The 45,718-nt window shown below is 68.9% G+C and carries 39 protein-coding genes and 1 pseudogene (1 of these 40 cut by a window edge); 8 read left to right on the top strand and 32 right to left on the bottom strand.

Features of this window, described 5'->3' with window-relative positions; translation table 11 throughout:
- Positions 1–559 (top strand): Crp/Fnr family transcriptional regulator (locus ABE957_RS04980; protein ID WP_349757570.1); only part of this gene is annotated, 559 nt, incomplete at its 5' end.
- 102 nt (positions 560–661) lie between these two features.
- On the opposite strand, the pseudogene ABE957_RS04975 reads toward ABE957_RS04980, so the two are convergent.
- Both ABE957_RS04975 and ABE957_RS04970 read right to left on the bottom strand, forming a co-directional pair.
- Positions 662–787: pseudogene (locus ABE957_RS04975) on the bottom strand (IS30 family transposase); the annotation flags it as partial.
- Positions 788–973: 186 nt separating this feature from the next.
- Positions 974–1,480, bottom strand: a complete 507-nt coding sequence (locus ABE957_RS04970; RefSeq protein ID WP_349757569.1) for a GNAT family N-acetyltransferase — start codon at positions 1,478–1,480, stop codon at positions 974–976.
- Positions 1,481–1,826: 346 nt separating this feature from the next.
- On the opposite strand from ABE957_RS04970, the gene ABE957_RS04965 reads away from it, so the two are divergent.
- A complete protein-coding gene (locus ABE957_RS04965; RefSeq protein WP_349757568.1) occupies positions 1,827–2,303 on the top strand; it encodes a nucleoside deaminase in 477 nt (158 codons plus the stop codon).
- Between the two features lie 63 nt (positions 2,304–2,366).
- On the opposite strand, the gene ABE957_RS04960 is transcribed toward ABE957_RS04965, so the two are convergent.
- Genes ABE957_RS04960 through ABE957_RS04950 form a run of 3 tightly spaced genes read right to left on the bottom strand, consistent with a single transcriptional unit; the run spans position 2,367 to position 5,250 of the window.
- On the bottom strand, positions 2,367–3,551 hold the full coding sequence (locus ABE957_RS04960; protein ID WP_349757567.1) for a hypothetical protein: 1,185 nt from the start codon (positions 3,549–3,551) through the stop codon (positions 2,367–2,369).
- Positions 3,548–4,396 (bottom strand): hypothetical protein, encoded by an 849-nt coding sequence (locus tag ABE957_RS04955; protein WP_349757566.1) that lies wholly within the window; start codon positions 4,394–4,396, stop codon positions 3,548–3,550. Before ABE957_RS04955 ends, ABE957_RS04960 begins: the two co-directional genes overlap by 4 nt.
- Positions 4,396–5,250, bottom strand: coding sequence for an HTH domain-containing protein (locus ABE957_RS04950; protein WP_349757565.1), 855 nt, complete (start codon positions 5,248–5,250; stop codon positions 4,396–4,398). The genes ABE957_RS04955 and ABE957_RS04950 overlap by 1 nt, the downstream gene beginning before the upstream one ends.
- Before the next feature lie 266 nt (positions 5,251–5,516).
- Here ABE957_RS04950 and ABE957_RS04945 point away from each other — a divergent pair, with 266 nt between their 5' ends.
- Positions 5,517–6,089, top strand: a complete 573-nt coding sequence (locus ABE957_RS04945; RefSeq protein ID WP_349757564.1) for a hypothetical protein — start codon at positions 5,517–5,519, stop codon at positions 6,087–6,089.
- Positions 6,090–6,139: 50 nt separating this feature from the next.
- Here the strand turns inward: ABE957_RS04945 and ABE957_RS04940 are convergent, their stop codons facing one another.
- The 5 genes from ABE957_RS04940 to ABE957_RS04920 all read right to left on the bottom strand — a co-directional run bounded on the left by ABE957_RS04940 (position 6,140) and on the right by ABE957_RS04920 (position 12,656).
- On the bottom strand, positions 6,140–7,105 hold the full coding sequence (locus ABE957_RS04940) for a zinc-binding metallopeptidase family protein (protein ID WP_349757563.1): 966 nt from the start codon (positions 7,103–7,105) through the stop codon (positions 6,140–6,142).
- Positions 7,106–7,327: 222 nt separating this feature from the next.
- Positions 7,328–9,139, bottom strand: a complete 1,812-nt coding sequence (locus tag ABE957_RS04935; RefSeq protein ID WP_349757562.1) for an acyl-CoA dehydrogenase C-terminal domain-containing protein — start codon at positions 9,137–9,139, stop codon at positions 7,328–7,330.
- A 243-nt stretch (positions 9,140–9,382) separates the two neighbouring features.
- Positions 9,383–10,150, bottom strand: a complete 768-nt coding sequence (locus tag ABE957_RS04930) for an SDR family NAD(P)-dependent oxidoreductase (protein ID WP_349757561.1) — start codon at positions 10,148–10,150, stop codon at positions 9,383–9,385.
- A 16-nt stretch (positions 10,151–10,166) separates the two neighbouring features.
- Positions 10,167–11,846: an AMP-binding protein gene (locus tag ABE957_RS04925; protein WP_349757560.1), complete on the bottom strand. Its 1,680-nt coding sequence runs from the start codon at positions 11,844–11,846 to the stop codon at positions 10,167–10,169.
- 240 nt (positions 11,847–12,086) lie between these two features.
- Positions 12,087–12,656, bottom strand: coding sequence for a TetR/AcrR family transcriptional regulator (locus ABE957_RS04920; protein ID WP_349757559.1), 570 nt, complete (start codon positions 12,654–12,656; stop codon positions 12,087–12,089).
- A gap of 230 nt (positions 12,657–12,886) precedes the next feature.
- Between ABE957_RS04920 and ABE957_RS04915 the strand changes: the two genes are divergently transcribed.
- Positions 12,887–14,074, top strand: coding sequence for an acetyl-CoA C-acyltransferase (locus ABE957_RS04915; RefSeq protein WP_349757558.1), 1,188 nt, complete (start codon positions 12,887–12,889; stop codon positions 14,072–14,074).
- A gap of 93 nt (positions 14,075–14,167) precedes the next feature.
- Here ABE957_RS04915 and ABE957_RS04910 read toward each other — a convergent pair whose 3' ends face one another.
- Complete coding sequence (locus ABE957_RS04910; protein ID WP_349757557.1) at positions 14,168–14,971, bottom strand: ABC transporter permease; 804 nt, start codon at positions 14,969–14,971, stop codon at positions 14,168–14,170.
- Entirely contained in the window at positions 14,962–15,576 is a 615-nt protein-coding gene (locus ABE957_RS04905; RefSeq protein ID WP_349757556.1) for an ABC transporter ATP-binding protein, read from the bottom strand. Before ABE957_RS04905 ends, ABE957_RS04910 begins: the two co-directional genes overlap by 10 nt.
- 179 nt (positions 15,577–15,755) lie before the next feature.
- On the opposite strand from ABE957_RS04905, the gene arsB reads away from it, so the two are divergent.
- Complete coding sequence (arsB, locus tag ABE957_RS04900; protein ID WP_349757555.1) at positions 15,756–16,832, top strand: ACR3 family arsenite efflux transporter; 1,077 nt, start codon at positions 15,756–15,758, stop codon at positions 16,830–16,832.
- Between the two features lie 31 nt (positions 16,833–16,863).
- Here the strand turns inward: arsB and ABE957_RS04895 are convergent, their stop codons facing one another.
- Positions 16,864–17,214 (bottom strand): metalloregulator ArsR/SmtB family transcription factor, encoded by a 351-nt coding sequence (locus ABE957_RS04895; protein ID WP_349757554.1) that lies wholly within the window; start codon positions 17,212–17,214, stop codon positions 16,864–16,866.
- A gap of 140 nt (positions 17,215–17,354) precedes the next feature.
- On the opposite strand from ABE957_RS04895, the gene ABE957_RS04890 reads away from it, so the two are divergent.
- On the top strand, positions 17,355–18,521 hold the full coding sequence (locus ABE957_RS04890) for an MFS transporter (protein WP_349757553.1): 1,167 nt from the start codon (positions 17,355–17,357) through the stop codon (positions 18,519–18,521).
- 85 nt (positions 18,522–18,606) lie between these two features.
- On the opposite strand, the gene ABE957_RS04885 is transcribed toward ABE957_RS04890, so the two are convergent.
- The 10 genes from ABE957_RS04885 to ABE957_RS04840 form a co-directional block, all read right to left on the bottom strand.
- Complete coding sequence (locus ABE957_RS04885) at positions 18,607–18,921, bottom strand: chaperone modulator CbpM (protein WP_349757552.1); 315 nt, start codon at positions 18,919–18,921, stop codon at positions 18,607–18,609.
- Between the two features lie 3 nt (positions 18,922–18,924).
- Positions 18,925–19,866, bottom strand: coding sequence for a DnaJ C-terminal domain-containing protein (locus tag ABE957_RS04880; protein ID WP_349757551.1), 942 nt, complete (start codon positions 19,864–19,866; stop codon positions 18,925–18,927).
- A gap of 163 nt (positions 19,867–20,029) precedes the next feature.
- The gene (gene arsJ / locus ABE957_RS04875) at positions 20,030–21,256 is read right to left on the bottom strand and encodes an organoarsenical effux MFS transporter ArsJ (protein ID WP_349757578.1); all 1,227 of its coding nucleotides are present in this window, start codon (positions 21,254–21,256) and stop codon (positions 20,030–20,032) included.
- A gap of 1 nt (position 21,257) precedes the next feature.
- Positions 21,258–22,316 (bottom strand): ArsJ-associated glyceraldehyde-3-phosphate dehydrogenase, encoded by a 1,059-nt coding sequence (locus ABE957_RS04870; protein ID WP_349757550.1) that lies wholly within the window; start codon positions 22,314–22,316, stop codon positions 21,258–21,260.
- A gap of 96 nt (positions 22,317–22,412) precedes the next feature.
- The gene (gene chrA / locus ABE957_RS04865) at positions 22,413–23,573 is read right to left on the bottom strand and encodes a chromate efflux transporter (RefSeq protein ID WP_349757549.1); all 1,161 of its coding nucleotides are present in this window, start codon (positions 23,571–23,573) and stop codon (positions 22,413–22,415) included.
- Positions 23,574–23,650: 77 nt separating this feature from the next.
- Complete coding sequence (gene pstB / locus ABE957_RS04860) at positions 23,651–24,505, bottom strand: phosphate ABC transporter ATP-binding protein PstB (RefSeq protein ID WP_432765398.1); 855 nt, start codon at positions 24,503–24,505, stop codon at positions 23,651–23,653.
- Positions 24,506–24,569: 64 nt separating this feature from the next.
- The gene (gene pstA / locus ABE957_RS04855; protein WP_349757548.1) at positions 24,570–25,736 is read right to left on the bottom strand and encodes a phosphate ABC transporter permease PstA; all 1,167 of its coding nucleotides are present in this window, start codon (positions 25,734–25,736) and stop codon (positions 24,570–24,572) included.
- Positions 25,737–25,754: 18 nt separating this feature from the next.
- On the bottom strand, positions 25,755–27,011 hold the full coding sequence (gene pstC / locus ABE957_RS04850; RefSeq protein WP_349757547.1) for a phosphate ABC transporter permease subunit PstC: 1,257 nt from the start codon (positions 27,009–27,011) through the stop codon (positions 25,755–25,757).
- Positions 27,012–27,127: 116 nt separating this feature from the next.
- Positions 27,128–28,141, bottom strand: coding sequence for a substrate-binding domain-containing protein (locus ABE957_RS04845; RefSeq protein WP_349757546.1), 1,014 nt, complete (start codon positions 28,139–28,141; stop codon positions 27,128–27,130).
- A 126-nt stretch (positions 28,142–28,267) separates the two neighbouring features.
- Entirely contained in the window at positions 28,268–29,470 is a 1,203-nt protein-coding gene (locus tag ABE957_RS04840; RefSeq protein WP_349757545.1) for a multidrug effflux MFS transporter, read from the bottom strand.
- A gap of 161 nt (positions 29,471–29,631) precedes the next feature.
- Here ABE957_RS04840 and tal point away from each other — a divergent pair, with 161 nt between their 5' ends.
- Positions 29,632–30,570 (top strand): transaldolase, encoded by a 939-nt coding sequence (gene tal / locus ABE957_RS04835; RefSeq protein ID WP_349757544.1) that lies wholly within the window; start codon positions 29,632–29,634, stop codon positions 30,568–30,570.
- 210 nt (positions 30,571–30,780) lie between these two features.
- Here the strand turns inward: tal and ABE957_RS04830 are convergent, their stop codons facing one another.
- From ABE957_RS04830 to ABE957_RS04790, 9 genes are all read right to left on the bottom strand, one after another.
- On the bottom strand, positions 30,781–31,290 hold the full coding sequence (locus tag ABE957_RS04830; RefSeq protein WP_349757543.1) for an STAS domain-containing protein: 510 nt from the start codon (positions 31,288–31,290) through the stop codon (positions 30,781–30,783).
- On the bottom strand, positions 31,277–32,491 hold the full coding sequence (locus ABE957_RS04825) for a PP2C family protein-serine/threonine phosphatase (protein ID WP_349757542.1): 1,215 nt from the start codon (positions 32,489–32,491) through the stop codon (positions 31,277–31,279). The genes ABE957_RS04830 and ABE957_RS04825 overlap by 14 nt, the downstream gene beginning before the upstream one ends.
- A 12-nt stretch (positions 32,492–32,503) precedes the next feature.
- Positions 32,504–33,259 carry an MlaA family lipoprotein gene (locus ABE957_RS04820; protein WP_349757541.1) on the bottom strand — a complete coding sequence of 252 codons (756 nt, stop codon included), beginning with the start codon at positions 33,257–33,259 and terminating at the stop codon, positions 32,504–32,506.
- A gap of 77 nt (positions 33,260–33,336) precedes the next feature.
- Positions 33,337–34,449, bottom strand: a complete 1,113-nt coding sequence (locus ABE957_RS04815; protein WP_349757540.1) for a beta-ketoacyl-ACP synthase III — start codon at positions 34,447–34,449, stop codon at positions 33,337–33,339.
- Positions 34,446–38,384 carry an ATP-dependent RNA helicase HrpA gene (gene hrpA / locus ABE957_RS04810; protein WP_432765399.1) on the bottom strand — a complete coding sequence of 1,313 codons (3,939 nt, stop codon included), beginning with the start codon at positions 38,382–38,384 and terminating at the stop codon, positions 34,446–34,448. The genes ABE957_RS04815 and hrpA overlap by 4 nt, the downstream gene beginning before the upstream one ends.
- A gap of 241 nt (positions 38,385–38,625) precedes the next feature.
- On the bottom strand, positions 38,626–40,302 hold the full coding sequence (locus ABE957_RS04805) for an AMP-binding protein (protein ID WP_349757538.1): 1,677 nt from the start codon (positions 40,300–40,302) through the stop codon (positions 38,626–38,628).
- A 132-nt stretch (positions 40,303–40,434) separates the two neighbouring features.
- Entirely contained in the window at positions 40,435–41,223 is a 789-nt protein-coding gene (locus ABE957_RS04800; protein WP_349757537.1) for a class II glutamine amidotransferase, read from the bottom strand.
- Positions 41,216–43,060, bottom strand: a complete 1,845-nt coding sequence (locus tag ABE957_RS04795) for a VWA domain-containing protein (protein ID WP_349757536.1) — start codon at positions 43,058–43,060, stop codon at positions 41,216–41,218. Before ABE957_RS04795 ends, ABE957_RS04800 begins: the two co-directional genes overlap by 8 nt.
- A gap of 42 nt (positions 43,061–43,102) precedes the next feature.
- A complete protein-coding gene (locus ABE957_RS04790) occupies positions 43,103–43,549 on the bottom strand; it encodes a hypothetical protein (RefSeq protein ID WP_349757535.1) in 447 nt (148 codons plus the stop codon).
- Positions 43,550–43,620: 71 nt separating this feature from the next.
- Here ABE957_RS04790 and ABE957_RS04785 point away from each other — a divergent pair, with 71 nt between their 5' ends.
- Positions 43,621–45,718 carry the 5' portion of a S9 family peptidase gene (locus ABE957_RS04785; protein WP_349757534.1) on the top strand. 8 nt of this gene lie beyond the right edge of the window, so the window shows 2,098 of its 2,106 coding nt (coding positions 1–2,098); its start codon is at positions 43,621–43,623; its stop codon lies beyond the right edge, outside the window.

The following is a 45,718-nucleotide window of genomic DNA, read 5'->3' as shown; positions in this document are numbered from 1 at the left end:
CCTGATTGCCAGTCTGGGCGACAGTGAGCGGCTGGAAGTGGCGATGGTCGGCAGTGAAGGGATGCTGGGAATGCCCTTGATCCTGGGGCTCGATGAGTCGCCCTTGCGCGCTCTGGTGCAGGGAGCCGGTTCGGCACTGCGCATGCCGGCGGCGGCCTTGGGCCGTCACCTGGAGCAGTGCCCTGCGCTTCAGGCGCTGCTGAAGCGCTATCTCTATGTGCTGATGCACCAGCTCACCCAGGTGGCGGCATGTACCCACTTTCATCAGGTCGAGGCGCGCCTGGCGCGCTGGCTGCTGATGACTCAGGATCGTGCGCACTCGGATCGGCTGCATCTTACCCACGAGTTTCTGGCCATGATGCTGGGGGTCCGTCGTGCCGGCATCACCCTGGCCGCCATGGCGCTTCAGGGGCGCCGGTTGATCCGCTATCAGCGGGGGGATATCACGGTGCTGGATCGGGCGGGCCTGATCGAGGCCGCCTGTGGCTGCTATGCCGCCGATCGAAGCATCTACCGTCGGGTCATCACCGAAGGAGGCGCGCTAGCCGGAACGTCCTGATGGTGCTCCGGAGACGATCACGCTGATATCCTGGCTCATCGATCCTCCTAGCCATCTGCGGTGCGGTCGGGTAGTGAGCCTGGAAGGCTCGTCGAGTTCCTCCGTGGCCGTGGTGCCATCCACTTTCGCCGGGATCACCAAGCGCGCGGTGCGTTCCACCTGCGTACCGACGGCGGAGCGATTGTTGGCGCCCATGATAAGATCGCCCTCCCAGTGACCATCGATCAGGTGATGGCCGAGGCCGAAGCGCTGCAGCCTACTCCTCGCGGAGCCGAGATTATCGTCTACCTGCCATGCGTCACCTATGCAGTTGCGGCATGGGTGGCCACTGACCTTTACCGTGTCACCGGGGAAGGATTCGGATACCCGCCACTTCATTCCTACCATGGACCATTACACTCCGGGACTAAACACCTAGCCCCGTGCACCAAACGCCTCATGGAACGTGACCACTCCGCTGGGGAACGATGGTCCAAACGACAATGCCTGAAAATACTCCGGTGGCACATCAGACAGTATCAAGCTGGATTCAGGCTTGAAGCCGAAACGTGAGTAATACGCTGGATCTCCCACCAATACACAGCCAGCCGCGCCTTGCTCCTGCAATAGACGCAGAGCACTGTGCATGAGGAGACTGCCGATGCCTTTTCTTTGAAGTTCCGGCTTGACCGAGATTGGGCCGAGCCCATACCAGCCCTCAGAACCATCCGAGATCGAAACCGGCGATACCGCCACATGGCCTACGACTTCTCCCTCCTGCTCAGCCACGAGCGAGATGGCAAGGGCACCAGCCTTGCGCAGGCCATCAACAATGAACTGTTCGGTATGCGCCACGTGTGGCGCGTTAAGGAACGCAACGCGCGTTAGGTCGTGGACGGCTGCAGCATCTGAAGATAACTCCTGACGGACAAGCAGGTTCATCGCACACTCTCTCTCGAGGGCTAACAGTTCAGAATTCCCTGGGAAGGCCGCTTTGGGTCGATAGCAGCCATAACAACATCGGCATTCGCTTGGGAAATGGTTATCAGCCGTTTCACAAACAAATGCCGCCCAGCCGATGAGGAGTCGTGGAATCTCGCTGCCATGTCGCGTTCCCTGCTTTCCTGAAGCGCCTCGTTAGAGGGTCGTTTTCCTTGTGGCAGACCCAGCCTAGCTCAGTCGGCTTAGGGCCGCCATCGCCGAAACGTCGAGACCCGCCCCCTCATGAAAACGCCCCCGGCGAGTCGTATGATGAGAAGGCACGCCACATTCAAAGGAGGGAACGACGATGATCAGCGAAACCGACAAGCAGCACCTCGAGCGCTGCGTGGAACTGGCCGAGGAGGCCCTGGAGGCCGGCGACGAACCGTTCGGCTCGGTGCTGGTGAGCGGCGACGGCGCGGTGCTGGTCGAGGACCACAACCACGTGGCCGGCGGCGATGCCACCCAGCACCCGGAGTTCTTCCTGGCCCGCTGGGCCGCGGAGAACCTGCCCCCGGAGGAGCGCGCCCGGGCCACCGTCTACACCTCAGGCGAGCACTGCCCGATGTGCGCGGCCGCCCACGGCTGGGTGGGGCTGGGGCGCATCGTCTACGCCAGCTCTTCCGAGCAGCTCGGCGGCTGGCTCAAGGAGATGGGCATCGCCCCGCCGCCCGTGAACACCCTGCCGATCCAGGAGATCGTGCCGAGTGCGACGGTCGAGGGGCCGGTGCCGGAACTCGCCGAAAGGGTCCACGCCCTGCATCGCCGCCTGCACGGGGTCTGAGCCACTGCCCCACCCCGGCGCCGCGCCGCGTTGAGCAAAGTGTCGTGGCTCAGGCGCCGGGAGTCAGACGTCGGACTCCGCCGTGAGGCCGAGCCGATCGAGGATGCGATAGGCCTCGGGCCGCGCTTCGCCCGCTGCTGGTTCGCTTCGTCCGACAGGCGCTTCCAGCCCCTCCGCCAGCCGCACGGCGGCAGCCGACACGGTGAGACCGAGCGCACCCGCGGCGTCGCGGCGGGCCTCTGCCATGCCCTCAAACAGCCGAGCCTCGAGGGCCGGGCGCTGGTGCGCCTCCTGCAGTTTCAACAGGGCGAGCTCGCCGCCGACGAGCCCGGCGAGCCCCGCGGCGGTGGTCGCCGCGCCCACCATCAGGGCGCCGGGGCCGGTGGGCGCCGTCACCGCCGCCGCGGCCCCGCCACTGGCCAGCGAACGGGCGGCCCCGGCCCCCAGCCGCGTCGCCAGGGCGCGCAGCGCCACCCGGCCGCCCTGCCCCACGGCCCCTGCCGCCAGCCTGCGCGCCAGGGGCCGCCCGACCATCAGTCCGATGCCGCTGCCGCCCAGCGCGGCCGCCTGCCAGCGGCGGGCGTCCAGCGTGGTCAGCAGCGCCTCGTCCATCCGGCCATCCAGATCAATGGTTAGCGGCGCCACTCCAGGCGCCTCCGCGCCAGAAACACTCCGCGGGGCGTAGCGTTCAAGCAGCGTCGCACTCATCGCCTCCACCACGGCCCGCTGCTCGCGGGCGAGCCGCGCCGCATGCGCCGTCTGGAGGTCGGCCAGGGCCGTCTCGATGCCGCTCGCCTCGATCAGCCGCCGCTGGCGCTGGGCCTCGAGCCAGGTGGCCGGGTCGCCGGCGAGCCCCATCGCCAGTCGCAGGTAGCTGCCGCCCAGGGAGAAGTACCAGTCGAGATAGCCCGGCACCGCCGCCTCAAGCGGCGCGAAGGCCTGAGCCAGGCGGGCCTCGGTCCAGGACGCCATGCGGGCGGCCAGCGCCGTCTCGGCCTCGGCGGCGAGCCGCTCGAGATCGCGAGAGAAGGCGGCGTGGGCCTCGGCCTCCAGGGTCAGCGACTCGCCCGCGACGATCACCCGGTAGAGCGGCGCCTGACTGCGCGTCTCGAGAACGCGATGGCCGGCCTCGAGCGCCGCCAGCAGCAGGAGCACCATCAGGGTCGAGAGCGCCCAGCCGCGCCAGCGGGAGGCACGCGCCGGGGCGCGCCCGGCAGGCGGGGTCACGGCCTCGCGGCTCTCGCTCACGGTCGCGTCTCCCGATCGGTGGCCGGCGCCGGCTCGCCCGACGGCCCCCTGCGGGGCGAGCGGCCCTCGCGGCGCAGCGCCTCGGCGCCCACCAGCAGGCGAACATAGGCCCAGGCCACGGCGCCCTGGGTGAGCAGCAGCACCAGCCAGCCCAGCACCGCCACCGGCGTGGCGAGGTGAAGGCGCTCCACGGCGTTCTGCATGGCCCACTGCCGGGTGAGCTCGGCGCTGGCGGCCAGCCGCTCGAAGACGCCGAGCAGCCCGCCACCCTCGCCGGCCGCCAGGTGGCGGGTGATCGCCTCCTCCCAGCCAAGCTCGACCAGCCACGGCTGGGGCAGCCAGAGCGCCGCCAGCACCATCGCCAGGGCCAGCAGCGCGGCGATGGGCGCCACCAGCAGGCGACGGGTCACCGCCGGCAGGTACTCGGCCACGACATGGCGAGATAGCCGCCGCCGCAGACGGTGTCTGGCCAGCACCAGCGCGGGCAGCGCGGCCAGCAGCAGCGGCCACTCCGCCAGGGAGAGCAGGCGCAGGTCGACCAGCAGCACCAGGGCGAGCAGCGCGCCGACGAGCTGGTGGCGCAGCACCATCAGCGCCCCGCCCTCGAGCCAGCGCCGCCAAGGGGAGTCGTCGCGCAGGTACTGGCCGAGCCAGGCCCGCCGCCGCAGCCGGGCGGCCTCGAGGCTGCCGACCACGATCAGCTGGGTGGCCACCACCCAGACCGGCAGGAAGAGCGCGCCGGCCCAGTCGTCGCTCGAAAACGACCAGACCAGCAGCATCAGTGCCGCCAGGGCCAGGTGGCCGTGGCGGCGCAGCGGCCCACTGATCGTCCCGCGCCCCGCCATCAGGCCAGCGGCGAGAGGGCCTGCTCGACGAACGCCTCGCAGCGGGCGCGCGCCGGCCGGTCCCTCAGGCCCGCCCAGTAGGCCTCGAACTCGGGCCGCCGCGGCACGGTGCCGAAGTGCATGCCCCAGCCGAGGTGGGAGCCGACGTAGACGTCCGCCGCGCTGAAGCGGTCGCCGGCGATATAGCGACGCCCGGCGACCGCGGCGGAGAGGGTGTCGAACACCGCCCAGACGTCGCCGCAGCCGAGCTGTACCTGCTGCTCGGGCGTGGGATGCACGCCCAGCAGCCCGAGCCCCAGGGCAGCCTCCAGCGGCCCGGCGGTGAAGAACAGCCAGCGGTAGTAGTCGGCCCGCTCGGCGGGCGGCGGCGCCAGCCCGGCCTCGGGAAAGGCGTCGGCGAGGTAGGCGCAGATCGCGGCGGCCTCGGTGACCACCGCGTCGCCGTGGCGGATCGCCGGCACCTTGCCCATGGGGTTGAGCGCCAGATAGTCGGGCGACTTCATGGGGGGGCCGTACTCGAGCACCACGGTGCGATAGGAGACGCCGAGCTCCTCGAGCATCCAGTGGACGATGCCGCCCCGGGAGAGCGGATTGGTGTAGAAGATCAGCTCACCCGACGCCCGCGGGGCGGGGTCCGCCAGTGACGCAGGAGGCAGCGCGATGTCGGGCGGCAGCACATAGCCCTGGCCAGCCTCGTTGACGACCTCGACCCCCACCGCCCGCAGCGTGGCGATGTCCTGATAAAGGGTCCGCAGGGTGATGCCCAACAGCTCGGCAAGCTCGGGTCCGCCGATCGGGTCCGTGCGGTGGCGCAACACCCGGATCAGGGCTTGCAGGCGGATCGTGCGGGACATGGCTGGCTCCTTGCGTGCCTGGCACGCGTCGCTCTCATGTGGCGGCGGGGCATCTTGCCGTCGCCGGTCGTTCGGGTCGATTCTGGTCTGCCATGCGCCTCGCGGCAACGGCCACACAGTAGTGAGCTTGGCGCCATCATGCCTTCACCAGGAGGGCCAGCGCCAGATGCCCCGGTCCAGAAAGCGCAGGCCCTCGGGGTTGCACTAGAATGCCGGGAGGCGCAGGGCAAGGGGCCCGCGCCGGGCCGGTTTCCCCAGGGGGCGCCATGAACATGCGACGTGCGCTGTGGGTCTTCGCCACCACGCTCATCCTCGTCGGCTGTGCCGCCAGCCCCTACGGCACCCCGCCGGCTACCTCGGACCCCTGGGAACTGGTCCATTCCGCAAGGGCCTGGCTGGAACAGGGTCGACCCCGGGGCGCCCTCCCCAGTCTTCATCAGGCACAACGACACCTGGAAGGCCTCGATCCAGAGGAACGGGACTACCGACACCTCGAGGCGGCGATCATGAACGAGTACGGGCGGGTCTACGAGATGACCAGCGACCTGGACGAGGCGGAGGTGGCCCTGCGGGAAGCCGGCAGGATCAGTGACACGATTCCCGAGATCCGTCCTTTGGCGTTCGATATCCACTACAACCTGTCGACGGTGCTCGAGCGTCAGGAGAGGCCCGAGGAGAGCTGCACGTCTCTGCGTCGGGCCCATGCCACGATCATCGATCTGGGCGAGAACCCGTCACCGCCACCGGAGGGCTATGGTGGCCATCGCCAGGCGTTCATCGACCAGACCGTGATGCCCAGGATCGAGGCGCGCGCAGACCGCATCGACTGTCGGCTCTGAAGAAACGGCGGGCCAGGACACCGTGTCATGTGCCGGGTCCTGGGCCCGACTCAACGCCCCTGGGCACCTCGACGCAGCCAGTCATGCACGAAGACCAGCTTGCGGCGGGAGATGTCCGACAGCACGAAGGGGTAGAGATCGGACAGTCCCATGGCGCGGTTGACGTGGTTGACCCCCGCCACCAGCGTGGCCGCGACATGGATCAGACGCTCGGCGTCTGGCTCCACGTAGGGGTCCCAGGAGGCGCTCGGCAGTTCCGGCGAGGAGAGGCCCGCCGCGACGAAGCTGTCGGTGATATCGGTCAGGTGCAACAGGTGGGCGGCGGTCTCGGCCCAGTCCTCATGGGGATGCGCGGAGGCATAGGAGGTCAGGAAGCTCATGCGCCAGCCGGGCGGCGGGCCGTTGTGGTAATGGCGCTGGAGCGCGGCGGGATAATCCGCCCGCTCATCGCCGAACATCTCCCGGAAGGCCGCCAGGAAATCCTCCCGCAGGCTGAGACGCCACCAGAGCATATGCGCGATCTCATGGCGCATGTGGCCGATCATGGTGCGGTAGGGCTCTTCCAGGGCCTCTCGACGGGTGATGCTCAGGACCGGGTCTGCCTCGGCCACGCTGATCGTCACCACGCCCCCGACATGGCCCATGGGCACCGGGGTCGGGCCCTCGGCCAGCATGTGAAACACGGGACGAGCGCCGGGGTCCTCGGGTCGGAACCAGTGCCAGCGGCCCAGGTTGTCGAGCACCCAGCGCTTGGCGGCCTCGGTCTGCGCCCAGTTGGGCATGGCATTGGGGATGGCGGGGGCCGGTGCCAGCTCGGTCATCGCACAGGACCGGCAGAAGGCGCCCTGTTCGGGCGCGATCCAGTTGCAGCCGATGACCTCGCGGTTGGCACAGAAGGGCGGCATGGGCAGGAAGGTCCTGGCCTGCGGGTCATAGGCCACGGGCGTTCCGTCGGCGGTGGCCAGGTTGTCGAACCAGATGGATCCGGCACCGACCGGGTTGGCAAAGACACGCATGAGGCAGGGACTCCGTGGGCACGACGGGCCAGGTGGCACGACGCAATGTCATTTCATCCTGCTCTTTCCGGGGTCCCCGATCAACCGTCCGGAGGGTGACGCCCGGCAGGACCCGAACGCGTCGCCTGGGAGGTGACGAGGGACGGCGGGGGCCATCCCTCGTCACCTCCATCGCAGGCTTCGAAGCGAGAGCATTCCTGCCGCTCCGTCATGCCGAGGGCATCAGATCTCGAAGCCCAGGCCGAAGTCCTCGGCGCCGATCGCCATCAGCGTCTCGCCCCCCGCCTCGAGGGCGGCCTTGTGGGCGCGGGTCCGCGGCAGCAGGCGCTGGTAGTAGAAGCGCGCGGTATCCAGTTTGGCGCGGTAGAAGGCGGCCTCGTCCCCGCCCTCGGCCAGGGCGGCGCGGGCCTGCCGGGCGGCCCGGGCGAAGAGGTAGGCCAGGGTCACGTAGCCCGCGTACATCAGGTAGTCGACGCTGGCCGCGCCGACCTCCTCGCGGTCGCTCATGGCCTTCATGCCCACGCCCATGGTCAGCTCGCCCCACTCCCGGTTCAGCTTGGCCAGCGGGCGCACGAACTCGGCGAGCTCGGCGTTGCCCTCCTCGGCCTGGCAGAACTGGTGGATCTCCTTGGTGAAGACCTTGAGGGTCTCGCCCTGGCTCATCAGCACCTTGCGGCCGAGCAGGTCAAGGGCCTGGATGCCGGTGGTGCCCTCGTAAAGGCGGGTGATGCGCGCGTCGCGCACCAGCTGCTCCATGCCCCACTCCTGGATGAAGCCGTGGCCGCCGAAGACCTGCACCCCCTCGTTGGTGGCCTCGAAGCCGACCTCGGTGAGGAAGGCCTTGACGATCGGCGTCAGCAGGCCGAGCAGGGTCTCGGCGCGTTCCTTCTCGGCGGCGTCGGTCCCGTGCTCGACCAGGTCGATCATCTGCGCGGTATAGAGCACCAGCATCCGGCCGCCCTCGGCGAAGGCCTTCTGGGTCAGGAGCATGCGGCGCACGTCCGGGTGGACGATGATCGGGTCGGCGGGCTTCTCCGGGGCCTTGGGGCCGGCCAGCGCGCGCATCTGCAGGCGGTCGCGGGCGTAGGCCAGGGCGTTCTGGAAGCTGGCCTCGGTGAGGCCGAGCCCCTGGATGCCCACGCCGATGCGCGCGGCGTTCATCATGGTGAACATGCAGGCCAGGCCCTTGTGGGGCGCGCCCACCAGGAAGCCGCGGGCGGTGTCGAAGTTCATCACGCAGGTGGCGTTGCCGTGGATGCCCATCTTGTGCTCGAGGGAGCCGCAGGTGACGCCGTTGCGCTCCCCAGGGTTACCGTCACCGTCGGGCAGGAACTTGGGCACCACGAACAGCGAGATGCCCTTGGAGCCCGCCGGGGCGTCCGGCAGCTTGGCCAGCACCAGGTGGACGATGTTCTCGGCCAGGTCGTGGTCGCCGGCGGAGATGAAGATCTTGGTGCCGGTGATCGCATAGCTGCCGTCGTCATGGGGCACGGCGCGGGTCTTGATCAGCCCCAGGTCGGTGCCGCAGTGGGGCTCGGTCAGGCACATGGTGCCGGTCCAGCTGCCCTCGACCAGCTTGGTCAGGTAGGTGGCCTTCTGCGCCTCGCTGCCGTGGTGACGCAGGGCGTCGGCGGCGCCGTGGGAGAGCCCCGGGTACATGCCCCAGGCCAGGTTGGTGGCGCAGATCATCTCGTTGAGCACCATGCCGAGCGAGGCCGGCAGGCCCTGGCCGCCGTGCTCCGCCTCGGCGGCGAGCCCCGGCCAGCCGCCCTCCACGTACTGGGCGTAGGCCTGCTTGAAGCCCTTCGGCGCCTTCACCTCGCCGCCCTCCAGCCGGCAACCCTCGCGGTCGCCGCTCTGGTTCAGCGGCAGCAGCACCTCGCGGGCGAAGCGTCCCCCCTCCTCCAGGATGGCGTCCACCACGTCGGGGGTGGCGTCCTCGCCGCCCGGCAGGCGCGCATAGTGGGCCGGGTAGTCGAGCATCTCGTCCATCACGAAGCGCAGGTCGCGCAGGGGGGCCTGGTAGTCGGGCATGTCGTCTCTCCTGAAGGGGGCTGAACGGGCTCGCCGGGGATCGGGCGCAGCCAGCGGCAACGGCCGCTTTCAAACATGTGTTTGAAATTATCCCTCCACCCGACATGAGTCAAGCGCTCGTTTTAAAAACTGGAAGTCGGCGTGAACCTGCCAGCCCTATAGAAAACACCCCCGCAGCAAGGCTGCGAGGGTGTTCCTCATCACGCTTCGAGCTTATGGCTTACAGCTCCCGGCATAGCCGGATTACTGCATGCGAATGCCGCCGTCCAGGCGAATCACCTCGCCGTTGAGCATGGGGTTGGTGACGATCTGCTCGGCCAGGCGAGCGAACTCCGCGGGCTTGCCCAGGCGCTTGGGGAAGGGCACGGCGGCGGCCAGGGCCTGGGCGGCTTCGTCGGGGATCTCGCTCATCATCGGCGTCTCGAAGACGCCGGGGGCGATGGCCATCACCCGCACGCCGTGGCGCGAGAGCTCGCGCGCCGCGGGCAGGCTCATGCCCACCACCCCGGCCTTGGAGGCGCTGTAGGCGCATTGCCCCACCTGGCCGTCGAAGGCGGCGACGGAGGCAGTATTGATGATCACGCCGCGCTCGCCATCCTCGCCGGGTTCATTCTTCGCCATGGCGGCCGCGGCCAGGCGCATCACGTTGAAGGTGCCCACCAGGTTGATCTGGAGGGTGCGCTGGTAGGCCTCGAGATCGGCGGGGTTGCCCTCGCGATCGACCAGCTTGCCCACGCTCACCACGCCGGCGCAGTGCACCACCCCGGCGAGGCCGCGCCCCTCGGAGAGGGCCACGGCGGCCTCGACGGCCGCCTGGATGTCGTCGCCGGAGGTGACGTCGCCGCGCACCGCGCGGGCCGCCTCGCCCAGCGTCTCGGCGTGGGCCTCGACCGCGTCGCTCAAGTCGCAGAGCACCACCCGGCCGCCCCCGGCGACCAGTCGTTCGGCGGTGGCCGCGCCCAGCCCGGAGGCGGCGCCGGTGATCAGGAAGGTATTGTCCTTCACGTTCATGCAGGGTTCCTCGATGTCAGGTGACGGGTGCACCGCTCGCCTTGTCGGAGGCGTCGGCGCGCAGTTTGAAGCGCTGGATCTTTCCGCTGGGGGTCTTGGGAAGCACGTCGACGAACTCGATCACCCGCGGGAAGGCGTGGGTCGAGAGCCGCTCGCGCACCTGCTGGCGAATCTCGTCGGCCAGCGCGTCGCTCGCCTCATACCCCTCGCGCAGCACCACGTAGGACTTGATGACCTCACCGCGGATCTCGTCGGGCTGGCCCACGGCGGCCGACTCGGCGACCGCTGGGTGGGTCATCACGCTATTCTCCACGTCGGTCGGGCCGACCCGGTAGCCGGACGTGGTGATGATGTCGTCGTCGCGACCGGCGAACTGGAAGGTGCCGTCCTCGTTTCTGATCACCACGTCGCCGGTGAGGTAATAGCCCTCGGCGAAGGGGTGCTTCTCCTGCCAGGTGTAGCCGGCGAAGAAGTGCGCCGGGGAATTGGCGATATCCACGGCCAGCACGCCCGGCTCTCCCGACGGCAGCTCGTTGTATTCGGCATCGAGGATCGCCAGGCGGTAGCCGGGCATCGGCACCCCCATCGCGCCGACGTGCTTGGGGTGGTCCAGGGCATGGTGGTTGTTGCAGGTCATGCCGGTCTCGGTCTGGCCGTAGTGGTCCATCACCGGGCATCCCAGCGAGCGTTCCACCCAGGTCACCACCTCGGTGTTGAGCGGCTCGCCGGCGGAGCTTGCCGCGCGCAGCTCGAGGGTCTGGTGGGCATCGTCGAACAGCCCCGAGGCCTTCATCAGGCGATAGGCGGTGGGCGCGGCGGCGAAGTTGGTGATGCCATGGCGCTTCATGAAGGCCAGCGCCCCTTCGGCGCTGAAGCCCGCCTCGCAGAAGTGGGTGGTCACGCCCAGCAGCAGCGGGCCGGCGATGGCGTAGTAGAGGCCGTAGGCCCAGCCCGGGTCGGCCATGTTCCAGAAGCGGTCGCTGTCGCGCAGGTCGACGGCGAGCTCCATGTAGAGCGCGAAGGCCGGCATCGCGGAGAGCGGCACCGCCACGCCCTTGGGCTTGCCCACGGTGCCAGAGGTGAACATCTGCAGGAAGGGGGCCTCGCGAGGCAGCCGCGGCGGCTCGGCCTCGAGGGGCGCGTGGGCCATCGCCTGGGCCCAGTCCCGGTCGTCGGCGTGCTGCTCATCGGGGCCGCCCACGGCGAGTACCGGCGGGCACTGCGAGAGGCCATCGAACTTGAAGCGGTTGGCGTGATCGGTGATCACGAGCTTGGTATCGGCCCGACCCAGGCGATAGTCCACGGCGTCCGGGCCGAAGGCGGTGAACAGCGGCTGGTAGACCGCGCCGATGCGCCAGGTGGCCACCACCGCCACCAGCAGCTGCGGCGTACGCGGCAGCATGCAGGCGATGCGATCCCCCGCACCCAGCCCCTGCTCGGCGAACCAGCCGGCGAGGCGCGCGCTCTGGGCCTCCAGCTCGGCATAGCTCAGGGTGGTGACCGTGCCCTGGGCATCCTCCTGGATCAGTGCCGGCACCTCGCCCCGGCCGGCGCGCACGTGGCGCCCGCAGCAGGACTCGAAGGCGTTGGCGCGGCCATCGCGATGGTCATCGAGGCGCGCGATGACCTCATCGACGGAAAACGACTCGAGATAGCTCGCGTAGTCGGTAAGGGATTGCTCGGGATGGGTGCTCATGTTCTGCCCTCTCGCGGTTTGTGATTGTTGTATCGGCAAACGGTGGCGGCCATGGAAATGGGCGGACGCTGGCGTGCCCAGGCTTGCGTGGTTATTTTGCAGTTAACGTAAGCGTAAACCTAGCAAGCGTTCGGTACACGCTAGTGGCAACCGGGGAAGGGGGCAAGCCCTGAGCGACAAGAAGGGACTAGACGATGGTCGAGCGGGGCGGAGCGATGGGGCGTCGCGCCGCCCGAGGGATCACGCGGGGCGCTGGGTGATCATGGCGACCAGCTCATGGGCCAGGTCGTCCGGCGAGCGCGGCCCGGCGGGGTCGTACCAGCGCACCGTCCAGTTCAGCGCGCCCATCACGAAGCGGGAGACCAGGAAACGGTCGCCGTGGATCAGGTCGGCCTCCAGCGCCTCGTCAATCACCGCCTCCCAGAGCGCCTCGTAGGCATCGCGCAAGTGACTCAGGTGATCGCGGGCCTCGGGGTCGAGGCGGCGCCACTCGTAGAGGGCGACCACGTGGGCGTTGCGGTCGGTGAGCAGGGTCTCCAGGTGCGCGCGAGCCATGGCCTGCAACCGCGCCTCGGCGGTGTGGTCACAGTCGTCGAGGGCCGCCCTGGCGATGATCAGGGCATTCTGGGTGCCCTCCTCGATCACCGCCGCGAGGATCTCCTGCTTGTCGCGAAAATGGTGAAAGAGGCTACCGGACTTGATACCCATCTCCTGAGCGAGCATGCGCACGGTCGTCCGGTCGAAGCCCTCCTGGACGAACAACTGGGCGGCCTGGCGGGTCAATTCCTTGCGGCGCGGGGAGTCATTCATTACATTCATTGGGATTTACACTAGCGCTTGCTTGGTTGACCCTGAGAAGACCACAGGCCCGACGCCGGGTCAACGCGAGGCAACCGCCCGAACGACAAGCCCTTAAAGACAAGACCTTGAGGCAAGGTTCTTGATACCAGGCCGTTAACGCAACGCCTCAAGCGACAAGCACCCAACAACGACAACCCTCATCCTGTCCGGCCAGCGCCGGACACCTCGGGAGCCATGCCATGAGCCAGTCCAACGATATCGTCTTCCTGTCTGCCACCCGCACGCCCATGGGCGGCATGCTCGGCAGCCTCACAAGTCTCACCGCCCCCGAGCTCGGGGCCACGGCCATTCGCGCCGCCATCGAGCGCGCCGGCATCGCAGCCGATGCCATCGACGAGGGCATCATGGGCTGCGTGCTGCCCGCCGGCGTCAAGCAGGGGCCGGCCCGCCAGGCCATGCGCCAGGCCGGCATCCCCGATGCCAGCGGCGCCACCACCATCAACAAGCTGTGCGGCTCGGGCATGAAGGCCGCCATGCTGGCCCACGACCTGATCCGCGCCGGCAGCGGCGAGGTGATGCTGGCCGGGGGCATGGAGTCCATGTCCAACGCGCCCCACGTGCTCACCAAGGCCCGCGCCGGCTATCGCCTGGGTCACGGGGAGCTGAAGGACCACATGTTCCTGGACGGCCTCGAGGATGCCGAGACCGGCAAGCTGATGGGCGTCTTCGCCCAGGACGTCGCCAGCCAGCGCGACTACGGTCGCGAGCGCCTCGACGACTTCGCCATCGCGTCGCTGGAGCGCGCCATGGAGGCGACCAAAGCCGGCCACCTGGACGCCGAGATGGCGCCGGTCACCGTCACCAGCCGCCAGGGCGAGAGCGTGGTCGACCACGACGAGCAGCCCTTCCAGGCCAAGCTCGACAAGATTCGCGCCCTGCGTCCGGCCTTCGCCAAGGACGGCACCATCACCGCGGCCAACTCCAGCTCCATCTCCGACGGTGCCTCGGCCCTGATCATGGCCAGCCAGGCGGCGGCCGACCGGCTCGGCGCCAGGCCCATCGCGCGGATGCTCGGCCACAGCACCCACTCGCGTCACCCGAGCGAGTTCACCATCGCCCCGGTGGGCGCCATCGACAAGCTGATGAAGAAGCTCGACTGGGGCGTGAACGACGTCGACCTGTTCGAGATCAACGAGGCCTTCGCGGTGGTCACGCTGATGGCCATGGACGACCTGGGGCTGCCCCACGACAAGGTCAACGTGTTCGGCGGCGCCTGCGCCCAGGGCCACCCGATCGGCTCCACCGGCTCGCGGATCATCGCCACCCTGATTCACGCCCTGCGCACCAAGGGCGGCAAGCGCGGCATCGCGAGCCTGTGCATCGGCGGCGGCGAGGCGACCGCCGTGGCCGTGGAGCTGATCGACTGATCGAGGGGCGACGCTTCCCACTCCCCCACACCTCACCCGCCTGCTCTGCCACGCGCCCGCCCTACGGCGGGCGCGCTCACTTGGCAGGTAGTTTCAGGAACGAGGCGCCGAGAGGCGCTCCAGGCGCAGCCGCTCGCGGCCGTCGAACAGCCGTCGGCTGCCCGCCGCCACCGCCGCCAGGGTGCCGAATCCGGTGCCCAGGGTGATGGTGAACATCACCAGTATCTGGTACTTCACCGCCAGCGCCGGCGGGCTACCGGCGAGTATCTGGCCGGTCATCATGCCCGGCAGGCTGACCACCCCGGCGGCGGCCATGGCGTTGATCATCGGCATCATGCCGCTTCTCATCGCCTCCCGGCGGATATCACCGATCGCCTCCTGCCAGCGCTGGCCGAGCATCAACCGGTTCTCGATCACCGCGCGCTGCTGCCAGGCCGTGTCGGTGAGGCGGTCCAGGGCCAGGGCGACCCCGGTCATGGTGTTGCCGAGCATCATGCCGAGTAGCGGGATGGCGTACTGGGGCCGATACCAGGGCTCGGGGCCGATGATCACGGTGAGCGTCAACACGGTGACGGTGAACGACGACAGGAACATCGCCACGGTGCCAATGCCGAAGGCCCAGCCACCGCGCAGCCGGCGCCTCTGGCGGGCCATCACCTCGCGCCCGGCGATCAACAGCATGCCGAGCGCCATCAGCGCCACCCAATGGAAACGGGCCGCCGAGAAGAGCGCCTCGAGCACCAGGCCGACCAGGCCGAGCTGGATCACCGTGCGCGCCGCGGCGATCAGCAGGCTGCGCCCCATCCCCAGCCGGGCGGCGACCGTGCAGCCGGCGAGCGCCACCACCATCAGGGCCGCCAGGGCCAGCTGCCACCAGGCCAGCGCGATCACGCCCATGCGCCCGCCTCCTCGAGTCGATGCCCGACGATGCGCCGATGATGATCGGCCACCCGGGCGATCTGCGCCGGGTCATGGGCGACCCAGATCACCGGCCAGGCGCGCGCGCGGATCCGCGCGCAGAGCCACGCCTCGACCCGGCGAGTGGTGGCGTCGTCCAGGTTGGCGGTGGGCTCGTCGAGCAGCAGCGCCGAGGGCTCGCGGCTCAGCGCCCTCAACAGCGCCAGGCGCTGTTTCTCGCCCGAGGAGAGCCGCGCGACCTGCCAGTCGAGCACCTCGGGGGCGAAGCCCAGGGCCTCGAGGTCGTCGAGACGCGCGTCGGGCAGGTGCTCGCCCAGCGACTCGGCCCACCAGTGGCTCTCCGCCGGCACCAGCATCACCCGGGCGCGCCAGGCGTGCCCGGCGATCGACGCCTGGGCCGTCTCGCCGAGCCAGGCCTCGCCGCCGTGGGGCTCCAGGTCGGCCACGGCGCGCAGCAGCCGGCTCTTGCCCGAGCCGCTGGTACCGGACAGGCAGAGGATCTCGCCGGGGTCGAGGGTCAGGCTGACGGCGTCGAGATCGCCGATGCTCAGCCGATCCAGGCGCAAGGCATCATTGGCGGGCATGCAGGCCTCCATGGCGCAGGTTCTTCACGCCGCAGGCCTCGAGACCGGCAACGTCACGTCCCGAAGGGAGCACGTGGAGCCGAGCATAGCAGCTCCCGGCCGCCGGGCCGGCGAGACGATTGATGACATATGGAACATCATATATCGTCGAGGCATCCACCCCGCCGGGAGATCCGCCCATGACGCGCCACGCCACCGCCGACGCCCCGAAGACGACGGAGGGCATGGGGCTCTTCGAGCGCCTGCTCTCCCTGTGGGTGGCGCTGGCCATCGTCGCCGGCGTGCTGCTCGGGCAGTTTGCCCCGGTGATTCCGGAGACCCTGTCGCGCTTCGAGGTGGCCCAGGTGTCGATCCCGGTGGCGATACTGATCTGGGCGATGATCTTCCCGATGATGGCCCAGATCGACTTCAGCGCGGTACTCGGGGTGCACCGGCAGCCGAAGGGGCTTGTCATCACCACCACGGTGAACTGGCTGATCAAGCCCTTCACGATGTTCGCCATCGCCTGGTTCTTCCTGATGGTGGTCTTCCGGCCCTGGCTGCCCGAGGCCGTGGCCAGCCAGTACCTGGCCGGCGCCATCCTGCTGGGCGCCGCGCCCTGCACCGCCATGGTGTTCGTGTGGAGCACCCTGACCCGCGGCGACGCCGCCTACACCCTGGTACAGGTGTCGCTCAACGACCTGATCATGCTGTTCGCCTTCGCGCCCATCGTGGTGCTGCTGCTCGGGGTCTCGAACATCCAGGTCCCCTGGGACACGGTGGCGCTCTCGGTGGTGCTGTATATCGTCATTCCCCTGACCGCCGGCGTGCTGACGAGGCGCACCCTGATCGCCCGTCGTGGCCAGGCGTGGTACGACAGCGTCTTCATGACGCGGGTGAGCCCGATCACGCCGATCGGCCTGATCATCACCCTGGTGCTGCTGTTCGCCTTCCAGGGCGAGATCATCCTGAAGGCGCCGCTGCACATCGTGATGATCGCCATCCCGCTGATCCTGCAGACCTTCCTGATCTTCTTCCTCGCCTACGGCTGGGCGAAGGCCTGGCGGGTGCCCCACTGCGTGGCCGCGCCCGGGGCGATGATCGGCGCCAGCAACTTCTTCGAGTTGGCGGTGGCCGCCGCCATCGCGCTGTTCGGCCTGCAGTCGGGCGCGGCGCTGGCCACGGTGGTCGGCGTGCTGGTGGAGGTGCCGGTGATGCTCGCCCTGGTGCGCATCGCCAACGCCACCCGAGATCGCTTCCCGACGGGACCAGCCTGAGGACGCGGCCCGAGGTGACGGTTCCGGGGGATCAGCAGAGTGCGGCGCGACGCTCCGGCCGGTTACCCATCGCGGCGAGGCGAGCGCGCAGCGCCGCGAGACGAGACGCCTGACCCTGGGCGGCCGCCTCCAGGGTGGCCATCACCCAGCCCGGCAGGCTAGCCTCCAGCCCGTAGTAGACCCACTGACCCTCGCGGCGATCGTCGAGCAGGCCGCACTGGCGCAGCTGCGCCAGGTGCCGCGACACCTTGGGCTGCGAGACCTCCAGGGCATGGGTCATCTCGCAGACGCAGAGCTCCTGCTCACGCAGCACGAGCAGCACCAGCATCAGGCGAGTCTCATCTCCCAGGCACTTGAAGACACGAACCGGGTCCAGCGACATCGAGGTTTTCCTCCAGGGAGTATCGACATGATTCTACGCGACGAGGGCCGGCGCGCGCAGCACGGCGCACGGCACGCCAGCCCGCCGCGCCTTGGCGGGCGCCACGCGACGAATCGGCCAACGACGCCTACGCTGCGCGCATGAGCCCTTTCCTGCACCGCCACCCGCTCGCCGTCATCGTGCTGGCCCAGCTCTGCGGCACCTCGCTGTGGTTCTCCGTCAACGGGGTGGGATTGTCACTGTCCCGCGACCTGGGCTTCACCGAGGCCGACCTCGGCCGGCTGACGCTCACCGTCCAGGCCGGCTTCATTCTCGGCACCTTGAGCATCGCCGCCAGCGGCCTGGCCGACCGCTTCCGGGCCAGTCGCATCTTTGCCGTCTCCTGCCTGCTCGGCGCGGTGGTCAACGCGGGCTTCGTGCTGGCCGCCGAGCACCCCGTCGCCGGCCTGCTGCTGCGCTTCGCCACTGGGCTGTGCCTGGCCGGCATCTATCCCCTGGGCATGAAGCTCGTCATCGGCTGGACGCCCACCCACAAGGGCGCGGCGCTGGCCTGGCTGGTCGGCATGCTCACCCTGGGAACCGCCCTGCCCCACCTGCTGCGCGGCTCGACCCTGGGCCTGGCCTGGGAGTGGACGCTGCTCGGCGCCTCGCTGCTGGCGCTGGCGGGCGGGGCGTTCATCCAGCTGCTCGGCGACGGCCCGCACCTGCCCCCGCCGGCCGGCCCCACCCGGCTGCGGGAGGGGCTGACGGGCCTGTGGGCACCACGTTTCCGGGCCGTGGCCGGCGGCTACTTCGGCCATATCTGGGAGCTCTACGCGCTGTGGATGCTGACGCCCTTTCTGGTGGCTCGCGAGCTCGGGCGGCTGGAGGCCCCGATGGACCTGGTGCCCTGGCTGTCGTTCGGCGTCATCGCCCTGGGGCTCGTGGGCTGCGTGGGGGGCGGCGAGCTGAGCCGGCGGCTGGGCAGCCTGTGGGTGGCACGGCGCGCCCTGGCCACCTCGGGGCTGACCTGCCTGGCCTACCCGCTGATGTATTGGGCGCCGCCGGGGCTGCTGCTGGTGCTGCTCGCCGTCTGGGGCCTCACGGTGATCGCCGATTCGCCACAGTTCTCGGCGCTGGCCGCCGCCACGGCCCCTCACGCTCGGGTCGGCTCGACGCTCGCGGTGATGAACGCCGTGGGCTTCGCCCTGACCATCCCGGCGATCTCGCTCACCTCGAGCCTGTGGGCCGCCCAGGGGACCTGGGTGCTGTTATGGCTGCTGCCGGGACCGGTGTTGGGGCTATGGGCATTGCGGCGTCTCGATTGACCGAAACGCCGCCGTGACCGCGCCGGGAGATCCTTGCTGCCTGCAGCAGGACGCCGAGCAGCATGCCGAGCATCGGGAAACGGGACTAGTCATCGCTGAGCCCGGCGGCCCGTAGCCGCTCATGGAGACGCTGGTTCTCCTCGATCAGGTCGGCCGCCAGGGCGGCGAGCTCGGGTGCGGCCTCGAAGTCACGTTCCAGCTGACGCAGCCGCCGGGCCCGGGTCAGGTCACGACTGGTGAAGCGCCAGCTCGCCACATAGGGCGAACCATCGGCCAGCAGGCCGCTCTCGATGCGTTCGACGACCCATTCGGCCTCGACCGAACAGGCGCGAGCCAGTTCCTCGAGGGTCAGGGTCGCCTCGTCGATCAGTTCGCCGCTGGCGATACGCCGCTGTGCCATGACCTAGCCTCCCCTCCCTTGGCGCGGATCGAAAGCGAGCTCCTGCGCCATGGTCTCGTAGAGTTCCCTCGCCCTGTCGGTATCGGCCGGGGGCAGCACCACCTCGAGCTCGACATAGAGATCGCCCGGCTCCGGTCCCGGAATACCGCGACCCTTCAGGCGCAAGCGGCGCCCGGACTGGGAGCCGGCGGGCACCTTCACCTTGACCACCCCCGAGGGAGTGGGTGTCTGGATGCTGGCCCCCAGGGCGGCCTCCCAGGGCGTGACCGGCACGCGTTGATGCACGTCCCGCCCTTCGACGCGATAACGCGGATCCGAGGTGAAGTGGATCTCCAGAAACAGGTCACCCGGCGGCCCCCCTCCTAGGCCGGGGCCACCCTGGCCGGAGAGACGGATGTGCTGGCCTGCCTTCACCCCCTGGGGGATGCGCACGTTGAGCGTGTGCTCTCGGGACAGGACGCGCCCCTGGGCGTCGACCCGAGGCACCTGCAGGGTGATCGCCCGGGTCGCGCCGTGGTAGGCATCCTCGAGGTCGATGACCACCTTGGCATGACGATCCTCGCCACGCATCTGATAGCCGCGCCTCCCTCGCCCTGCCCGGCCGCCCTGGCCGAACAGGTTGGCGAAGAAGTCACTGAACTCGCCCAGGTCGGCCTCCTCGAAGCCTCCCCCCCTGAACTCGAAACCGGCATCCCAGTCCGGTGGCGGCTGGAAATCCTGGCCCGATCGATACTGCTCGGCCAGCTGGTCATAGGCGAGACGCTTCTCGGGATCGGCAAGCACCGCCTTGGCCTCGTTGATTTCCTGCATGCGCAGTTCGGCTTCCGGCTCCTTGCTGACATCGGGGTGAAACTTGCGCGCCAGCTTGCGATACGCCTTCTTGATCTCCTCGGCCGTCGCGGTCTTCTCTACCCCGAGGACCTGGTAGTAATCCTTGAATTCCACGTCAAAGGACTCCGGCAAAAGGCCCGTCCATCCAGGCAGGACGACCAGGGCGTCACTCCTGAAACGACATCGGCGATTGATTCCAGCCTAGTCGAAGATGGCCGGAGAACGATGCCGGACGCCGCTTCACTCGGCACCGAACGCCCTGCCTGAGCAGGTGCCATCAGCGGGCGACGGCCTCCCGCGGCAGTGCCAGGGCCATCAGCGCGCTTGACGCCAGCAGGGCCGCCGAGACCCACAGGCAGGCCGCGAGCCCCTGGATCTGGTAGAGCCAGCCGGAGAGCAGGGTCCCGGCGAGGCGCCCCATGGCGTTGGCCATGTAGTAGAAGCCGACGTCCATGGAGACGCCATCGGCCCGCGCATAGTGGACGATCAGGTAGCTGTGCCAGCTGGAGTTGATGGCGAAGAGCACCCCGAAGGCCAGCAGCCCCGCCACCAGCCAGCCGACCTCGGCCAGCGGCAACAGCGCCAGCGACGCCGCCAGGCCGGCAAGGGCCAGGGCCCAGGCCACGGTGACGCTTCGCGGCCCGCCGCTGACCAGGCCAGTGAGACGCGGCGCCTGGGTCTGCACGCCGCCGTAGCCAATGACCCATACGGCCAGCAGCGCTCCCACCGTCCAGTGGCTCCAGCCGTGCTGGTCATAGAGGAACACCGGCAGCGCCACCACGAACCAGACGTCTCGCGCGGCGAAGAGAAAGAGCCGGGCCGCCGCGAGCACGTTGATCGCTCGTGAGGTTGAGAACACCTCGGTGAACTTCGGCTTGCGCCTCTGGCGCCCCAGATCGGCGCGCAGCCGGCAAAGCGAGAGTGCCAGCACCGCCACGAGCAATAGCGCCATGGCGATCACCGTCCCGCGGAAGCCGACCAGGGTCAGCCCCAGCCCGCCGAGGAAGAAGCCGGCCCCCTTGAGGGCGTTCTTGGAGCCGGTGAGCAGCGCCACCCAGCGATAGAGCGCGCTGCCGGAGCCGGGACTGTCCCTGGGCACCAACACCTTCACCGCGCTCTTGGCGCTCATCTTGTTGAGGTCCTTGGCGATGCCCGAGAGCGCCTGGGCGGCCATCACCCAGGGCACCGTCAGCGAGGGCGAGGGCACCATCAGCATGGCCAGCGCCACGATCTGCAGGGCGAGCCCGGCGTTCATGGTGCGGTTGAGCCCTAGGCGCGCGCCCAGCCAGCCGCCCACCAGGTTGGTGACCACGCCGAAGACCTCGTAGAAGAGGAACAGCAGCGCCACCTCCAGCGGCGAATAGCCCAGCTGGTGGAAGTGCAGCACCACCAGCATGCGCAGGGCGCCGTCGGTGAGCGTGAATACCCAGTAGTTGGCGGTGATCAGCAGGTACTGGCGCACCTCGAAGGGCAGCGTTTTCAGGCGCTCGGCGAGCGAGCTCATCTCAACCACGGCCCACCTGCTCGCCTCCCACCGGCTCACTCCCCACTTTCAGGGCCAGCTCGACGGTGCGGTTGGCATAGCCCCACTCGTTGTCGTACCAGGCGTATAGCTTCAGCTGGGTTCCGCCGACCACCAGGGTCGAGGGGGCGTCGACGATCGCACTGCGTGGGTCGGTGCGATAGTCGATGGAAACCAGCGGGCGCTCCTCGAAGCCGAGGATACCGGCCAGCTCGCCGTCGGCCGCGGCCCGGAGCGCCGCGTTGACCTCCTCCGCCGTCACCTCGCGCGCGAGCTCGAAGACCACGTCGGTGAGCGAGGCGTTGGCCAGCGGCACGCGGATGGCGTGGCCGTTCAGCTTGCCCTCGAGTTCCGGGAAGATCGCGCTGATCGCCTTGGCCGAACCGGTGGTGGTCGGGATCAGGCTCATGCCGCAGGCCCGCGAACGGCGCAGATCGGGGCTTTCCGGCGAGCTCGGGGCGTCGAGGATGACCTGGGTATTGGTGATGTCGTGCACCGTGGTCATCGAGCCGTGGCGAATGCCGAAGGCCTCATGGATCACCTTGACCACCGGCGCCAGGCAGTTGGTGGTGCAGCTCGCCGCGGTGACGATGCGATGCACCTCGGGATCATAGCGATCGTCGTTGACGCCCATCACCACGTTGAGCACGCCCTCCTCCTTCACCGGCGCGCTGACCACCACCCGCTCGACGCCCCGGTCGAGGTAGGGCTGCAGCGACGCGCGGCTCTTCATCTTGCCGGAGCACTCGATGGCCACCTGGCAGGCGGACCAGTCGGCGGCGGCGAGGGTATCGTGGCGGCTGAAGGCGATGCGGCGATCGTCGATCACCAGTGCGTCGTCCTCGGCCCGTATGCCCTTCCCCGGCGACCAGCGTCCGTGGACCGAGTCGAATTCGAGCAGGTGGGCGAAGGTGGCGGCGTCGCCGCCCGGGTCGTTGACGCGCACGAGCTCGGCCTCCCCGGCCGCAATGCGCGGCCAGAGGCTACGCAGGACGAGGCGGCCGATGCGACCGAAGCCGTTGATGCCGATGCGAAGGGTCATGGTGTCTCCTGATGGGGCCGGACGGGGAAATATGCGGGATTCCATATATATCGACGGCGAATGTCAATTCCGTGACAGCGATCCTCGCCCCCGCGATCAGGGGGCGATGAACGGTCCCGCCAGAGCCAGCAGCCCTACCACCGCCCAGGCGGGCAGCCGCCAGCGCACCAGCAGCAAGAAGCCGGCCAGCGCCAGCGCGAACGGCTCGGGCCCGAGGATGACGCTGGTCCAGACCGGATCGTAGAGCGCCATGCCCAGGATGCCCACCACGGCGGCATTGGCCCCGCGCATCGCCGACCGGGCGGCGTCCCAATGGCGCAGCCGGTTCCAGAACGGCATCACCGCCACCACCAGCAGCAGCCCCGGCACGAAGATGGCCACCAGCGCCAGGGCGGCGCCAAGGAGCCCGCCCGGCCCGATGGCGAGCAGGCTGCCGAGGTAGGCCGTCAGCGTGAACAGCGGGCCGGGCACCGCCTGGGCGGCGCCGTAGCCGGCCAGGAAGGTCTCCGGCGAGACCCAGCCAGGCGGCACCAGCTCGGCCTCTAGCAGTGGCAGCACCACGTGCCCACCGCCGAACACCAGGGCCCCTGCGCGATAGAAGGCGTCCAGCAGATCGAGGGTCGGCGAGGCGCTGGCAAGGGCCAGCAGCGGCAGCCCGACCAGCAGCGCAAGGAAGGCCGCCAGGGCGAGGCCGCCGGCCCGATGGGACACCGGCAGTGACAGCACCGCGCGAGGGGCTACCTCGTCGCTCGCGTGACACAGCATCAGGCCGGCCAGGGCGCCCATCAGGATCGCCGCCAGCTGGCCGAGGTGTCCCCCGACCAGCACCAGGGTGAAGACCGCCGCCAGCGCGATACCGGCACGACGCCGGTCCGGACAGAGGCTCTTCGCCATGCCCCACACGGCCTGGGCAACGATCGCCACCGCCGCCACCTTGAGGCCATGCACCAGCCCCGACGCCACGGGCCCCTCGGAGAGGCTCGCGCCCCAGGCGAAGGCCACCAGCGCCAGCGCCGACGGGAGGGTGAAGGCGATCCAGGCCAGGGCCGCGCCCCAGGGGCCGGCGCGCAGCAGCCCCAGGGCGAAGCCCACCTGGCTGCTGGCCGGCCCGGGCAGGAACTGGCAGAGCGCCACCAGGTCGGCGTAGTCCGCCTCCGCGAGCCAGCGCCGTCGCGTCACGAACTCGTGGCGGAAATAGCCCAGGTGCGCCACCGGGCCGCCGAAGGAGGTCAGGCCCAGCAGCAGGAAGGCCCACAAGACCTCCCCCGGGCGCCCCGCCCGGCGGGCCCCGCTTTCGCAAGCCGCCGCCGGCGTGTCGAGCCGATCACCCACGCCTAGCCGTAGCGGCCGGTGATGTAGTCCTCGGTCTTCTTGGTGTGGGGGTTGGAGAACATCGTCTTGGTATCGTTGTACTCGATGATCTCACCGAGGTGGAAGAAAGCCGTGTAGTCGGCGACCCGCGCGGCCTGCTGCATGTTGTGGGTCACGGTGATGATGGTGAACTGCTGCTTGAGCTTGTCCATCAGGTCCTCGATGGTCGCCGTGGAGATCGGGTCGAGGGCCGAGGTCGGCTCGTCCATCAGGATCACGTCGGGCTGCACGGCGATCGCCCGGGCGATGCACAGGCGCTGCTGCTGGCCGCCGGAGAGCGAGGTGCCCGGCTGGTGCAGCTTGTCCTTGACCTCCTCCCAGAGGCCGGCGTCGCGCAGGGCCCGCTCGACCAGCTCATCCTGGTCCGACTTGCGGCCCACCAGGTCGTGCATGCGCGGCGCGTAGGCGACATTCTCGTAGATCGACTTGGGGAAGGGGTTGGGCTTCTGGAAGACCATCCCCACCCGGCGGCGCAGGGCCACCTCGTCCATCTTGACCGCGTTGACGTCGCGACCGTCCATCTCCACCAGCCCCTCGATGCGCACGTTGGGGATCAGGTCGTTCATGCGGTTGAGGCAGCGCAGGAAGGTCGACTTGCCGCAGCCCGAGGGGCCGATCAGCGCCGTGACGTTCTTCTGGAAGACATCGATGTCGATGCCCTTCAGCGCCTGGCTCTGGCCGTACCAGAGGTTGAGGTCGCGCACGCGGATGGAGAGCTCGTGATGGGCATCGTCGTTGCGCGTCACCGGCTGACCGCGTTGCTGCTCCCTATTCTGCTGTTCCGGGCCGTCCTGGCCGGACCTGTGTTGAGCTGACATCGGCGCACTACTCCGCTCGGCAACTTGCATGTTCATCTGAGGATATCCTGTGTCGTGTCGATGGCTACCAGCGACGCTCGAATTTCTTGCGCAGCACCACCGCCGTGGCGTTCAGGGTGATGAGCACGGTCAGCAGCACGAGGATGCCGCCGGAGGTCTTCTCGATGAAGGCCCGATCGGGCTCGCCCGCCCAGGTGAAGATCTGCGCCGGCAGCACCGTGGCCGCCTCGGTGAAGGAGGTGGTGACGTCGGGGATGAAGGCCACCATGCCGACGATGATCAGCGGCGCGGTCTCGCCCATGGCCTGGGCCAGACCGATGATCGAGCCGGTCATGATCCCCGGCAGCGCCAGCGGCAGCACGTGGTCACGCACCACCTGCCAGCGCGAGCAGCCCACCCCGAAGGCGGCGTGGCGGATCGACTCCGGCACGCTGCGCAGCGCCGTGCGGGTGGCGATGATGATCACCGGCAGGGTCATCAGCGCCAGCGTCAGGCCGCCGACCAGCGGCGAGGAGCGCGGCACGCCGAAGAAGTTGATGAAGATCGCCAGGCCCAGCAGGCCGAAGAGGATCGAGGGAATCGCCGCCAGGTTGTTGATGTTGATCTCGATGGCCTGGGTGAAGCGGTTGTCCGGCGCGAACTCCTCCAGGTAGACGGCGGTCATCACGCCGATCGGGAAGGCCACCGCCAGGGTCACCAGCAGGGTCAGCAGCGTGCCCATGGCCGCCGAGGCGATGCCGGTCAGCTCGGGCATCTTGGAGTCGCCGCTGGTAAAGAAGGTGGTGTTGAAGCGCAGCTCGGCGCGCCCCTGCTCCACCAGGCGGTCGACCACGGCCTGCTCGCCGGCCTTGAGCTTGCTGTGATGGCCCTTGAGGTACTGATCCACCTGGCCGTCGGCGAGCACCCACTCCTGACGGGTGGTGCCCAGCAGCTCGGGGTCGTCTTCCATGCGCCCGGGGATCAGGCGCAGGTAGCCGCGGCTGACCAGTGAGCGAACGTCCTCGTTCACGGCGGCCAGGGGGAGCTGGCTGGCCTGTTCGCTGTAGTCGACCTGGACCTGGATCTGGGCCTGCTTGAACGCCGGCAGGCCCTTGACCAGCATGTCGGCGAAGAACAGCACCAGGAACAGGCCGGCCAGCCCCAGGGCGCCCATGGAGATCCACTTCAGGCGCGCCGACTTGCGGTGGCGGCGCTTGAGCTGGGCGCTGATGTCGTCGAAGGATTGACTCATCGGAACGTGTCCTCGGCGTTACAGGTTGTTGACCCGATACTTCTCGCGGAAACGGCGAATCATGATCACCGAGACCAGGTTCAGGCTCAGGGTCACCACGAAGAGCACCAGGCCCAGCGCGAAGGCGGAGAGGGTCTCGGCGCTGGCGAACTCCTGGTCGCCGGTCAGGGCGGCCACGATGCGCACCGTCACGGTGGTCATGTCTTCGAGCGGGTTGGCGGTAAGGTTGGGCCGCATGCCGGCGGCCATCACCACGATCATGGTCTCGCCCAGCGCCCGGGAGACCGCCAGCAGCGAGGCGGAGATGATCCCCGGCAGGGCCGCCGGGATCACTACGTCGCGGATGGTCTCGCCCTTGGTCATACCCAGCGCCAACGAGCCCTGACGCATGCTGTCGGGCACCGAGGAGATCACGTCGTCGGAGAGCGACGAGATGAACGGGATGATCATGATGCCCATCACGATGCCGGGCGCCAGCGCGTTGTTGAAGGAGGCCTCGAACCCGAAGAAGCCGGCCACGCTGACGATGATCGGCGCCACGGTGATGGCGGCGAAGAAGCCATAGACCACGGTGGGGATGCCGGCCAGCACCTCGAGCACCGGCTTGGCCACGGTGCGCACGCGGGAGGGGGCGAACTCGGCCATGTAGATGGCCGCGAGCAGGCCGATGGGAATCGCCACCAGCATCGCCACGGCGGTGATCATGAAGGTGCCGGCGAATAGCGGCACCGAGCCGAACTGGGCGGCGCTGGCACCCTCCTCGGCGCGACCGGCGGCCTCGAGGAAGCTGGCACCCGGGTTCCAGGTAGTGCCGGTGATGAAGTCCCAGAAGTTCTGCATCTGGAAGAAGCGCAAGGCCTCGCCGATGATCGACACCAGGATGCCCAGGGTGGTGAAGATGGAGATCAGCGCGGCGCCGGCCAGCACGAAGCGGATCACCCGCTCGATGGCCTGGCGGGCATGGAAGTCGGGGCGCACCATCAGCATGCCGATGGCGAGCCCGAGGCAGGCTACGACGAGGCTGCCGGCCAGCAGGTAGAGGGTGGGGATCTCGGCCCCCAGCAGCAGCAGCGCGAAGCCGCCCACGGCACTCACCAGCAGCGCCGGACCGGCCGTCGTCAGCACGGTGAACCAGGCGTACTGGTCGGGCTGGGCGAACATGGCCGTGCCGCCGGCCCGCACCCGGGTCGCCTTGGCACGCCCCAGGAAGAAGGCTACCAGACCCAGCAGCAGCAGGGCGCCGCCGAACATGGCGAGTATCTGGTTGGTCTGCATAGGAGTCTCTCGGAGGAGTTGATTCGCGGACGGGGCGGGAGCGGCCCGTTCCGTCGAAACGTGAGCCGGCCGACAGCCCTTGAGCTGCCGGCCGGGTGAAGCGGAAAGAGCCGGCGTTACTTCAGATCGGCCAGTTCGAGGCTCTCACGGTTCTCGACCGCCTGACGTGCCTGCTCGCGGACGTCCTGGGGTGCCGGCACCAGGCCGATGCCCTTGAGGTAGCCCAGGTCACCGATCATCGTCTCGCTCATGAACAGATCCGCGTAGGCGTTCATGGCCGGCACCTCGTCGGCGTGCTGATTCTTGACGTAGAAGAACATCGAGCGCGACACCGGGTACTCGCCGCTGCCGATGGCATCCGGGGTCGGGGCGACGCCGTCGACGCTGGAGCCGATCAGGGTGTCGGCGTTCTCCTCGAGGAAGGAGTAGCCGAAGATACCGAAGGCCTCGGTGTTCTCGGCCAGGCGCTGGACGATCAGGTTGTCGTTCTCGCCCGCATCGATGAAGGCGCCGTCGGTGCGGATATCGGTGTAGCCCTCGCCGCCGTAGGCGTCCATTTCCTCGGAGGCGGCTTCCATCACCAGCTCCGCAAAGGCGTCGCGGGTGCCGGAGGTGGTGGGCGGGCCGTAGACGGCGATCTCGCGCGCCGGCAGGGCGTCGTCGATCTCGCTCCACTGGGTGTAGGGGTTGTCGACCAGCTCGCCATCGACCGGCACCTTGGCGGCGAGTGCCAGGAAGATCTGCTCGCGGGTGACGTCCATCGCCTCGTTGGCGTTGGACTGGGCGAAGGCGATGCCGTCGTAGCCGATGAAGGCCTCGGTGATGTCGGTGACACCATTTTCCTGGCAGCGCTCGAACTCGGAGGGCTTCATGCGACGCGAGGCGTTGGTGATGTCCGGCGTATCGTCACCCACGCCGTTGCAGAACAGGCGCAGACCGCCACCGGAACCGGTGGACTCGATGACCGGGGTCGGATACTCGGTGGTGGCGCCGAACTCCTCGGCCACGTAGCTGGCGAACGGGTAGACGGTGCTGGAGCCGACGATACGAGCCTGCTCGCGAGCCTGGGCGACACCGGCCACGCCGATCACGGCGGCGGCGATGGCGGTAGTCTTGAGGATGCGGTTCATGGAGCGATCTCCTGTCGAGAAAGGGATTCAACCTTCGCGACACACACGATGCCCCAGGAAAGTGACAGCTTCATGACAACCGGTGGCGACGACATCACCGCCGCCTTGCCTCCCCGGCGGTCGCCGTCAGGTGGCGGGGGTGACCTCCCGGCCGGCGGCGCGCCCCACCAGCCCCCGCAGGGCCACGTTGCCGGCCAGCGAGACCGCCAGCATGGTCAGCACCATGGGCCAGGCGCTGTCGATCTCGAAACCGCTCACCACCACCCCGGCGAGCGCCCCGCAGGTGAACTGGATGCTGCCGAGCAGCGCCGTGGCGGTCGCGCTCATGTGGCTGAAGTGCTCGAGCAGCGAGGCGATGGCGTTGGGCGTGATCAGGCCGACCATGCCCATGAACAGCATGATCAGTGGCACCACGGTGACAAGCGAGTCCTGCCCGGAGGCCACCAGCAGGGTCAGGCAGAACGCCACGCCGAGCTGCGCGCCGAGGCCGAGACGCATGTTCTGCTGGGGAGTCCGGCGGCGCAGCAGGCGGATGTTCACGCGGTTCGACGCCGCCATGACCACCACATTGGCACCGAAGACCACCGGGTAGATCGCCGGCGACACCCCGTAGTGGGTGATGTAGAGAAACGGCGAGGCGGTGATGAAGGCGAACATGCCGGCGAAGGTCGCGGCCACGGCGAGCACATAGCCCATGCCTTCGCGGTGGCGCAGCACGCTGGCGTAGTTGCGCAGCACCTGTCGCGGCGAGGCCGTGGGGGCGTCCGGCGCTCGGGTCTCGGGCAGCTTGGTGCCCATCAGCCAGAGCAGGAAGGCCGCATAGACCGCCAGGAAGACGAAGATCAGCCACCAGTCGGCGAGATAGAGCAGCCCGCTGCCCACGGCCGGGGCCGCCAGCGGCGCCAGCATCATGATCATCGCCATGGTCGACATCACCTTGGCGGCCTCACGGCCCTGGAAGCAGTCGCGCACGATGGCCGCGGAGTTGACCACGCAGGCCCCACCGCCCAGCGCCTGCACCAGGCGCCAGGCGAGCAGCTCGCCGAGGCTGCCTACCGTGGTCAGCATCAGGCTCGCCAGCAGGAAGATCACCAGGCCGCTGAGCAGCACCGGCTTGCGGCCCAGCCGGTCGGAGAGCGGGCCACCCGTGAGCTGGCCGAGGGCGAAGCCGGCCAGGAAGGTGCTGATCGACAGCTCGGTATGGTGAATGCTCGCGCCCACGGCCTCGGCCAGGGCCGGCATGGCGGGCAGATAGGCATCGATGGCGAAGGGAGCCAGGGCGGTGTTGGCGGCGACCAGCAGGGCCACGCGTCGGGAATTCAGGGTCAACAAGGCGCCTCCCACAGGGCTCTTGGCAGAGAAGGAGTGGATAGCGGGTAAAAGATAGTGGGCTAATGATAACCCAAAAATTAGTCGCTGGTCCGGCCGCCTATATTCGGCCGGGCTGCCTTGCTAGAGTGAACCCCATGACAACCGGAGGGATCCCCACCATGGCAGACGACCTGCTTTCACAACTCAAGACCATGACCACCGTGGTGGCCGACACCGGCGATCTCGAGGCGATTCGTCGCTTCGAACCCACCGACGCCACCACCAATCCCTCGCTGATCCTCCAGGCGGCCCAGCACGAGACGCGCCGGACGCGGCTGGCCGAGATCGCCCGCCACGCCACCGACATCGACGATGCCCTGGACACCGTGGCCGTCGAGATCGGCAGCGAGATCAGCGCCCTGGTGCCGGGCTACGTCTCCACCGAGGTCAGCGCGCGGCTCTCCTTCGACACGGACGCCACCCTGGCCCGGGCCCGGGCGTTGATCGAGCGCTACGGCCGCCACGGGGTCGGCCCCGAGCGGATCCTGATCAAGGTCGCGGCGACCTGGGAGGGGATTCGCGCCGCCCGGATACTGGAGCGCGAGGGCATCCACACCAACCTCACCCTGCTGTTCAGCTTCGCCCAGGCGCAGGCCTGCGCCGATGCCGGCGTCACCCTGGTCTCGCCCTTCGTCGGCAGGATCCTCGACTGGCACAAGGCCCAGGATCCCGAGGCCGACTTCGAGGGCGACCGCGATCCGGGCGTGCAGTCGGTCAAGCGCATCTACGAGCACTTCAAGGGCCACGGCTATGAGACCGTCGTGATGGGCGCCAGCTTCCGCAATAGCGGCGAGATCCTCGCCCTCTCGGGCTGCGACCGGCTGACCATCTCTCCCCAGCTGCTGGAGGAGCTGGCCGGCACCGAGGCGCCGCTGACGCGTCGACTCAAGCCGCTGGACGCCGAGACCAGCGCGCCGGAGCCGCAGGACGAGGCCGAGTTCCGCTGGGCGATGAACGAGGACGCCATGGCCACCGAGAAGCTCGCCGAGGGCATCCGCAAGTTCATGGCCGACCAGCGCAAGCTGGAGACGCTGCTGGCAGAGCTGAGACAGGGCTGAGGCAGGGTCAGGCGGCCCGCCGAGGGGCGAGGCCCGGAAAGGCGTCCGGCAAGAGCTCTCTTGAGGAACGGATGAGAAAAGTTCTTTGGAAGAACGGGTCAGGAGCGCTTGGGGAAGAAAGACGAGCAACGAGCCCGAAGAACGCATCGCGAACCGGGCTTGGCAAGACGCCGATCAGTACCCGGTAGAAGTAGAAATGGAAATAGGCGCCTAGGGGCCGTGGGAGGCGGCCTGCTGGGCCTCGAGCATCTCCACCAGCGGCTGGAACTCCTCGCGGTTGTGCTCGTTGAGGCGCATCAGGATGCGATGCGCCTCCAGCACCCGCTGGCGGGTCTCCTCCACGTCGGTGGGAATCTCAGGCAGGTCATGAAGCTCACGGGCCTCGGTGATCGGCGCGTCCACCAGGGTGAAGATGCGCGAGAAGCCCATGACGTCGAGCATGCGCTGGACGTCGGGGTTGTCGGCGATGATGGTCGGCGGCTCGCTGACGCGCCCCTGCACCGCCATGGCCACCTTGGCGAGGAAGCCCAGGGCGGTGGAGTCCACGTTGGTGGTGTCTCGCAGGTCGATGATCAGCGTCTCGAGCCCCGGAGTCTCGGCGAGCTGCTGGGCCTGGCGGTCCAGGGTCGCGCACAGGGTCAGGCGTACGTCCCCGCACAGCTTGAGCACGAAGACCCCCGATGCAAACGCTGCCTTGATGCGGCCCTCATGATTTATCATTGCCAAATCCGCTCAACACCATGATCGTCAGGTCGTCTGGCAGCTCCTCATGACCCGGTGCGCTCTGGGCGACAATTTCATCATCGTCGGCCAGATGCTCCAGTGCAAGACTGCCACGTAGGTCCTCCAGCGTCGTGCTGGCCAGGACCCGTCGCTCGAGTTCCCTGAGCCGCCCCTCCAGAGTATCCCCCGGCAGACACTCCAGTATGCCATCCGAACAGAGCCACAGCCGAAAGTTCTCCGGCAGCGGACAGCCCAGGCTCGGGTAGTCGACCCCGGGGAAGAGGCCGACCGGCATCCCCTCGCCGGGCAGCGCCTGCACCTCGCCGTCGGCCACCAGCAACGGCATGGGGAGCTGCGCGCCGAGCGAATAGTGGAGATAACGGCGTCGGTGGTCAATCACCCCGACGAACAGGGTCGCGTGCTTGCCGATACCGGCATCCAGCAGCTCGCGGTTGAGCGCTGCCAGCCAGCGCGGCGCTAGCCGCTCGGGATGCTCGCCGTTCCACTCCTGCTGCCAACGATTGGAGAGGTATTTCAGCAGCACGGTGACGAAGGCCGAGGACGCGCCGTGACCCGAGACGTCGGCGAAGTAGAACAGGCTGTAGCGCTCGTCGAAGCCCTGGAAGTCGAGGAAGTCCCCGGAGAGGTAGAGCGAGGGCGCCAGCCAGTAGTCGAAGGTCACGCCCTGCAGCGTCTGGGGCCTGGCCGGCAGCAGCTTGCGCTGGATCTGGCCGCCGGCCTGCTGGTCGAGGCGCAGCATCGCCAGGTGGGTCTCCAGGCTCTCGTTGAGCTCCTCGAGGTTCTCGTTGAGATGGGCCAGCCGGGCCCGGTCGCGTTCGCGGTCGGCGGCTAGCTGATGCACCTCGATGGCCTTGACGATCATGCGCCGCAGCAGCGAGCCGTGGCGCAGCGGGTCGACGATGTAATCCACCAGGCCCGCCTCCACCGCCTTCAGCAGGTCGGCGTCCTGACGCTCATCGCTGACCACCAGGGTCGGCAGGCGCTCGGCCAGGCGCTCCCAGTCGGCGCGCGAGACCGCCCGCGCATGGGCGACGATCAGCGCCGTCTCGGGCGGCAGCTCCTCGATGCCGGAGGCGGCGTACACCGCCAGGTCGTCACGGGCGATGGTCTGGGCCAGGGCGTCACGCTCCGGCCCCGGGACGTCGATCACTCCGATCAGTTGCTTGGCTGGTGGCATGCGGTCATGGCCTCATTCGGCGAAGGCGTCGTCGAAATCCTCATCGTCGAAGTCGAACTCGTCACTGGCGAAGGGATCCTCGCCCAGCTGTCCGTCGTTGACCTCGAAGCGACGCTGCTGAAGGTAGGCATCGCGGATGAAGCTGTAGCGGTCGCCGCTGATCAGCGCCTCCTGGTCGAGCAGCCCGGCCCGGGCATCGATCACCCGCAGCGCGGTCAGGCCGACCCGCACCTTGTCCTCCTCGATGTAGGTGGTCGGATAGGTGTACATGTCCGCCGGCAGCCCCGCGGTATCGCGTACCGTGCTCGGCCCCAGCAGCGGCAGCACCAGATAGCCGCCCTCGCCTACGCCCCAGGCGCCGAGGGTCTGGCCGAAGTCCTCCTCGCGGCCGGTGATGTCCATCCGCGTGGCGACGTCGAACAGCCCGCCGATGCCGACGGTGGTGTTGATCAGGAAGCGCCCGGTGGCCACACCGGCATTGGTACCCTTGCCCTGCAGCAGGCTGTTCAGGGTGGTGCGGATCTCGCCCAGGTTGGAGAAGAAGTTGCCCACGCTCGTCTCCACCGGGTCCGGCGTGATGAAGCGATAGCCCTGGGCGGCCGGCTTGAGGGCGTAGCGGTCGACCACGTCGTTGAAGGCGAACACCTTGCGGTTGAAGCCCTCCCAGGGGTCGTCAGGGTTAGGTTCCCGCATCTCGCCGCTGCTGGCGCAGCCCGCGAGCAGCGCCAGGGTCATCACCAGGGCGCCACGCCCCGACCACCGGGTCATCCCCCCTGCCATCATCCGTTTCCTCTCACATCCGTTCATCGGGCGCTATCGCCTCCCTGCGGTTACTGTCTTGACGCTCATTGGCGACGCACCACCACGCTGCCGGCACTGTAGCCCGCGCCGAAGGAACAGACCACCCCGAGCGCACCGGACGAAAGGTCGTGACGATGCAGATGGAAGGCGATGATCGAACCGGCCGAGCTGGTATTGGCGTAGCGATCGAGGATGATCGGCGCCTGTTCGGGCTGCGGATCATGCCCCAGCACGCGCCGGGCGATGAGGTCGTTCATGTGGCGATTGGCCTGATGCAGCCACAGGCGCGCCAGGTCATCGCCGGCGAGCTCAAGGCTCGCCAGGTGATCGGTGATCAGCGCCGCCACCAGCGGGCAGACCTCCTTGAAGACGCGCCGCCCCTCCTGCACGAAGAGCCGGTCGGTGGCCAGCGGGTCGCTGTCGGTGACCCGGTCGAGGAAGCCGGCGTTGTTGCGAATGGCATTGGAGAAGCGCGTCGTGAGCCGGGTGCCGAGGATCTCGAAGCGCGTCTCGGCGCTGGCCACCGCGTCGCTCTCCAGCACCAGGGCGGTACAGGCATCACCGAAGATGAAGTGGCTGTCGCGGTCGCGGAAGTTGAGGTGGGCCGAGCAGATCTCGGGATTGACCACCAGGGCGCGCTGGATGCTGCCGGCGCGGATGGCGTTGGCGGCGGTCTCGATGGCGAAGGTCGCCGAGCTGCAGGCCACGTTCATGTCGAAGGCGTAGCCGCCGGCACCCAGCGCCGCCTGAAGCTCCACGGCCACCGCCGGGTAGGGGCGTTCCAGGTTAGAGCAGGCGACGATCACCAGATCGATCTCTCCGGCCGCCACGCCCGCCGACTCCAGCGCCTCGCGGGCCGCGGCCAGACCCATCTCGCACTGAATGGAGGGCTCGTCGTTGCCGCGCGGAGCGAGCCGCGGTCGCATGCGCTCGGGATCGAGGATCCCCTCGGCATCCATCACGTAGCGGCTGTGGATACCCGACGCCTTGACGATGAAGTCGCTGCTCGAGTGCTCGAGGCGCTCCTCCACGCCCGCCTCGGCGCGACGCGCGTTCTCGGCGTCCACCCAGGCATTGAACGCGGCCACCAGGGCCGCGTTGTCGATGGCATGGGGCGGCGTGAACAGCCCTGTGCCGGTGATCACTGCGTGGGTCATGCGCTTCTCCCTGTGAGTTCGGCCCAGCGTTTCTCGAGGCGCTTGGTGGAGACCGGGAAGCGGGTGCCCAGCTGCTGGGCGAAGAGCGAGACGCGCAGCTCCTCGATCCACCAGCCGAACTCCACCAGCGCCGGATCCTCCACCCCACCACGCCGTTCGCTCTCGCGGCGAGCCGCCAGGCGGGCCTCGAAGTCCTGGACCTCCTGCATGTGCATCTGGTCGCGCATACGCTCCCGCGGCGCCTTCTCCAGACGGATCAGCGCCGCCTCCATGTAGCGCGGATACTCCTCGAGCCAGTCTCCGGCCTCGCTGACGAAGCCGGGGTGTACCAGGCGCTGCATCTGGGCCTTGAGGTCACTGTACACCAGCGCCAGGGCCAGGTTGAGGTTGCCTTTCAGCGCCTTGGTCACCGCCAGGTGCCCCTGGAGCGCCTGCTCCAGGGTCGCCACCAGCGCCTCGGCGCGGGGCAGCAGGGCATCGCCGGTGGCCTCGAGCCGCGTCGCCAGCTCGCCTTGAGAGCGCGGCAGCGGGTCGGTGGCCACCACCTGGCGGAAGACCGCCGCCACCACGTCCTCGATGAGCGCGCGCTTGCCGCCCACCTTGGCAAACAGCAGCGCGCAGGTCGATAGCCCCTTGAGCCGCTCGATGGCAAGTGCCTGGTCGGGCAGCCGCGCCATGGCGGCCTGCACCACGCCGGCGCGATGGGCCTCGCGCGCCTTGTCGGGATGATCGAACAGCTCGACCCGGAAGGTCTCCTTGCTCGGCACCAGGGCGGGATAGGCCTCCACCCGGATACCGGCCTGGGTGGTGACTCGCGACTCGGGCAGCGGCGTCTCGGGCAGGGCCGCAAGCTCGCCCTCGTCGCTCGCCTGAACGGCCAGGGCCCGAGCGCCCTCGCCCGCGGCCGCCTCGAAGCGGCGCTCCAGCTCGCGCGCATCGCGACCCTGACCCAGGGGCTCACCCCGATGGTCGACCACCCGCAGGTTCATCACCAGATGGGGCTCGAGGGCCTCGAGGTTCCAGTCATCGGGATGCAGGCGCACACCGGTCTTGCGGCGCAGGAACTCGCCTAGCGCCTCGGTAAGCGGGACGTCGTCCGGGGTCATGGCCTCCAGGGCGGCGTCCACCCAGTCGGGGATCGGCACCACCTGGCGACGGATCGCCTTGGGCAGCGACTTCATCAGCGCGATGCACTTCTCGCGCAGCAGCCCCGGCACCAGCCACTCCAGCCGCGCCAGGGGCAGCTGGGGCAGCATGGCGGCCGGCACGGTCAGCGTCACGCCGTCGTCGGGGGCACCGGGCTCGAAGTGGTAGGCGAGCGGGTAGCGCACCCCGTTCAGCGTGAGCTCGTCAGGATACTCGGCCTGGGTGACCTCGCCGGCCTCGCGGGCCAGCAGGGCCGCCCGGTCGAACTTGAGGATGCCGGGGTCCTCGGCCTCGGCCTTCTTGCGCCAGGCCTCGAAGCCCTTGCCGTTGACGATATCGGCGGGGAGGCGTTCGTCGTAGAAGGCGAACAGGGTCTCCTCGTCGACCAGGATGTCACGCTTGCGGGCACGATCCTCGAGGTCCTCGACCTCCTCCACTAGCGCCCGGTTGTGGGCGAAGAAGTCGCCGCGGGTCTTGAACTCGCCCTCGACCAGCGCGCGGCGGATGAACAGCTCCCGGGACGCCACCGGATCGATCGGGCCGAAGTTGACCTTGCGCCCGGTCACGATGGGCAGGCCGAACAGCGTGACCTGCTCGGTGGCCACCACCTGGGCGCGCTTCATCTCCCAGTGGGGCTCGGCGTAGGAACGCTTGACCAGGTGGCCGGCCAGCGGCTCGATCCACTGGGGCTCGATCCGCGCCGCGGTGCGGGCGAAGAGCTTGGTCGTCTCCACCAGCTCGAACGCCATCAGCCACTTGGGCGACTTCTTGGCGAGCCCCGAGCCCGGGTGGACGACGAACTTGCGGTTGCGCGCCCCCAGGTACTCGCGGTTCTCGGTGAGCAGGCCGATATTCGATAGCAGCCCGGTGAGCAGCGCCTTGTGCAGGGACACCGCGCGCTCCCGGCGGGCCTCGCGGCGCGCCTTGTCGTCTTCCTCCTGGGCCTCAACCGGCGCCGGAGGCGGCGGCACCTCGATGTCCATGTCGCGCAGCAGCTGGCGCAGCTGACGGAAGGTGTCGTGCCACTCGCGCAGGCGCAGGTAGTTGAGGTAGTGATCCTTGCACCAGCGGCGCAGCCGGTTGCCGGAGAGCTCCTCCCGGGCGGCCTCGAAGCCGTTCCAGAGGTTGAGCAGCGCGACGAAGTCGGAGTCCGGGTCGTGCCAGCGGCGATGGGCCTGGTCGGCGGCCTGGCGCTTGTCGGCCGGACGGTCGCGGGGATCCTGGACCGCCAGGCCGGCGACCACGATCAGCACCTCGCGCAAGCCCCCTTGCTCGGCGCCGGCCAGCACCATGCGGGCCAGGCGCGGATCGATGGGCAGCCGCGCCAGCTTGCGCCCCAGCGGGGTCAGGCGGTTGCCCGCATCCACCGCGCCCAGTTCGAAGAGCAGCCGGAAGCCGTCGGTGATGAAGCGCGAATCCGGCGGGTCGACGAAGGGGAAGGCCGCGATGTCGCCGAGCTTGAGCGAGAGCATCGAGAGGATCACCGAGGCCAGGTTGGTACGGCGAATCTCGGGGTCGGTAAACTCGGGGCGGGCGAGAAAGTCATCCTCATCAAAGAGGCGGATGCAGACGCCCTCGGCGACACGGCCGCAGCGGCCCTTGCGCTGATTGGCGCTGGCCTGGCTGACCGGTTCTACCGGCAGGCGCTGAATCTTGGCCTTATAGCTGTAGCGGCTGATACGCACCAGGCCGGGGTCGATGACGTAGCGGATGCCCGGTACCGTCAGCGAGGTCTCGGCGACGTTGGTGGAGAGCACGATGCGCCGCCCCGCGTGGGGGGCGAAGACGCGATTCTGCTCGGCGTTGGAGAGCCGCGCATAGAGCGGCAGGATCTCGGTGCCGCGCAGATCGGCCCGGCGCAGGGTGTCGGCGGTCTCGCGGATCTCGCGCTCGCCGGGCAGGAACACCAGGATGTCGCGCGGCCCGTGGAACCAGCCCTTTTCCCGCTCGACCTGCTCGATCTCCTCCACGGCATGCAGGATGCCCTCCTGCAGGGTGCGATCCTCCTCGTCGTCGTCATCGCGGACCAGGGGCCGATAGCGCACCTCCACAGGGTAGGTGCGTCCGGAGACCTCGACCACCGGCGCCGGCACGTCCTGGCCCGCTGCGTCGCGGCGGCCGAAGTGCGCGGAGAAGCGGTCGACGTCGATAGTCGCCGAGGTGATGATCACCTTGAGGTCGGGCCGGCGGGCCGTCAGACGCTTGAGGTAGCCGAGCAGGAAGTCGATGTTGAGGCTGCGCTCGTGGGCCTCGTCGATGATGATCGCCTCGTAGCGGCTGAGGTCGGGGTCGTGGCGAGTCTCGGCCAGCAGGATGCCATCGGTCATCAGCTTGACCAGGGTCGCGTCGCTGCTCTGGTCAGTGAAGCGCACCTGGTAGCCGACCTGCTCGCCCAGCGGTACCGCCAGCTCCTCGGCCAGGCGCGTGGCCACCGAGCGCGCTGCCAGGCGCCGCGGCTGGGTGTGGCCGATCAGCCCGCGGCGACCTAGCCCCAGTTCCAGGCAGAGCTTGGGCAGCTGAGTGGTCTTGCCCGAGCCGGTCTCGCCGGCCACCACCACCACCTGGTGCTCCTTGAGTGCCGCGAGAATGTCCTCGCGACGCTCGGCGACCGGCAGCGCCGCCGGATACTCGAGCGTGACCGGCCGCCCCCTGCGTCGCTCCACCATCTCTCTCGACCGCTCGAACGAGCGCCGGACCTCGGCGAGCCCTCGATCCACGGGCTTGCCTTCCTTCAGGCGTCGGCGCAGGCCGCGCAGGCGTTTCTCTAGGCCGACGACGTCGCGGCGCATGACGTTTTCGAGGTCACGGGTCAGGGCGTCAAGCTCGGCGGCATCCTCGGCCTTCGCGGCGGGGGGCTGGCGGGTCTCGGTGGTCACGGTATCGACGGTCGGCTCCGGGTCACGGTCAGCAAAAAGTGGCCCGCACCGGGCGTCCCGGGGCGGGCCTGCATTATAACGTCGCGTCATCGACCGCGCCTAATCCGGGCCGCCTCGACATGCTGGATCTAACGAGGCAGTCCGGCGACCAAGATCACGCCCCGGCGCGCTCCTGCTCCTCGTCACGCAGCTGGCGACGCAGCACCTTCCCCACGTTCGTCTTGGGCAGCTCGTCACGGAACTCCACGAAGCGCGGCACCTTGTAGCCGGCGAGCTCCTTCTTGCACCAGGCCCGCAGGCTCTCGGCATCCAGCCCCTCGTCGCGGGCCACCACGAACAGCTTGATGGCCTCGCCGCTGGTCTCGTCCGGCACCCCCACCGCCGCCGACTCCACCACCCCGGGATGGGCGGCCACGACGTCCTCGATCTCGTTGGGGTACACGTTGAAGCCTGAGACCAGGATCATGTCCTTCTTGCGATCGACGATGCGGATGTAGCCATCCGACTGGAGCACGGCGATGTCGCCGGTGTGGAACCAGCCCTGGTCGTCGATCGACCGCGCGGTCTCGTCGTCGCGGCGCCAGTAGCCCTTCATCACCTGGGGCCCCCGCACGCAGAGCTCCCCCGCGGCGTCGTAGGGGGCGTCCCGGCCGTCGGCGTCCACCACCTTCACCTCGGTGCCGGCCACCGGCTTGCCGATGGTGCCCAGTTGGATGGCGTCCACGGGATTGAAGCTGACGATGGGCGAGGTCTCGGTCAGGCCGTAGCCCTCGGCGACCTGACAGCCGGTGACCTCCTCCCAACGGGTCGCCGAGGCGCGAGTCAGGGCCATGCCGCCGGAGATGGTCAGATGCAGCCGCGAGAAGTCGAGCTGGCGAAAGTCCTCGCGGTTGCACAGGGCATTGAACAGGGTGTTGAGCCCGATGAAGCCGGTGAAACTCACCTCCTTGAGGGTCTTGACGAAGCCATCGAGGTCGCGGGGATTGGGGATCAGCACCGAGTGGTTGCCGGTCTCCATCATGAACAGGCAGTTCACCGTGAAGGTGTAGATGTGGTAAACGGGCAACGGCGCGATGATGGTCTCGGCGCCCTCGCTCAGGGCCGGCCCGATCGCCTGGCGGGCCTGCAGCATGTTGGCCACCAGGTTGCGGTGGGTCAGCATGGCGCCCTTGGCGAGCCCCGTGGTGCCGCCGGTGTACTGCAGGGCGGCGATATCGTCGGGCTCACGGCTCACCTCGCGGTGCGGATGCCGGGCCCCGGTCGCCAGCGCCCGGCGGAACGGCGTGGCATCGGGCAGCGAGAAGGCCGGCACCAGCTTCTTGACGTACTTGACCACGCTGTTGATCAGCGGGCGCTTGGGGAAGGGGTGCAGGTCGCCGAGTTCGGTCACCACCACCTGCTCGATGTCGGTTCGCTCGAGGATGCCCTCGAGCTTGGCGGCCATGTTGGCCAGGATGACGATGGCGCGGACCCCGGAATCCTTGAACTGATGGGCCATCTCGCGCTCGGTGTAGAGCGGATTGGTGTTGACCACCACCAGCCCGGCCCGCAGGGCACCGAACACCGCCACCGGAAACTGCAGCACGTTGGGCAGCTGGATGGCGATGCGATCCCCGGGCTCTAGGTCGGTCTCCTGCTGCAGCCAGGCCGCGAATTGGCCGGAGAGACGGTCGAGCTCGGCATAGCTCAGCACCCGCCCCATGCAGCTGAAGGCCGGCTTGTCACCGAAGCGCGCCACCGAGGCATGAAAGACCTCCATCACCGAGGCGTAGTCGTCGAGTTTCTCGAGGGGCTGGCCGGTCAGGATGGCGGGCGTGGCGTTCTCGCTCATGGGCTGTCTCCATACTGCGGCCAATGTCGGCATCGGCCTTATTGTTCTCCACGCGAGGGGTTATCCACACGCGGTGTGTTAACAGGCACCTTATACCAGCGGCTCGACGACTGTAAAACGAGCGATTGAAACTTACGTTTTATAGCGTGCCAGAATCACCCCGCCCTGCCACACCAGCAGCTCGCCCGGCACCATGCACACCCACTCCTCGTTGTCGGTGAGCGGTTCGGTGGCGATCACCGAGACCACGTCGTCGGCGGTGGTGTGTTCGGCGAAGTTCACCGTCAGTTCGGCATCCGACAGGCTCGCCCGACCAAAGGGCGCCCGGCGGGTGATATGCGCCAGCTTGGTGGAGCAGAAGGTGTAGAGATAGTCGCCATCGGCCAGCAGCAGATTGAACACCCCGAGGCCGCGCAGCCGTTCGCAGAGTCCGTGCAGCATCGACCAGAGGGCCTCGCGCTGCCGATCGTCGGCGGGCGGCTCGGGGAAGGCGCCGCGCAGCTCGCCGAGCAGCCAGCAGAAGGCGTGTTCGCTGTCGGTGCTGCCCACCGGCCGGTAGAAGGAGTGCGGCAGGGCCTGCCAGTCGGCCAGCTGGCCGTTGTGCGCGTAGCACCAGGGACGCCCCCACATCTCGCGCACGAAGGGATGCGTGTTGGCCAGTCGCACCTGGCCGACGTTGGCCTGGCGGATATGGCTGATGACGATGTTCGACTTGATGGGGTAGTCGCAGATCAGCCGCGCGATGGGCGAGTGCACCGAGGGATGCGGATCGCGAAAATCGCGGTAGCCGCCCTCCTCATAGAAGGCGATGCCCCAGCCGTCGCGATGCGGTCCGGTCCCGCCACCCCGGTGCAGGAAGCCGGTGAAGCTGAAGCAGATATCCGTGGGCACATTGGCACTCATGCCCAGAAGCTCACACATGGGGTTCCTCCCGGCGTGGGGGGCGCCGCGCCTGGCGGCGCCGAATCAGGGATAGGATCAGCAGCAGCAGGACGAGCGCCGACAGCGCGCCCCACAGGCGCGGATCGCGACGGTGCTCGTGCCACAGGCGCTCGAGACCGGGCCAACCCGCCTGCCAGAGCTCTAGGGCCGCTTCCGGCAGGCGATTGACCCAGGCGACGAAGCGGTCGGCGGCGGGCTCGGCCGCGGAGTCAGGAGGCGGCGCGGTGTCGTCCCCGCGCGGGTCGTCGAAGGTCTCGGTGGCAAGCGTCGGTCCGGTCACGTCGGCGACGCCAATCCCGAGGCGGCCATCGGGATACAGCACCAGGCGTGGCAGGGAGAGCGTCTGGCGCTCGCCGTCGAGCTCGACGGTGGCCTCCAGCAGCAGCGGCAGGGAGAGCGAGGGGTCGAGCTCGGGGAGCGCGAGCTGCCAGCGCCTCTCCCCCACCGCCTCGGCCTCGAGGCGCTCGCCCTGCAGCTCACCGTGGATCTCGGTGTTGGCGCGACGGAGGGCCGGATGTTCGGCGGCCAGCACCACCCGCCCGGCCCGGGGACGATGGACGGCCCCGATGGCGGGCAGCACGTTTACGGCCTGGGCTCGTTGCCGCCGGAACGCCTCGCTCTCGGCTCGGATCACCAGGCGGGCATTGCCGGTCAGCGCCGGCGCCGGCAGGCGCCCGCGATAGCGCCCCGCCTCGGGCTCGAGCATGACCCGTGACTGCACCTTGCCCTGGGCGTCCTGCAGCGACACGGAGAGGGTCAGGTCCTCACCGCCCTCGAAGGGACCGCCGTCGTGGGTGATCCATGCCTCCACGGGGACGTCGAACCCCAGATAGAGGGTGGTCGGCAGGTCGGCGGTGCGCAGGTGCAGCGGGGAGGCGACGTTGACGCGGCTCTCCTCCCCCACGGCACCGTCCAGGCGCCACTCGCCGGCCTGGGGGTCCGGCACCCGGATCAGGTCGAAGCGTGGCTCCACCTGCCAGCGGATGTCATCGGGCGCGTCCTCGGCCCGGTAGCGCGTGCCATCCGGGGCGACCAGGGCCAGGGGTCCGTCATCGGGCTCATGGAAGATCAGCGCCGAGAAGGTCTCCACACCGTCGTCGATGACGAAGCGCCCCTCGTCCAGGGGCACCTGGTCGGCGGGAAATATTCGCTCGACGATGTCCAGGAAGGCGCCCAGCAGGCCCTCGGGGCTCTTTGCCAGCGCCGCCAATCCGCCGGTGGACTGTGCCAGGCGCTCCACCAGGGCCAGGTCGGCCTGATCGGAGAAGGCGATGGCGTGAACCGCCACGCCCTGGTCGGCGAGCTCGGCGGCCCGCTCCTCGACCAGCCGGCGCCGCGAGGCTTGATCGATATCGGGCTTGGGGCCCCGGTCGGGCGACAGGTCGATCATGCCGTCGGTGAGCAGCACCAGGTGGCGCCAGCCGTTGGCCTCCGCGCTTGCCGCCGCGTTCAGCGCGGCTTCGATGTCGGTGTACTGCTGATAGGCCTGAAGCGCCGGGGGCAGGGCCAGGGCCTGCTCTCGCCAGGCCGCATCCACCTCGCCCAGCGGCAGGGGATTGTCGACCGTCTCGCCGAAGGTCCACACGCCCGCCCGGGCGCCGCTCGGCAGCAGCGCCACCAGCAGGTCCAGGGCGCTGACGGCCAGCCGCTCGGGGTCGTTGTCCCGCATGCTACCGGAGACATCGACCACCACCCGGACGTCGGGTCGCTCCTCGTGGGGCTGGGCCCAGAGCGGGCCGGCCCACAGCCACAGGGCCAGGCCCGCGACCAGCACCCGAGGCAGCCAGCCGATGCGTTCCTTGCCGTACCCACTCATCGGAGCTCCTTAGCTGATCACGTTAGCCGATCATGGCGCATATTAGCCGATCACCGGCTCCTGGCGTTCGCCACTGCCGCGGCGGCCGGAGGCGGCGGGCGCCTCGTCATCCATGTCCACGACGTCATCGCGGTCATGGGTCCTGCGATGGCGGCCGCGCCACCATAGCAGCAGCCCCAGCAGGGCGCCCACGCCCGCCCCCACGATGACCAGCAGGGCGACCGGCAGGAAGGTCTCGCGGTTCTGCTCGAGGAAGGCCACGGCCGCGACCATCACCGCCGGGGCGAATCCGCTGTAGAATTCCCCCTCCTCCAGCAGCGGCAGACGGAAATGGGACGGGGTCCACATCACCCCGGCCACCGCCCAGGTGATCACCAGCCGCGGCAACCGCGGCAGGAAGCCCAGCCCCAGGTAACCGGTCAGCAGCACCACCAGCGACAACACGACATAGACCAGCCATAGTAGGGGCATCGAATCCGACATCAGCATCACGACCTCGCGAGTTGTGCGTCGACGACGCACGTTCTTGAAAACACACTGAGTATGGTACATCCCGCGCCATGAAAGCACAGCCGCCACGTGACAAGGCCTCTCCCCTCACCGCCGATGATCCCGTCTCCCGCTTTCGCCACGCCGACGATCCGGCCTGGCACTGGCTGGAGCAGCGCGACGCCCCGGAGGTCACCGCCTTCCTTGAGGCCGCCAACCAGGAGTCCGATCACTGGTTCGCGCCGCTGGACGACCTCGTGGAACGTCTCTATCACGGCCACCTGGCGCGCCGGGAGCTCGCCGTCAGCGGGCTCCGAACGCCGCTCGATCACTTCACGGTATGGAGCGAGACGGCGGCCACCGCCGACTATCCGGTCTGGTGGCGCCATCCCAATGGACGCCCTGAGGCCGCAGAGGCCTTCCTCGATCTGGAGGCCAGGGCCTCCGAGCACGACTTCCTCGAGCTCGGCGACATGGCCCTCTCCCCGGACGAGGCCTGGCTGGCCTGGACCGAGGACACCCGTGGCGACGAGACCTACACGCTCTATCTCAAGCGGCTGCCGGAGGGCGACCCCGTCGTGCTGCTCGAGGAGATCGGTCCCGAGATCGGCTGGGCCGAGGACAATACCACCCTGCTGTTCACCCGCTTCGATGCCACCCAGCGCCCGGAGAGCATCTGGCGCCTTCCGGTCGCCGACGGCCGTGCCGGCGAGCCGACGCTGATCCTGCGCGAGCCGGATCCGGAGTTCTGGCTAGGGCTGGGCAAGACCCGCTCGCGGGAGTGGCTGATCCTGGAGAGCGCTTCCAAGGACACCAGCGAGAGCCACCTGATTCCCGCCCAGGCCCCGGCCACGCCGCCCCGCTGCTTCCGCGCCCGGGAGAGCGGCGTGGAGTATGCGATCGACCATCGCCCCGGCCACTTCTACGTCCTGCATAACCGCCAGGCGACCCACTTCCGTCTGGATCGAATGGCAGAACGACACCTCGGCGAGGCCGATCCGGCGCCCCATTGGCAGGCGCTCATCGACCATCGCGACGACGCGACCCTGGAGGGGGTCGACGCCTTCGACTGGGGGCTGGTCATCACCGAGCGCGACCACCACGAGGCCCAGGTGCATCTGCGAGTACTCGAGCTGGATGGCGGCCACGCTTTCACCCGGGACGAGCGCCTGCCACTGCCGGAACTGCCCTGCAGCCTGGCGCTGGGCGACGCGCCGCACTTCGCGGACAGGCGCCTGCGGCTGCGCGAGGAGTCCTTCACCCTGCCGGTGACCTGGCTCGAACTCGACCTCGACAGCGGCGAGCGGCGAGTCCTCAAGCAGCAGCCGGTCCACGGCGACCTGAGCCCCGAAGAGCTGGACTGCGAACGGATCTGGGCGACCTCTCACGACGGTGAGCGCGTGCCGGTCTCGGTGGTCAGGCGCGCCGATCTCTCCGGTCACCCCCTACCCACCCTGCTCTACGGCTATGGCGCCTACGGCGAGGTACTCGACCCCTGGTTCTCGGTCGCCCGGCTGGAACTGCTGGCGCGCGGGGCGGCCTTCGCCGTGGCGCACGTGCGCGGCGGCGGCGATCGCGGCGAGCCCTGGTACCTGGCCGGCAAGCTCGAGCACAAGGCCAATAGCTTTCACGACTTCCTCGCCGCCCGCGATGCCCTGGTCGAGAAGGGCCTCAGCGACGGCGAGCGCATCGCCGCCTACGGCGCCAGTGCCGGCGGCCTGCTGGTCAGCGCCAGCCTCAACCTGGCGCCCGATGCCTTCTGCGCCGCGGTGCTCGACGTGCCCTTCGTCGACGTGCTGCGCACCATGGAGAACCCCGACCTGCCACTGACCACCGCGGAGTACACCGAATGGGGCGACCCTCGCGAACCCGAGGCGCGACGCCGCATCCGCGATTACTCCCCGCTGGACAACCTCTCGTCCCAGCCCTGGCCGGCACTCTTCCTGCAGGGCAGCTGGCACGATACCCGGGTGCCCTACTGGGAACCGGCCAAGCTCTTCGCTCGCCTCAAGGAACTTGGCCAAGGGCAACCCCCCAGCGATCACCCCATCCTGCTGAGGACGGACATGGTCGCCGGCCATGGCGGCGCCTCGGGGCGCTTCAAGGCCTGGCACGACAACGCCCGCCAGGACGCCTTCATCCTCTGGGCGCTGGGCCTGGAGGCCCGAG

Origin of the sequence: Halomonas pelophila (assembly GCF_040196315.1) — a bacterium.
Lineage (GTDB): Bacteria > Pseudomonadota > Gammaproteobacteria > Pseudomonadales > Halomonadaceae > Halomonas > Halomonas pelophila.
Note: the sequence above shows the minus strand (reverse complement) of the source record. Positions and strands in the feature narration are given on the sequence as shown.

Coding starts and splice junctions, on each gene's coding strand:
- ABE957_RS04970 (WP_349757569.1), bottom strand. CDS start 1,480: ATGAACCTGCTTGTCCGTCAGGAGTTATCTTCAGATGCTGCAGCCGTC.
- ABE957_RS04965 (WP_349757568.1), top strand. CDS start 1,827: ATGATCAGCGAAACCGACAAGCAGCACCTCGAGCGCTGCGTGGAACTG.
- ABE957_RS04955 (WP_349757566.1), bottom strand. CDS start 4,396: ATGGCGGGGCGCGGGACGATCAGTGGGCCGCTGCGCCGCCACGGCCAC.
- ABE957_RS04950 (WP_349757565.1), bottom strand. CDS start 5,250: ATGTCCCGCACGATCCGCCTGCAAGCCCTGATCCGGGTGTTGCGCCAC.
- ABE957_RS04945 (WP_349757564.1), top strand. CDS start 5,517: ATGAACATGCGACGTGCGCTGTGGGTCTTCGCCACCACGCTCATCCTC.
- ABE957_RS04940 (WP_349757563.1), bottom strand. CDS start 7,105: ATGCGTGTCTTTGCCAACCCGGTCGGTGCCGGATCCATCTGGTTCGAC.
- ABE957_RS04935 (WP_349757562.1), bottom strand. CDS start 9,139: ATGCCCGACTACCAGGCCCCCCTGCGCGACCTGCGCTTCGTGATGGAC.
- ABE957_RS04930 (WP_349757561.1), bottom strand. CDS start 10,150: ATGAACGTGAAGGACAATACCTTCCTGATCACCGGCGCCGCCTCCGGG.
- ABE957_RS04925 (WP_349757560.1), bottom strand. CDS start 11,846: ATGAGCACCCATCCCGAGCAATCCCTTACCGACTACGCGAGCTATCTC.
- ABE957_RS04920 (WP_349757559.1), bottom strand. CDS start 12,656: ATGAATGACTCCCCGCGCCGCAAGGAATTGACCCGCCAGGCCGCCCAG.
- ABE957_RS04915 (WP_349757558.1), top strand. CDS start 12,887: ATGAGCCAGTCCAACGATATCGTCTTCCTGTCTGCCACCCGCACGCCC.
- ABE957_RS04910 (WP_349757557.1), bottom strand. CDS start 14,971: ATGGGCGTGATCGCGCTGGCCTGGTGGCAGCTGGCCCTGGCGGCCCTG.
- ABE957_RS04905 (WP_349757556.1), bottom strand. CDS start 15,576: ATGCCCGCCAATGATGCCTTGCGCCTGGATCGGCTGAGCATCGGCGAT.
- arsB (WP_349757555.1), top strand. CDS start 15,756: ATGACGCGCCACGCCACCGCCGACGCCCCGAAGACGACGGAGGGCATG.
- ABE957_RS04895 (WP_349757554.1), bottom strand. CDS start 17,214: ATGTCGCTGGACCCGGTTCGTGTCTTCAAGTGCCTGGGAGATGAGACT.
- ABE957_RS04890 (WP_349757553.1), top strand. CDS start 17,355: ATGAGCCCTTTCCTGCACCGCCACCCGCTCGCCGTCATCGTGCTGGCC.
- ABE957_RS04885 (WP_349757552.1), bottom strand. CDS start 18,921: ATGGCACAGCGGCGTATCGCCAGCGGCGAACTGATCGACGAGGCGACC.
- arsJ (WP_349757578.1), bottom strand. CDS start 21,256: ATGAGCTCGCTCGCCGAGCGCCTGAAAACGCTGCCCTTCGAGGTGCGC.
- ABE957_RS04870 (WP_349757550.1), bottom strand. CDS start 22,316: ATGACCCTTCGCATCGGCATCAACGGCTTCGGTCGCATCGGCCGCCTC.
- pstB (WP_432765398.1), bottom strand. CDS start 24,505: ATGTCAGCTCAACACAGGTCCGGCCAGGACGGCCCGGAACAGCAGAAT.
- pstA (WP_349757548.1), bottom strand. CDS start 25,736: ATGAGTCAATCCTTCGACGACATCAGCGCCCAGCTCAAGCGCCGCCAC.
- pstC (WP_349757547.1), bottom strand. CDS start 27,011: ATGCAGACCAACCAGATACTCGCCATGTTCGGCGGCGCCCTGCTGCTG.
- ABE957_RS04845 (WP_349757546.1), bottom strand. CDS start 28,141: ATGAACCGCATCCTCAAGACTACCGCCATCGCCGCCGCCGTGATCGGC.
- tal (WP_349757544.1), top strand. CDS start 29,632: ATGGCAGACGACCTGCTTTCACAACTCAAGACCATGACCACCGTGGTG.
- ABE957_RS04830 (WP_349757543.1), bottom strand. CDS start 31,290: ATGATAAATCATGAGGGCCGCATCAAGGCAGCGTTTGCATCGGGGGTC.
- ABE957_RS04825 (WP_349757542.1), bottom strand. CDS start 32,491: ATGCCACCAGCCAAGCAACTGATCGGAGTGATCGACGTCCCGGGGCCG.
- ABE957_RS04820 (WP_349757541.1), bottom strand. CDS start 33,259: ATGACCCGGTGGTCGGGGCGTGGCGCCCTGGTGATGACCCTGGCGCTG.
- ABE957_RS04815 (WP_349757540.1), bottom strand. CDS start 34,449: ATGACCCACGCAGTGATCACCGGCACAGGGCTGTTCACGCCGCCCCAT.
- hrpA (WP_432765399.1), bottom strand. CDS start 38,384: ATGCGCCGCGACGTCGTCGGCCTAGAGAAACGCCTGCGCGGCCTGCGC.
- ABE957_RS04805 (WP_349757538.1), bottom strand. CDS start 40,302: ATGAGCGAGAACGCCACGCCCGCCATCCTGACCGGCCAGCCCCTCGAG.
- ABE957_RS04800 (WP_349757537.1), bottom strand. CDS start 41,223: ATGTGTGAGCTTCTGGGCATGAGTGCCAATGTGCCCACGGATATCTGC.
- ABE957_RS04795 (WP_349757536.1), bottom strand. CDS start 43,060: ATGAGTGGGTACGGCAAGGAACGCATCGGCTGGCTGCCTCGGGTGCTG.
- ABE957_RS04790 (WP_349757535.1), bottom strand. CDS start 43,549: ATGCTGATGTCGGATTCGATGCCCCTACTATGGCTGGTCTATGTCGTG.